Source organism: Prosthecobacter sp. (assembly GCF_044226605.1).
Taxonomy (GTDB): Bacteria; Verrucomicrobiota; Verrucomicrobiia; order Verrucomicrobiales; family Verrucomicrobiaceae; genus Prosthecobacter.
In genome coordinates this window covers 169,843-226,442 of record NZ_JBGAGS010000003.1, presented here as the reverse complement: position 1 = coordinate 226,442, position 56,600 = coordinate 169,843, and the positions used below count along the sequence as shown (strand labels likewise).

56 protein-coding genes (2 of these 56 only partly in view) are annotated in these 56,600 nt (G+C 61.6%); 46 read left to right on the top strand and 10 right to left on the bottom strand.

Translation table 11 applies throughout. The features are described 5' to 3' along the window. Positions 1-542, bottom strand: the start of a protein-coding gene (locus ACILSO_RS05420; RefSeq protein WP_395736355.1) for a hypothetical protein. It extends 886 nt beyond the left edge of the window; the window shows 542 of its 1,428 coding nt (coding positions 1-542); its start codon is at positions 540-542; the stop codon falls past the left edge of the window. 155 nt (positions 543-697) lie between these two features. Here ACILSO_RS05420 and ACILSO_RS05415 point away from each other — a divergent pair, with 155 nt between their 5' ends. Next, positions 698-2,323 carry a sialidase family protein gene (locus tag ACILSO_RS05415; protein ID WP_395736354.1) on the top strand — a complete coding sequence of 542 codons (1,626 nt, stop codon included), beginning with the start codon at positions 698-700 and terminating at the stop codon, positions 2,321-2,323. 375 nt (positions 2,324-2,698) lie between these two features. Here the strand turns inward: ACILSO_RS05415 and ACILSO_RS05410 are convergent, their stop codons facing one another. Next, complete coding sequence (locus ACILSO_RS05410) at positions 2,699-4,651, bottom strand: DUF1549 and DUF1553 domain-containing protein (protein ID WP_395736353.1); 1,953 nt, start codon at positions 4,649-4,651, stop codon at positions 2,699-2,701. 156 nt (positions 4,652-4,807) lie between these two features. Between ACILSO_RS05410 and ACILSO_RS05405 the strand changes: the two genes are divergently transcribed. From ACILSO_RS05405 to ACILSO_RS05375, 7 genes are all read left to right on the top strand, one after another. Beyond that, entirely contained in the window at positions 4,808-5,173 is a 366-nt protein-coding gene (locus ACILSO_RS05405) for a hypothetical protein (RefSeq protein WP_395736352.1), read from the top strand. A 128-nt stretch (positions 5,174-5,301) separates the two neighbouring features. Continuing rightward, positions 5,302-6,696 carry an NADH-quinone oxidoreductase subunit NuoF gene (gene nuoF / locus ACILSO_RS05400; RefSeq protein ID WP_395736351.1) on the top strand — a complete coding sequence of 465 codons (1,395 nt, stop codon included), beginning with the start codon at positions 5,302-5,304 and terminating at the stop codon, positions 6,694-6,696. Continuing rightward, entirely contained in the window at positions 6,693-7,202 is a 510-nt protein-coding gene (locus ACILSO_RS05395) for a hypothetical protein (protein ID WP_395736350.1), read from the top strand. Before nuoF ends, ACILSO_RS05395 begins: the two co-directional genes overlap by 4 nt. Before the next feature lie 463 nt (positions 7,203-7,665). Continuing rightward, entirely contained in the window at positions 7,666-8,220 is a 555-nt protein-coding gene (locus ACILSO_RS05390) for a hypothetical protein (protein WP_395736349.1), read from the top strand. Between the two features lie 11 nt (positions 8,221-8,231). After that, entirely contained in the window at positions 8,232-8,891 is a 660-nt protein-coding gene (locus ACILSO_RS05385; RefSeq protein WP_395736348.1) for an SMI1/KNR4 family protein, read from the top strand. A 277-nt stretch (positions 8,892-9,168) separates the two neighbouring features. Further along, positions 9,169-10,101, top strand: a complete 933-nt coding sequence (locus ACILSO_RS05380) for a DUF3239 domain-containing protein (RefSeq protein ID WP_395736347.1) — start codon at positions 9,169-9,171, stop codon at positions 10,099-10,101. Positions 10,102-10,107: 6 nt separating this feature from the next. Next, complete coding sequence (locus ACILSO_RS05375) at positions 10,108-10,551, top strand: hypothetical protein (RefSeq protein WP_395736346.1); 444 nt, start codon at positions 10,108-10,110, stop codon at positions 10,549-10,551. Positions 10,552-10,780: 229 nt separating this feature from the next. Here ACILSO_RS05375 and ACILSO_RS05370 read toward each other — a convergent pair whose 3' ends face one another. Then, positions 10,781-11,398 (bottom strand): hypothetical protein, encoded by a 618-nt coding sequence (locus ACILSO_RS05370; protein WP_395736345.1) that lies wholly within the window; start codon positions 11,396-11,398, stop codon positions 10,781-10,783. 18 nt (positions 11,399-11,416) lie between these two features. Beyond that, positions 11,417-11,590: a hypothetical protein gene (locus ACILSO_RS05365; RefSeq protein WP_395736344.1), complete on the bottom strand. Its 174-nt coding sequence runs from the start codon at positions 11,588-11,590 to the stop codon at positions 11,417-11,419. Positions 11,591-11,774: 184 nt separating this feature from the next. Here ACILSO_RS05365 and ACILSO_RS05360 point away from each other — a divergent pair, with 184 nt between their 5' ends. Beyond that, entirely contained in the window at positions 11,775-12,308 is a 534-nt protein-coding gene (locus tag ACILSO_RS05360; RefSeq protein WP_395736343.1) for a hypothetical protein, read from the top strand. A 30-nt stretch (positions 12,309-12,338) separates the two neighbouring features. On the opposite strand, the gene ACILSO_RS05355 is transcribed toward ACILSO_RS05360, so the two are convergent. The 3 genes from ACILSO_RS05355 to ACILSO_RS05345 all read right to left on the bottom strand — a co-directional run bounded on the left by ACILSO_RS05355 (position 12,339) and on the right by ACILSO_RS05345 (position 18,997). Further along, positions 12,339-15,461, bottom strand: a complete 3,123-nt coding sequence (locus ACILSO_RS05355; protein WP_395736342.1) for an efflux RND transporter permease subunit — start codon at positions 15,459-15,461, stop codon at positions 12,339-12,341. A gap of 6 nt (positions 15,462-15,467) precedes the next feature. Further along, positions 15,468-16,673: an efflux RND transporter periplasmic adaptor subunit gene (locus ACILSO_RS05350; protein WP_395736341.1), complete on the bottom strand. Its 1,206-nt coding sequence runs from the start codon at positions 16,671-16,673 to the stop codon at positions 15,468-15,470. 221 nt (positions 16,674-16,894) lie between these two features. Further along, on the bottom strand, positions 16,895-18,997 hold the full coding sequence (locus ACILSO_RS05345) for an acetate--CoA ligase family protein (RefSeq protein ID WP_395736340.1): 2,103 nt from the start codon (positions 18,995-18,997) through the stop codon (positions 16,895-16,897). A 129-nt stretch (positions 18,998-19,126) separates the two neighbouring features. Between ACILSO_RS05345 and ACILSO_RS05340 the strand changes: the two genes are divergently transcribed. From ACILSO_RS05340 to ACILSO_RS05320, 5 genes are all read left to right on the top strand, one after another. Further along, positions 19,127-20,359 (top strand): hypothetical protein, encoded by a 1,233-nt coding sequence (locus ACILSO_RS05340; RefSeq protein ID WP_395736339.1) that lies wholly within the window; start codon positions 19,127-19,129, stop codon positions 20,357-20,359. Positions 20,360-20,690: 331 nt separating this feature from the next. Next, positions 20,691-21,914 carry a DUF5722 domain-containing protein gene (locus ACILSO_RS05335; RefSeq protein WP_395736338.1) on the top strand — a complete coding sequence of 408 codons (1,224 nt, stop codon included), beginning with the start codon at positions 20,691-20,693 and terminating at the stop codon, positions 21,912-21,914. A 362-nt stretch (positions 21,915-22,276) separates the two neighbouring features. Next, the gene (locus tag ACILSO_RS05330) at positions 22,277-23,143 is read left to right on the top strand and encodes a helix-turn-helix domain-containing protein (RefSeq protein WP_395736337.1); all 867 of its coding nucleotides are present in this window, start codon (positions 22,277-22,279) and stop codon (positions 23,141-23,143) included. Between the two features lie 119 nt (positions 23,144-23,262). Then, entirely contained in the window at positions 23,263-24,174 is a 912-nt protein-coding gene (locus tag ACILSO_RS05325; protein WP_395736336.1) for an HAD-IIA family hydrolase, read from the top strand. Positions 24,175-24,373: 199 nt separating this feature from the next. Beyond that, a complete protein-coding gene (locus ACILSO_RS05320) occupies positions 24,374-33,004 on the top strand; it encodes a beta strand repeat-containing protein (protein ID WP_395736335.1) in 8,631 nt (2,876 codons plus the stop codon). Positions 33,005-33,029: 25 nt separating this feature from the next. Here ACILSO_RS05320 and ACILSO_RS05315 read toward each other — a convergent pair whose 3' ends face one another. Both ACILSO_RS05315 and ACILSO_RS05310 read right to left on the bottom strand, forming a co-directional pair. After that, positions 33,030-35,255 (bottom strand): hypothetical protein, encoded by a 2,226-nt coding sequence (locus ACILSO_RS05315; RefSeq protein WP_395736334.1) that lies wholly within the window; start codon positions 35,253-35,255, stop codon positions 33,030-33,032. Between the two features lie 265 nt (positions 35,256-35,520). After that, a complete protein-coding gene (locus tag ACILSO_RS05310; protein ID WP_395736333.1) occupies positions 35,521-36,543 on the bottom strand; it encodes a cytochrome-c peroxidase in 1,023 nt (340 codons plus the stop codon). 155 nt (positions 36,544-36,698) lie between these two features. Between ACILSO_RS05310 and ACILSO_RS05305 the strand changes: the two genes are divergently transcribed. The 8 genes from ACILSO_RS05305 (at position 36,699) to ACILSO_RS05270 (ending at position 43,562) form a co-directional block, all read left to right on the top strand. Further along, positions 36,699-38,060: a right-handed parallel beta-helix repeat-containing protein gene (locus ACILSO_RS05305; protein ID WP_395736332.1), complete on the top strand. Its 1,362-nt coding sequence runs from the start codon at positions 36,699-36,701 to the stop codon at positions 38,058-38,060. Positions 38,061-38,075: 15 nt separating this feature from the next. Further along, entirely contained in the window at positions 38,076-39,797 is a 1,722-nt protein-coding gene (locus ACILSO_RS05300) for a putative ABC transporter permease subunit (protein ID WP_395736331.1), read from the top strand. Positions 39,798-39,831: 34 nt separating this feature from the next. Next, positions 39,832-40,521: a hypothetical protein gene (locus ACILSO_RS05295; RefSeq protein WP_395736330.1), complete on the top strand. Its 690-nt coding sequence runs from the start codon at positions 39,832-39,834 to the stop codon at positions 40,519-40,521. A 65-nt stretch (positions 40,522-40,586) separates the two neighbouring features. Next, positions 40,587-40,967, top strand: a complete 381-nt coding sequence (locus ACILSO_RS05290) for a hypothetical protein (protein ID WP_395736329.1) — start codon at positions 40,587-40,589, stop codon at positions 40,965-40,967. Positions 40,968-41,085: 118 nt separating this feature from the next. Next, on the top strand, positions 41,086-42,225 hold the full coding sequence (locus ACILSO_RS05285; protein ID WP_395736328.1) for a tyrosine-type recombinase/integrase: 1,140 nt from the start codon (positions 41,086-41,088) through the stop codon (positions 42,223-42,225). An 85-nt stretch (positions 42,226-42,310) separates the two neighbouring features. Continuing rightward, entirely contained in the window at positions 42,311-42,508 is a 198-nt protein-coding gene (locus tag ACILSO_RS05280; protein ID WP_395736327.1) for a hypothetical protein, read from the top strand. 296 nt (positions 42,509-42,804) lie between these two features. Next, entirely contained in the window at positions 42,805-42,969 is a 165-nt protein-coding gene (locus ACILSO_RS05275) for a hypothetical protein (RefSeq protein WP_395736326.1), read from the top strand. 77 nt (positions 42,970-43,046) lie between these two features. Then, positions 43,047-43,562: a DUF4339 domain-containing protein gene (locus ACILSO_RS05270; RefSeq protein ID WP_395736325.1), complete on the top strand. Its 516-nt coding sequence runs from the start codon at positions 43,047-43,049 to the stop codon at positions 43,560-43,562. A 15-nt stretch (positions 43,563-43,577) separates the two neighbouring features. Here ACILSO_RS05270 and ACILSO_RS05265 read toward each other — a convergent pair whose 3' ends face one another. After that, positions 43,578-44,006 carry a helix-turn-helix domain-containing protein gene (locus ACILSO_RS05265; protein ID WP_395736324.1) on the bottom strand — a complete coding sequence of 143 codons (429 nt, stop codon included), beginning with the start codon at positions 44,004-44,006 and terminating at the stop codon, positions 43,578-43,580. An 80-nt stretch (positions 44,007-44,086) separates the two neighbouring features. Here ACILSO_RS05265 and ACILSO_RS05260 point away from each other — a divergent pair, with 80 nt between their 5' ends. The 24 genes from ACILSO_RS05260 to ACILSO_RS05145 form a co-directional block, all read left to right on the top strand. Further along, entirely contained in the window at positions 44,087-44,284 is a 198-nt protein-coding gene (locus tag ACILSO_RS05260) for a hypothetical protein (RefSeq protein ID WP_395736323.1), read from the top strand. 23 nt (positions 44,285-44,307) lie between these two features. After that, positions 44,308-44,520 (top strand): hypothetical protein, encoded by a 213-nt coding sequence (locus ACILSO_RS05255; protein ID WP_395736322.1) that lies wholly within the window; start codon positions 44,308-44,310, stop codon positions 44,518-44,520. A 40-nt stretch (positions 44,521-44,560) separates the two neighbouring features. Beyond that, on the top strand, positions 44,561-45,019 hold the full coding sequence (locus ACILSO_RS05250; RefSeq protein ID WP_395736321.1) for a hypothetical protein: 459 nt from the start codon (positions 44,561-44,563) through the stop codon (positions 45,017-45,019). Then, positions 45,016-45,465 carry a hypothetical protein gene (locus tag ACILSO_RS05245; RefSeq protein WP_395736320.1) on the top strand — a complete coding sequence of 150 codons (450 nt, stop codon included), beginning with the start codon at positions 45,016-45,018 and terminating at the stop codon, positions 45,463-45,465. The genes ACILSO_RS05250 and ACILSO_RS05245 overlap by 4 nt, the downstream gene beginning before the upstream one ends. Before the next feature lie 139 nt (positions 45,466-45,604). Further along, positions 45,605-45,988: a hypothetical protein gene (locus tag ACILSO_RS05240; protein WP_395736319.1), complete on the top strand. Its 384-nt coding sequence runs from the start codon at positions 45,605-45,607 to the stop codon at positions 45,986-45,988. Between the two features lie 23 nt (positions 45,989-46,011). Continuing rightward, the gene (locus tag ACILSO_RS05235; protein WP_395736318.1) at positions 46,012-46,323 is read left to right on the top strand and encodes a hypothetical protein; all 312 of its coding nucleotides are present in this window, start codon (positions 46,012-46,014) and stop codon (positions 46,321-46,323) included. 5 nt (positions 46,324-46,328) lie between these two features. Then, positions 46,329-46,754 carry a hypothetical protein gene (locus tag ACILSO_RS05230; protein WP_395736317.1) on the top strand — a complete coding sequence of 142 codons (426 nt, stop codon included), beginning with the start codon at positions 46,329-46,331 and terminating at the stop codon, positions 46,752-46,754. Positions 46,755-46,756: 2 nt separating this feature from the next. Continuing rightward, complete coding sequence (locus ACILSO_RS05225) at positions 46,757-47,131, top strand: hypothetical protein (RefSeq protein WP_395736316.1); 375 nt, start codon at positions 46,757-46,759, stop codon at positions 47,129-47,131. A 55-nt stretch (positions 47,132-47,186) separates the two neighbouring features. After that, on the top strand, positions 47,187-47,426 hold the full coding sequence (locus ACILSO_RS05220) for a hypothetical protein (RefSeq protein WP_395736315.1): 240 nt from the start codon (positions 47,187-47,189) through the stop codon (positions 47,424-47,426). Then, a complete protein-coding gene (locus ACILSO_RS05215) occupies positions 47,423-47,977 on the top strand; it encodes a hypothetical protein (protein ID WP_395736314.1) in 555 nt (184 codons plus the stop codon). The genes ACILSO_RS05220 and ACILSO_RS05215 overlap by 4 nt, the downstream gene beginning before the upstream one ends. Continuing rightward, positions 47,974-48,162, top strand: a complete 189-nt coding sequence (locus ACILSO_RS05210) for a hypothetical protein (protein WP_395736313.1) — start codon at positions 47,974-47,976, stop codon at positions 48,160-48,162. Before ACILSO_RS05215 ends, ACILSO_RS05210 begins: the two co-directional genes overlap by 4 nt. 34 nt (positions 48,163-48,196) lie before the next feature. Then, positions 48,197-48,892 carry a hypothetical protein gene (locus ACILSO_RS05205; RefSeq protein ID WP_395736312.1) on the top strand — a complete coding sequence of 232 codons (696 nt, stop codon included), beginning with the start codon at positions 48,197-48,199 and terminating at the stop codon, positions 48,890-48,892. 4 nt (positions 48,893-48,896) lie between these two features. Then, positions 48,897-50,570 (top strand): ATP-binding protein, encoded by a 1,674-nt coding sequence (locus ACILSO_RS05200; RefSeq protein WP_395736311.1) that lies wholly within the window; start codon positions 48,897-48,899, stop codon positions 50,568-50,570. Next, on the top strand, positions 50,567-50,938 hold the full coding sequence (locus ACILSO_RS05195; RefSeq protein ID WP_395736310.1) for a hypothetical protein: 372 nt from the start codon (positions 50,567-50,569) through the stop codon (positions 50,936-50,938). Before ACILSO_RS05200 ends, ACILSO_RS05195 begins: the two co-directional genes overlap by 4 nt. Positions 50,939-50,941: 3 nt before the next feature. Then, entirely contained in the window at positions 50,942-51,190 is a 249-nt protein-coding gene (locus tag ACILSO_RS05190) for a hypothetical protein (RefSeq protein ID WP_395736309.1), read from the top strand. A gap of 15 nt (positions 51,191-51,205) precedes the next feature. Beyond that, positions 51,206-51,604: a hypothetical protein gene (locus ACILSO_RS05185; protein ID WP_395736308.1), complete on the top strand. Its 399-nt coding sequence runs from the start codon at positions 51,206-51,208 to the stop codon at positions 51,602-51,604. Beyond that, the gene (locus ACILSO_RS05180) at positions 51,597-52,610 is read left to right on the top strand and encodes a DUF5131 family protein (RefSeq protein ID WP_395736307.1); all 1,014 of its coding nucleotides are present in this window, start codon (positions 51,597-51,599) and stop codon (positions 52,608-52,610) included. The genes ACILSO_RS05185 and ACILSO_RS05180 overlap by 8 nt, the downstream gene beginning before the upstream one ends. Then, complete coding sequence (locus tag ACILSO_RS05175) at positions 52,607-53,608, top strand: hypothetical protein (RefSeq protein WP_395736306.1); 1,002 nt, start codon at positions 52,607-52,609, stop codon at positions 53,606-53,608. The genes ACILSO_RS05180 and ACILSO_RS05175 overlap by 4 nt, the downstream gene beginning before the upstream one ends. Before the next feature lie 56 nt (positions 53,609-53,664). Then, on the top strand, positions 53,665-53,856 hold the full coding sequence (locus ACILSO_RS05170) for a hypothetical protein (protein WP_395736305.1): 192 nt from the start codon (positions 53,665-53,667) through the stop codon (positions 53,854-53,856). After that, positions 53,853-54,356, top strand: a complete 504-nt coding sequence (locus tag ACILSO_RS05165) for a hypothetical protein (RefSeq protein WP_395736304.1) — start codon at positions 53,853-53,855, stop codon at positions 54,354-54,356. The genes ACILSO_RS05170 and ACILSO_RS05165 overlap by 4 nt, the downstream gene beginning before the upstream one ends. A gap of 69 nt (positions 54,357-54,425) precedes the next feature. Then, positions 54,426-55,145: a hypothetical protein gene (locus ACILSO_RS05160; RefSeq protein WP_395736303.1), complete on the top strand. Its 720-nt coding sequence runs from the start codon at positions 54,426-54,428 to the stop codon at positions 55,143-55,145. 59 nt (positions 55,146-55,204) lie between these two features. After that, on the top strand, positions 55,205-55,795 hold the full coding sequence (locus tag ACILSO_RS05155) for a hypothetical protein (RefSeq protein WP_395736302.1): 591 nt from the start codon (positions 55,205-55,207) through the stop codon (positions 55,793-55,795). After that, positions 55,752-56,285, top strand: a complete 534-nt coding sequence (locus ACILSO_RS05150) for a hypothetical protein (protein WP_395736301.1) — start codon at positions 55,752-55,754, stop codon at positions 56,283-56,285. The genes ACILSO_RS05155 and ACILSO_RS05150 overlap by 44 nt, the downstream gene beginning before the upstream one ends. 140 nt (positions 56,286-56,425) lie before the next feature. Next, positions 56,426-56,600, top strand: the beginning of a protein-coding gene (locus ACILSO_RS05145; RefSeq protein ID WP_395736300.1) for a hypothetical protein. Its footprint extends 515 nt past the window's final position; only the first 175 of its 690 coding nucleotides appear in the window; the start codon lies at positions 56,426-56,428; its stop codon lies off the right edge, out of view.

Below are 56,600 nucleotides of genomic sequence, written 5' to 3'. Positions count from 1 at the left end.
TTGGCCTCAGCAGCGGCTAGCATGGCGGCCATGCGCTCGGCCTGCGCTTTTTCCTTGGCGGCGATCTTCTCGGCGGCTTCCTGCTCTTTGGCGAGTCGGGCGGCCTCTTTCTCGGCCAGAGCGCGGGCTTTGGCCTCTTCCTTTTCGGCGAGTTCCTTGGCCTTCACGGCGGCGGCGGCGGCGCGCATGGCCTCCAGCTCCAGCAGGGCCTGCGCTTTGGCAGCAGCGGCTGCTTCTTCCTTGGCGATGCGGGCGGCCTCCTTGGCCTCCAGCGCGGCGATGCGCGCGGCTTCTTTTTCGGCGAGCGCCTGAGCCTTGGCGGCCTCCTTGGCAGCGAGATCGGCGGACACCCTGGCCTCGATGGCGGCGGTGAGCTGCACGCTGTAGTCGAGCAGCTGCTGCCCCAGTTCCGTGGCGGTGGTGGTCAGCGCGGGCGCGGCCTCATCGAGCACGCGGGGCTGGATTTCAAGCGCCTGGAGTTTCTGCGCGGTATCAGCAAGAAGTGCGAGGAATTTGGGATCGAGCTTGGTGGTCGTGGTCATTGCGATAGGTCGGAAAAAGGGGCGGGCAGGATGGCCTCAGATGGGCGGGTGTAAAGGCGGGAATATTTGTGAAATTTAAAGATCTAAGGTTCGGCCCTGATCCTGCACATCGTGGCCCCACTTGACCACCCAATCACTCCTGCCGACATCTCCCCATGCACCGTTCCCTGTCCCTGCTCTTCATTGTGATGCTCGCAACCACCCTCAACAGTGCCACGCCCGACAAGGTCGCGGAACGAACCAAGACGGACTCTATTATGCTGCTAGCCTCCACGCTCAGCAGTTTCAAGACGGAAGACGCGCCGCTTTTTCTGAATGCCAGCCAGCTTTCCATCGCCACGGGCAAGCCCTCGCTGGTGCTGATGTCCAGCGGCTCCACGCACATCCCGGTGTGGTCGCTTTCCGGCGGCACGGACGGACAGTCCGTGTGCGGCGTGGTGACCGGCCTGCCGCGCGACTGCGGTGGCGTGCGCGTGGAGATCACCGTGACCAGCACGGAAGCGGAAACAGGCCCCGCTTTTGAAGATGTGTACCGCGTGCACCTTTCCCAGATGGAGGAGGGCGCGCCCTTCACCACCCGCCACCTGCAGGGCGATCCCGTGCGCACCGTGCTGCCTGCCGGGCCACTGCATTCGAGAAACATCGTGCTCAATGCCTACTACAAAGTGCTGCCCGATGCGCCCCTGTGCCTGCGCATTCAGCGCGAGCCCGCGGACCCTGCCGACACCTTCACGCGCCCGATGGGCCTGGCTGCGGTGAAAGTGACGCCCCTCAAAGCCCCCGCCGCACCGCTGCTGGTGCAGGAGGCCAAGGGCTACAACTCATGGCCCATGCTGCAGGCCCTGAGCGACAAGCTGGTGTGCGTGTACAGCCGCGGCTCCGGCCACACCATTCATGAAGACTCCCGCGCCACCTACGCGCGCACGTCCACCGACCGCGGCAAGACCTGGACCGACGAAACGCTGGTCTCCAACTCCCCCGGCTACGGCGATGTGCCCGTGGGCAAAGGCCTGGATTCCACCGGCGCGATGCTGCTCTGGGTGCGCCGCGTGGGCAAGGAGTGGCACCAGGATCTCTACCGCAGCACGGACGGCGTGAAGTTCACGCTGCTCACCACGCCCCAGCTCGACCCGCGCCCCGTGCAGATTACGGATGTCTTCCCCGTGCCCACAGTTGGCCTCATGGCGCTGTGGTTTGCCGGAAACTACGGCGATGAAGGCCCCGTACACTCCTGGGGAACGCTGACGAGCACGGACGATGGCAAGACCTGGACGCAAACGACCATCGAGAACGGCCTGACGAAAGCGCAGTGGCCCACCGAGCCCTCCGCCGTGTATCTCGGTGAGGGCAAACTCCTCGCCATCGGCCGCACCGAAGCGGGAGAGTCCACCACCCTGCGTTCTCAGTTTCAGATGACCTCCACCGATTACGGCAAGACCTGGAAGCGCGAGCAGACCAACATCAGCAACGTCGTCATCTCCACCCCCAGCCTTATCCTCGATGCCAAGACCGGCCTCATCAGCAACTACTACTACCAGCGCGGCAAAGCCGGCATCCTCTGGCGACGAGTGGTGAAGCCGGAGGCCGTCTTCACCCACCCGCTGCAATGGCCCGCACCCGAAGCCGTGGCCGCCGGCAGCGACAGCACGATTGATGCAGGCAATGTGAACGCCACGGTGATCGGGGACACGCATTACCTTTCCTTTTATTCCGGGAAGGCCCCGGATACAGCGGTGGTGGTGAGTGTGCTGGAGGCGCCGAAGGACGGGGAGAGGGAGTAGGAGCCAGCTTCCCCATGAAGGAGAGAGCCGGGCTCCGATGCAGCCGCTGCACCCGCTGCAAGCACTGAGCTCCGGCGCCGCCGGTCAGCACTCGCGCGTTCTACTCGCTCTCGCGGAGGGCTGAGGACAGCCCTCCCTACCTTCGCGCTGGGCGCTCGAAAACCCAGCGCAGGTAGGGCGGCTTGTCCTCAAGCCGCCGGGTTTGGCGGGTGGAAAATACCCAGATAGGGCATCGGTCTCCGCGTGCTGCAAACGTTGCACTGCTGGGCTCGCTGGTCTCAGCTGCCGCCGGTCATCACTTGCTCCTTTTTCTCGCCCTCGCGGAGGGCTGAGGACAGCCCTCCCTACCTTCGCGCTGGGCGGGTGAAGCCACCCTCAATCCACAAACAGCATCTCGTTCCCCGCCAGCAGGGCCTGGGCGTATTGCGCCCATACAGCGGGGTCTTTCTCTCTCCCGCTGACAAATGCCTGCGCCACTTCGCTTTCTCGCGCGCTCGGCGCACGGCCAAACAAACGCGCATAGACGTCCTCCACGCGATGCTCCATGGCCCACTTCCCGAGCACGGCGGACTGCTGCTGCATGAAGGGGGAATTGAGCGCAAACAAGCCCTGCAGCGGGGTGATGGTCTCGGTGCGCCAGGGATTGTGCGCGCCGGGATCGGGCACATCGTGGATGCGGAGCATCGGGTCCATGTCCTGGCGGTCGGCGGCACCGTAAAGGGAGCGGCGCACGTTGGCGGGAGCGCTGATGGAGGAGGCGGGGCCGCCGAGCTTGAGATCGATCTGCCCCGTGGCGCTGAGGATCGCATCGCGCCAGGATTCCCAGTCGAGCCGACGGCGAAGCATGCGGGCGTAGAACTTGTTTTCGGGATCGCGCTGCTCGGAGGCGGCGGCCACGCTGCTTTGCTGCCAGGTGGCGGAGTTCAGGATTTCGCGGTGCAGCCACTTGAGGGACCAGCCGTGCTCCATGAAGCGACCCGTGAGGTCATCGAGCAGTTCCGGGTGCGTGGGGGCTTCGCCGAGGTTGCCGAATTCGCTCGGCGTATCGACCAAGCCGCGGCCGAAATGGTGCTTCCACACGCGATTGACGATGACGCGCGCGGTCAATGGTGCGGCATCTTCGGTGATGGCCTGCGCCAGCTCCAGACGGCCGCTGCCGGTGGTGAATTTGCGCGGCAGGCCGGTCTTGCTGGGAAACATGGAGAGGAAGCGGCGCGGCACGGTCTCGCCGAGGTCGTTCGGATTGCCGCGCTTCATGAGTTCAAGGTCGCGCGCCATGCCCATCTTGTAGTCGAGCTTGGTGCCGTGCTCTTTTTCCTTGTTCACCACGTAGAGGGCGGCCTCCTCCACGGCGTTGGCCATGGGCATGTTGAAGTGCGGCGTGCTCTTCAGCGTGGCGATCTTGGCTTCGCAGTCCTGCATCTGCCTGGCCAGGTCGGCGGGCTTCTTTTTCTTGAGGTCAGCGATCTGCTTTTCCAGCGCGGCCACATCGGCGCGCGCCTTGGCCACGGGCTTCCAGAGCTCGTCCTTCATGGTGGGCACCTCGGAGATCTTCACGGAGGCGAAAACGCCCGCGAGCGCGTAATAGTCCTGCGCGGTGATGGGGTCGGACTTGTGATCGTGGCAGCGGGCGCAGGCGAGCGTGAGGCCGAGGAAGGTGCGGCCGATGGCATCCACGTGCTCCTCCCATTCGTCTGCGACGGTCGTCTTGATGATCTCGGGCGGGAGTTGCAGCTCTTTGAAATACGTGGGGCTCAGGCCGATGAAGCCCAGCGCCACGCGATCCTGCGGGCCGCACTCGGGCAGGAAATCGGTGGCAAGCTGGCGCAGCACAAAGCGGTTGTAGGGCATGTCCTCATTCAGCGCCTGCACCACCCAGTCGCGGTAGAGGTAGGAGTACTTGGTGGAGTCCAGCCAGTTCGGCGTCTCATCGGCATAACGGGCGAGATCGAGCCAGTGGCGCGCCCAGCGCTCGCCGTAGTGCGGGCTGCGCAGGGTTTCATCCATCGCGCGGCTCCAGTTTGCCGCAGTCCCCTGCTCTGCCGGGGGCAGGCCGGTAAGGTCAAAGGAGAGCCGACGCTGCAGCACGCGTGAGTCCGCACGCGGCGCGGGCTTCAGCCCCGCGGCCTCCATCTTGGCGAGAATGTAGTAGTCGATGCGCGTCTGCGGCCAGGCCTTGTCCTTCACCTGCGGCAGCGGGCCGCGCTTCAGCGGCGCGAAGGACCACGGCACCGGCTTGGGTCCCTCATCCTTTTTGCCCAAGGCAACGCCCGCCGCAGCGAGCAGCAGCAGGGCCAGGCAGAGGGAACTGGGGGCGGAAAGGCGCATGGGCAGAGTACAGCGCGTGAAGCACAGAGCTTTCCAGAAAAGAGTCCTTATGGAACCTATTCCGGCCTGTGCAGCGTGGCGATGGTAAGATATAGAGGAGCCTGAACGGTGGCAGCGCGGGTGCGGGCTGTACTGGGACTGCGCAAAGCACAGAGCATGAGGATTTTTATTGAGATCGCGATTGGGGCCTACGTCTGCCTGCTGGCATGGCTGCTGGTGCGAGGGCTGTGGATGCGGGCGCAGGCGCGGCGGGCGATTCGCGAGGACTTGAGGAGGCGGGGGATCGAGAACGGGCGGCTGCGGAAAGCGACGGTGTGGCAGAGCGGCGGCTCGGGTCCTGCGGGTTGCTGGTCTCTGAGTCTGCACTACGATGTGAGCTATCCGCAGGAGGGGCAGAAGGAGGGGAGCCTGTGGTATGTGGCGCACTTTGTGCCAGTGATCGGGAAGCTGTGCGGGCTGGAACTGCTGGTCGAAAACGGGCGGACGGTGACAGAGGAAGCTGGGACGGTGGGCGGCAGGTGATGCGCCGCGCAAAATGGGACCTTTCGGGACCTATCCCCCCAATCGGGCCCAGGCTGCTCCGCCTCCCCCTTGTGAAATTTTTCACAAATCCCAGTTGCCCACCTTATTCACACTCGGATACTGGCCCCATGGCCTCCCCCGTCCAGTATCTTCCCGGCAAAGAACCGCATGCGCGTGAAAAACGCCTGATCTTCAAGAACATCGATCGCGCCGGATACAATCCGTCCATCGAGTGCTACCTGGAAAACGGCGGCTACGAGCAGCTCAAGAAGGCCTTTAAAATGGAGCGCAGCGCCATCACCAATGAGGTGAAGGCCAGCGGCCTGCGCGGCCGTGGCGGTGCGGGCTTTCCCACCGGTGTGAAGTGGGGCTTCATCCCACCGACGAACACCAAGCCGGTCTATCTCATCTGCAACGCGGACGAATCCGAGCCCGGCACCTTCAAGGACCGCTACATCATGCACCAGGATCCGCATCAGCTGATCGAAGGCATGACCATCGCCTGCTTCGCCGTGGGCGCCAAATTGTCTTACATCTACGTGCGCGAAGAATTCCCCTACGCCGCCAAGATTCTCGAAAAGGCCATCGCTGAAGCGCACGAAAAGGGCTTCCTCGGCAAGAACATCCTCGGTTCCGGCTTTGACTGCGAGATCTACGTGCACCGCGGCGCGGGCGCCTACATCTGCGGCGAGGAAACCGGCCTCATCGAGTCCCTCGAAGGCAAGCGCCCCTACCCTCGCATCAAGCCCCCGTACTTCCCAGCGGCGCTGGGCCTCTACATGAGCCCCACCATCGTGAACAACGTGGAATCCCTCTGCCACGTGAAGCACATCATCGAGATGGGCGGCGCGGAGTACGCCAAGCTCGGCACACCAAACAACACTGGAACCCGCATCCTCTGCGTCAGCGGCGACGTGCAGAAGCCCGGCTACTACGAAGTCGAAGTCGGCAAGGTCACCATGGGCGAGGTCATCAACGATCTCTGCGGCGGCCTCAAGCCCGGCCGCAAACTGAAGGCCATCATCCCTGGAGGCAGCTCCTCCAAGGTGCTGCGTGCGGATGAAAAGTACAAGCTCAAGGACGGTCGCGAACTCGGCATTATGGACATCCCGATGGACTTCGACACCATGGCGCAGTGCGGCACCATGGCAGGCTCCGGCGGCGTCATCATCATGGACGACAGCCGCAGCATGACGTGGGTCATCAATAATCTGAACGCCTTCTACGCGCACGAGTCCTGCGGCCAGTGCACCCCCTGCCGCGAAGGCAGCCTGTGGATGAAGAAGATCAGCGACCGCATCGTGGGCGGCGACGCCAGCCCCGATGACGTGGACACCCTGGAGACCGTGGCCAATCAGATCGAAGGCAAGACCATCTGCGCCTTCGGCGAAGCCGCCTCCTGGCCCACCCAGAGCTTCATCAAAAAGTTCCGCGACGAACTCAAGTCCGACTGCAAACCCGACCTCACTGGCAAGATCGTCAATGAAGAGACGCTCGTGGCCGCCGCGGGGCTGGTGGTGTGAGCACGCGCACGGACAGGCAAAAGCTTTGGAGCTTCAGACGCGGGATGATCGTGGTGATCGTCGCTGTTCTGGTGTATTGGTTTGTCGCCTACGTCGGACAAAAGCGGTCCATCGAGTACGGCCCCTGGAAGGGCACCGACTTCATGATGGGGAGTATGCGCGAGTTTCTCACGCCTGAATACGTGGCTTCAAAGATCGGCGCGGCAAGCCCGCGCGATGAGGTGCTGATGCGCACGGACTGGCAGTTTGACGAAGCTCTGGTAAAAAAGATCGGCATGCCATGGAATCCCGCAACGCCCAACAAAGACGGCTGGGGCTCGCTCTGGTACATCGTGTGCGACTTCAACAACGACGGCAAAGTCCCCAACCCCGAACTCATGACAGTGCCGCCGAAGCCCGGCGCGACACAGAAGGAGCTGTCCGCACGCATCGTCATCTTCTCCGCCGGAAAGGATGGAGATCCCGCGACCTGGGAGGACAATCAGCCGCCGGGGTTTGCGCAGTAGTGCGGTGCAGGCAAGCCAAGGGTGTTTGTCAGACAGACGACAACCTCAGTCTTGCACGGAACGTTTGCCACCGGGCACTTCACACACACCACGGGACGCTCGGAGGCGGCAGCTTCGCGTACCGCATTGATCCTCGACACTCCACCCACTCGCAGCGGCCTACCGCTGTCTATCTCGGCTTCTCTTCGGTCCGAATGGCGGCATTCGCTCACACAGCAAATTTGGAGTGCGGTCGCGCAGGGAGGAACGACCGCAGCTACCGCTTTCCGCAGGCGGGGAAAGTCCGCGAAAACCACGAGACGTTCGACGGCCGCTGACGGAATGGTGGAGCAGTCGCGGTCGAGACAAGACAGCGTCATTGATTTGGAACTCGACAGAGAGCGGCTAGGCCAGGTACAAGCGTGGTATGAGTGACGAATCGCGCCCAAGAGGTCGACTGTCTTTGAACAGGATCGCTATCGCCATGGGGGTAATCGTCCTGATTCTCTATGGCCTCTTCAATCTGCAACGTGGCTGTGTCTTGCTTCGGGACCTATACCGGCAGACCAAAGCACAGATCAGCGAGATTCGAGCAGCCATTCAAATGCACGAAGTGGAATGGAACCGCCTTCCCATCCCCCAAGACGCCCGGCGCGATCAGGATCTTATCGTCCGCACGCGAGACCCATTTCTGACCATGCTCATCGGCAAAGAAGGAGCACCGTCAAACAGTCTCCACGGACTCAAACTTTTGGAGCCGCCTCCCGCCAAAAACCGCCAGTTTGGCCTCTGGCGCGATGGCACCGAAAGAGTGCTCAGCGACCCCTGGGGCGAGCCGTATTACATCGTGCTCGATGCGAACGTGGACAGCATGGTTGCCAACCCAGAATTCGGTGCGGATCAATCGAACTACGCATATGCGGCAAAGTGCAAAGCCAATCCGTCGCCTGCGACCCTTCCGTTCAACGCACTGATCTACTCCTCCGGCCCAGACCGCGATCCCAAGACCTGGCAGGACAACATCTGTTCATGGCGCTAATAACCATGCCTATGCAGCCCCTCAAACACCAAGACTCCAGTCCCACAGGCGACAGGCTCAGCGCGGTTCGCACCCTGGACCGCAAACAGGAGATCTTTGGCGCTGACTATCATCATTACGAACTCACCCAGGTAAGTGCCGATGAACTCGCCGAGTTTGAGGCGTGGTGCGGCGTTTCATTGCCTGCGACTTATCGCGACCACCTTTTAACTTTCGGTCATGGCGCGGGGCCGTATTACGGGTTGTGGAGTCCTGCTGCGATCCGGAAGGAGCTGGAGTCGTTGCATGAGTGTCTGGAACCCGAAAACCTCCCGCCGCCACGCATCTCCGATCCATTCCCGCTGACGCTGGCGGACGCGCAGAACTGCCGCAATCGCAGCATCGCGGGAGAAAGCGAGCCGTGGATCACCGCAGCATGGCCGCTGGCCGGGTGCCTGCCCATCTGCTCCCAAGGCTGCGAATACTACAGCGTGCTGCAAGTCACCGGAGACGCACCCGGTTCGGTTTGGGACATCAGTGAATCCGGGGTATGGATTCCCGGCCACCGTCCGACTGGCCTCATAGGCTCCAGACGCCCAAGGCCACCACTGCCCGAACTCGAGCCAACCCCCACATTCGAGGCATGGTATCAAAGCTGGATCGATCAGATCATCGCGGACTTTTCACCGTGAGCGGACCTCATGGCATCGCCATGGGCAGGCACGGTCAGAGGTCTTCAAACGGGTCCTTGCCGAAAAGAGACTTCCGCTCCTGCGCCGTCAGTTCCTTCAGGTCGGTGTGAAAAAGGGATTTCACCGTTGTGTCGTGAAACAACAACACGTTGTCGGGATCGCAACTCCGCGCGGACGCCTTTGGCACGGCAGCATCGCTGCATTGCGGAGTTTTAGATTGTCGTATAAAAGGCTCTTATTCTGCCCCTCATATCACCTGTTGCAGATTCCAAGCCCTATGAGCACACCGCGCGGTCCCGAACGATTCATCGATGGCATTCCCACTGCTTACCGCATGCTGGAGGCGGTGACGGAGGTGCCGGTGGAAGCTGGCGTTTCAGGCCGAGTCACCTACGCGCTGGCAGATGCGGAATTCCATCTGCAGAACTTCTGGAACCAGAACCCGCAGGTGGTCATTCACCCGGGCGAGGTGATCCCTGCGGACCTGCTTTCCGAAGTGCGGCACGGCATTGCCGTGTTTCAGGCCACGGCCGGACGCCCCACGTGGCTGAAAGTGCTGTACTACAATGGCACGGAAATCCTGCCGGCGGATGATGACACGCCGCTCGCGAAGGCAAGTCTGACCGTAGACAATAACACGGCGGCATCCACGCCTGGAAAGATTCGCCTCAACCGGCTCCAGTGGCTGATCTGCTACCCGAAGTGGCCGCTGCTCTGGGGAGCGCCATTGCTCGCGTTTCTATTTCTCGCGCTTTACCACGGCTGGGGCTGGTGGCTGCTGGCGGTGCCGCTGCTGATCATGAACTGGCTGTACTGGGTGCGTGTGCGCGAGCACTTCGCCTCCGGCGATGTCTGCCCGGCCATGGTCATCTCCGTCAAGCCGCTGGTCCTGGCGGTCGGCACCGATCTCAGAACGGGCTTTGAATCTCATCCGGCGATCAAGATCATCAAGGTGCCAGCGGCAAGCCTGGCGAAACACCAGAAGGTGGTAGGCTGCCGCCTGGCCACTGCAGCGCTTTATTCCAGAGGCCCGACAGCAGACGCCGCCCGCTGGGGCGACTTCGACCCGCGCCCCGTGGGAGCCGCCACAACGGATCGCGCTGTCATCGCTGGAGCCATGGACCGCATTCCTGACGACCTTTGGCAGGACTTTGAGCAGTGGTATCAGCAGGTGCCTGATCTAAAGCTCGGACTTCATAACCTCACTTGAATTTTCATGAACCGCACCCTCCCCTTTCTCTTCCTCCTGCTCCTCATCAGCAACCCGCTCATGGCAGGCAGCGCCGATGCGGTCATCCGCGGCAAGACCGAATCCGGCAGGACGGCATTTGAATTGCGTGTGGGTGATATCGAAGGCCCTATCAGCTTTGTGAAGCTGACGATAGATGGCGAGACCTACACGATTCCGAATGTCGAATCATCATCGCAGACGGTGGTCCGTGACCCGGAAAACCAGGTGTACTTTCTGGTGCTGAATGCCGGCGGAAAGGAGTTCAAGCTATGGATGATCCCCAACACCGAAAAGGTCACCAAAAAGGGGCCGGGGTCCTACCATAGCCGTTTCGCCGCTGTATTGGAAGCCACCGATCCGAGAAAGCAAAACGAGGGAAAAATGACGGAACGGATCACCCTCGGCTGCACGCTGGACTATGAGATCTGATCGCGAGTGAGGGGCATGCGCGTGCCCTGCGCGAGAGGCAGGGAGGGCTGTCCCCGGCTCTCAGCGCCAGGGGATGGAAAGGCACGAATGGAAACCGTGGAAGCGGAGCGCGGCGGCAGCGAGCTTGCGGCTTGCGGAAGCGGCGCATGTCCTACCGTGGTATTTCATCACACGCTGGGCCACGGCGGCTGGGGGACCAGCCGCCCTACCCGTGCTGGGCATGCGCGTGTCACTCCGCCTTTCGGATCACCCGCACCGCATAGATCTTCGCCGTCAGGTTGGAAAGCGTCACCGGCTCTTTGTCATCGCGCAGGGGATCGCGGGCGAGGTATTCCTGGCCTTCTTTGCCGACGATGACGCACCAGTGCTGGACGCCGCCGAGAAGGAAGTATTTGACGACGGGGTAGGAGCCCTGCTCCAGGGCCTTGTCCATGACCTTGTGGCTGGAGGCGGGGTGGAAATCGGCGGTGAGCCTGCTTTCGGTCACCTTGGGGATGGCGTTCCACACCACCCAGCCTTGGGGCAGGAAGCCGTCGGCTTTTTTCAGGCGCTCGTTCAGCTCTTTGGGCGTGAGTTCCACACCGAGGTCGGTGCAGGCCATCGCCACGCTGGAGACGAGGCAGCCATGGCTGCCCAGGGTGCCGGTGGAGCTGCCGAGCTGGTCAGCCGCCCAGCGTTTATCATTCTGCAGATGCGTTTTGCCGCTGTCCGGGAGCCGGATGTGCAGGTCTCTGCCGCCGGTGGAGGCGATGGCCGGGGCCATGCGCGCCCAGCAGGTGCGCAGAAACGCGCAGCCCGTGGCCAGGGTCGTCAAGGCCAGGAGGCCGATGACGGTGAAGCGGCGCATGCAGGGGCGGAGACGGGCTTAGTGGCCCTTCTTGTCACCATGGTCAGCAGGGCCGGCGTGCGCGTCGTGCTCCGGGCTATGACCCTTGTGCATGCCTTCATGCAGCACCTTGGTTTCTTCAAAGGAGTGCTTGTCGCAGGAAGCGGAGGCGAGAACGAGGGCGGCGCAGAAGAGGAACGAGGCGGTTTTCATGTGAAATGGAGGCGGTGCAGAGTAACGGGAGTGAGCGGTCGTGCAAATGGCAATTGCTGGGGGAAGTTTGCAATGGTTGGCGGTTGTTTGCGCTGGTTTGCAGTTGATGTCGGAAGGAGAGGCGCCTGGGAGTTGGGGAAGATTGGGGGTTGAGCGGAAACGCTCAGGGCTTATGGCTCAGCCTATGACCTCTTCGCCTGACGTTTCTTCGACCGCCAGCCGCTGGGTGCTGCTTGTTTTGGGAGTGCTGGCGGCTGCGCTGGCGCTCTTGGCCGCTTGGAAAGGCGAAGATGCCTGGGCCGCTGCGGGATGGATGGTGGCGGCGAGTGGGCTTGGGCTGGTCGTGCTGGTTTGCATCTGGCACGGAGGTCTCAAGGCAGGGAGGCCGCTCAGGGCCTTGCGCGACAGCATCGCACTTGGGGTGGCGATGGTGCTCGCGGCCGTGTCGGGGCAGCTGCGGCGCGACATTGACCTAAGCCCCACCAAGGCGCGGGTGGAGAGACTGGCGGCGGCCATCGCTGAGTATCAGCGTGGGCATGATGGTGCGCTGCCAGAGTCGCTGGAGGGCATCGAGTCTGCGCTGCCGACTACCACGTTCAAGACCTACCCGATTTCCTACAAGCGGCAGCCGGACGGCACATTCTCCCTGTATTTCCAGCCGGCGTGGTATCGCCATGAGTACTTCCCGGCGAAGCGCTCGTGGACGATGGTGGATTGAGCAAGCCCAGTTGCGACGCAACGCGGAACTTTACTTTGCCTCCGCCTTTGTCGGCTTCACGCGGAAGAGACGGAGGATCACCACAAAGTACAGCGGCACGAAGAACAGGCCCAGCAGCGTGGTGGTCACCGCGCCGCCGACGATGCCGGTGCCGATGGCGTTCTGGCTGCCGGAACCCGCGCCGGTATTGATGGCGAGCGGGAGCACGCCGAGGCCGAAGGCGATGGAGGTCATCAAAATGGGGCGCAGGCGCTGGCGGACGGCGTGCAGCGCGGCATCGATGAGAGTGGCCCCTTGATCGAAGTGCTCCTTGGCAAACTCCACCACAAGAATGGCATTCTTGGCGGAGAGGCCGATGATGGTGATGAGGCCGATCTGGAAATAGATGTCATTGGGCATGCCGCGCCATTGCGTGGCAGCCACTACGCCGAGGGCGCCCAGGGGCATGTCCATCATCACGGAGAACGGGATGGCCCAGCTCTCATACAAGGCGGCCAGGCAGAGGAAAACCATGAGCAGGGCGATGATGTAAACGGAGGTGGCCTTGGACCCGGAGAGCTGTTCTTCATACGAGAGTCCGGCCCAGGCGACGCCGATGCCGGTGGGCAGCGATTTCGACATCTTCAGGATCTCCTGGATGGCCTCGCCGGAGCTGTGGCCGGGGGCGGGCTCGCCCTGAATGGAGAGGGATGAGGAGCCATTGAAGCGCTCGAGCTTGGGCGATCCCATCTTCCAGGAGGCGGAGGAGAATGCGGAGAACGGCACCATGCCGCCCTGGGCGTTCCGCACATACCAGCGATTAATATCTTCCGGCAGCATGCGGAAGGGCGCGTCTCCCTGCATCATCACGCGCTTCACGCGGTTCTTGTCGATGAAATCATTGACATAGGTGGAGCCGAGGATGGTGCTGAGGGAGGAGTTGATGTCCGAGAGGGAGAGGCCCAGTGCGCTGGCCTTTTCCTGGTCGACATCGATCTGATACACCGACGTGTCCGCCAGACCATTCGGACGCACAGAGGTGAGGACGGGATTCTTGGCAGACATGCCGAGGAGCTGGCCCTGCGCGTCCATGAGCGCATCATGCCCGAGTCCTCCGAGATCGACGAGACGCAGGTCAAAACCTGTCGCGGTGCCGAGTTCCAAAACGGCAGGCGGTGCGAAGGCAAAGGCCAGCGCCTCCTTGATCTGCCCAAACTTGCCCAGGGCACGCATCTGGATGGCCTTCACCTTTTGCGAAGGCAGCTTGCGCTCCTCCCAGGGCTTGAGCTTTACAAACATGAGCACCTGGTTCTGCGCATTGCCGCTGAAGCTGAAACCCAGCACGCCAAAGCCGCCTTCCACCACATCCTTTTCCTCCTCGAAGAAATGGTTTTCCATTTTCTTCAGCACGGCATCGGACTGCTCGCGGGTGGAGCCGGGCGGAAGCTGCGCCATGGCAAACAGCACGCCGGTGTCTTCATCCGGCAGGAAGCCGGTGGGCGCACGCTCAAAGAGGTAAACCACGGCCGCGGCGATGGCCGCATAGGGGATGAGGGCGAGCACGTAATGCTTCAGGAACTTGCCCACGGCATGGGTGTAGTGGTCTGCGGTGCGTTCAAAGGCGCGATTGAACCAGCCAAACGGCCCGCGCTTGTTGATGCCATGATCCTTTGCCACCGGTTTGAGCAGGGTGGCGCACAGCGCGGGCGTGAGGATGAGCGCCACCAGCACGGAGAGCACCACGGAGCTGACGATGATGAGCGAGAACTGCCGGTAAATGACGCCGCTGGACCCCGTGAAGAAGGCCATGGGCACAAAGGCCGCGCTGAGCACCAGGCCGATGCCCACCAGCGCGCCGCTGATCTGGTCCATGGATTTGCGCGTGGCCTCCTTCGGCGAGAGGCCCTCCTCCTGCATCACACGCTCGACGTTTTCCACCACGACGATGGCATCGTCCACCAGCAGGCCGATGGCGAGCACGAGGCCAAACAACGTGAGCGTATTGATGGAATAACCCGCCGCCGCCATGACACCAAAGGTGCCCAGAAGCACCACCGGCACGGCGATGGTGGGGATGAGCGTGGCGCGCCAGCTTTGCAGGAAGATGAACATGACCACGAAGACGAGGATGATGGCCTCGATGAGCGTCTTCACCACCTCGTTCACCGAAATGCGGACAAACTGCGTGGTGTCGTAGGGATAGATGGCCTTCACGCCGGGCGGGAAGAACTGCGAAAGCTCCTCCACCTTTTTCTTCACGATGTCCACCGTCGCCAGCGCATTGGCGCCGAGCGCTGGGCGGATGGCCATGCCGCTGGCGGGCATGCCATTGTAGCGCGCCATGACGTTGTAGGATTCACTGCCCAGCTCCGTGCGCGCGACATCGCGCAGAAATACACGCGAGCCGTCCTGGCTGACGCGCAGGAGAATGCCGCCGAACTGTTCCGGTGTCTGCAGGCGGCTCTGCGCCATGACGGTGGCATTGAGAAGCTGCCCCTGCGTGGCCGGCAGCGCCCCCAGCGCACCGGCGGAGACCTGCGCATTCTGTGCACGCACGGCCAGGAGGACGTCATTGGTGGAAAGCTGGTATTTGTTCAGCTTGTCGGGATCCAGCCAGATGCGCATGGCATACTGCGTGCCGAAGGCCTGGATCTCTCCCACGCCCTGCAGACGGCTGATGGGATCGCGCATGACGCTGGCGTTGTAGTCCGCGAGGTCAGTGTTGCTCATGCTGCCGTCCGTGGAGATGAGGCCCACCACGATGAGGAAATTGCGCACGGATTTGTTCACCTGCACGCCCTGCTGCTGCACTTCCAGCGGCAGCGAAGGAATGGCCAGCGCCACCTTGTTCTGCACCTGCACCTGCGCGGTGTCGGCATTGGCCTCGCCATCAAAGGTCACGGTGATGGTGGCCGTGCCGTCCGAGGTGCTGGCGGACTCGATGTAGCGCAGGTGGTCGATGCCGTTGAGCTTCTGCTCAATGACCTGCGTGACGGTGTCTTCCAGCGTCTTGGCGGAAGCTCCGGGATAGGTCGCGATGATGGCGATGGTGGGCGGCGCGATGCTCGGGTACTGCGCGATGGGCAGGCTCTCGATGGAGAGCGCCCCCGCCAGCATGATGATGATGGCGATGACCCACGCAAAGACAGGCCGGTCGATGAAGAAGCGGGACATCGTGGATTACTTGGCGGCGCCAGAGCCAGGGGTTGCTGCGGCAGATGCGTTGGCGGTAGCAGGTGCAGCCGCCGGCGGAGCGGCAGCCACCTTGACCTCCGCACCAGGACGGATCTTCTGGAGATTGTTGATGATGAGCTGGTCTCCCGCCTTCAGCCCGGAGGTGACCAGCCATTGGTTGCCCACCGCGCGCGGAGTCTCCAGCACGCGCAGCTCCACCTTGCTCCCCGCACCGATGACCATGGCGGTGGGTTCACCCTTTGAATTACGGCTCACCGCAAGCTGCGGCACCAGGATTGCATCCGGCGTGGTGCCTTCTTCGAGACGCGCACGCACAAACATGCCGGGCAGCAGGTCATTGCGCGGATTGGGGAAAACGGCGCGTACGGTGACGGAATTGGTCAGCGTGTTCACCGTGACGTCGGCGACCTCCAGGGAGCCTTCCTCGGGATAGATGTCGCCGCTTTCATGCACCAGCTTCACCCGTGGCTGGCCGGAGGCATCCGCCTTCAGCTTGCCGCTCGCCAGCGCCTGCTTCAGCCGCAGCAGATCGCTGCTCGGCTGGTTCACATCCACATACACACGGTCAAGCTGCTGCACCGTGGTGAGCAGCGTGGCCTGGTCTGTGCGGACGAAGGCCCCCTCAGTCACCTGCGAGATGCCGATGCGGCCGGTGATCGGCGCGGTGACCTTGGTGTAGTCGAGATTGATCTTGGCCGTCTGCACCGCCGCCTTGGCCTGCATGACCTCGGCCTGATTGACCTTTTGTGCACCGGAGGCCTCATCAAAGTCCTGCTTGCTCACCGCGTTGGAGGCCACCAGGCCCTGAATGCGATTGAGCTTGAGCTGCGCGGAGTTCAGCCTGGCCTCGGCGCTGGCCAGGGTGCCCATGGCGCTGTCGTAGGACGCCTGATACTGCGCGGGGTCGATCTCGTAGAGCACCTGCCCTTCCTTCACATCGCTGCCTTCTTTAAAGAGGCGTTTCAGCACGATGCCGCTCACACGCGCGCGCACCTCCGCCACACGAATGGCGGAAATACGGCCCGGCAGATCCTGCGTCAGGGTGACGGGCGCGGTGGCGATGGTCAGCACTCCCACCTCGACGGGTCCCATGGGGCCCATGGCCGCCGGCGGCGGTCCCGCGGGCTTTTTCTCGCAGGCCGCGAGGCACAGTGCCAGCAGGGCCAGGGAGTGATATAGAGGTGTCTTCATGCGCAAAGAATTCGTTTTCCACGTCCATCCGGACGCCGCTGATCTCAATCAGCACGCGTCCATACAGGCAACCAGCGACTCTGCCAAGTGTCTGCAATCCCCGATTGCAGACGGGCGGCTGCCGCTACACGGGCGCAAGCGGAATCCTCTACGCCGGAGCGGAGTGCGCGGCGGCCGCTGGACCCTCAGGATGGCGGCATATTAGGTCATGCCATTTTCTCTCATGCCCGCACCACCACCCGCGCATCCAGCGCCAGCACTCCTTCGGGCGTGGCAAGCAGCGGATTGATGTCCAGCTCCACGATGCGCGGCTCATGCTGCACGAGGCGGGAGAATTTCACCAGCACGTCATCCAGCGCGGCAAAATCCACCGCCGCCTGCCCGCGGCCGCCATGCAGCACGCGGGAGATGCGCGTCTGCTCCACCCAGCGCCGTGCCGAAGCGTGATTGAGCGGCGGCAGCGCCAGGGCGCGGTCTTGCAGCACCTCCACCAAAGTACCACCCGCACCAAAGAGCAGCACGGGGCCAAACTGCGCGTCCGTGCTCGCGCCGAGAATCAGCTCGTGCCCCTTCTGCGTGATCATGCGCTGCACGGTGACCCCGTCAAAAGCACCGAGACCATGCAGGTGCGTGACGTTGTCCCGGATCAGCCGCCAGGCCTGCTGCACGGCACTGGCATTGAGGAGATTGAGCTGCACGCCACCGCTGTCACTCTTGTGCGTGATGGAGGAGGACAGCAGCTTGACCGCCACAGGATACCCCAGGGCCTCCGCCGCCGCGACGGCCGCGGCTTCATCATAGGCGGCGCGGGTCTCCACCACGGGAATGCCGGCCACCTGCAGCAGCTGCTTGGCCTCCTGCTCCGTCATGAGGGTACGCCCGCTGCGCAGCACGGCGCTGATCATTTCACTCACCAGCGGCAGCTCCTCGCCGTCATCATCCGCATGGGCGCTCTGGGTCTCGCTGAGCCAGAGCAGGCGCATGCGGTGCTCGCGCATGCGCACAAAGGCGTGCGCCGCCTCGTCCGGGTAGTCATAGGTGGGAACGTGGGCGGCATTGAGAATGCCGCGCCCCTCCATCACGCTCTGCGCACCCATCCAGCTGGCCAGCAGCGGCTTCTCGGCCTGCTGTGCGATCTGCGCGACTTCGCGCGCGATTTCCGTCGGGTGCGTCATGGCCTGCGGTGTCAGGATGGCCAGCACGCCGTCCACGCCTTTGTCCCGGACGACGATGCGCAGGGCCTCGGCAAAGCGCGCCGCATCGGCATCTCCCAAAACATCCACCGGATTGTGATGACTCCAGCTCGCCGGCAGCAGCGCACTGAGCTGCTCCATGGTCTGCGTGGAAAGCTCCGCCAGCGCGCCATGACCGAGAACAAGAGCGTCCGTGGCCAGAGCACCGGGACCGCCGGCATTGGTCACGATCGCAAGCCGGGGACCGGCAGGCAGGGGCTGCTTGGCCAGCACCTCCGCCATGTCAAACAGCTCCTCGATCCTGTCCACACGCAGCACGCCGCTCTGCCGCAGGGCCGCATCCAGCACGGCATCGCTGCCGGTCATGGCCCCCGTGTGGGAGGCGGCGGCACGCGAGGCCTCGGAGGTGCGGCCGACCTTGATCACGACGATCGGCTTTTCCGCCGCCACGGCACGAGCGGCCGCCAGGAAGGCCGAGGCTTCATTTCCGACGGACTCCATGTAAATGACAATACTGCCAGTGTGCGGATCCGCGCCGAAATGGCGGATGAGATCGCCCCAGCCCACGTCCGCCATCGCCCCCGTGGAAACGAAGGCGCTGAAGCCCACATGCTGGTCATGGCTCCAGTCGAGGATGGCCGTGCACAGCGCACCGCTCTGGCTGAGAAAGGCCACACGTCCAGGCCGTGCCACGCTGCTGGCAAAGCTGGCATTCAGCCCGGCATGGGGATTCATGAGGCCGAGGCAGTTCGGCCCGATGAGGCGCACGCCGTGCCGCCGTGCCGCGGCCAGTGCTTCGGCTTCGAGTTTCGCGCCTGCGGCACCTGTTTCCTTGAACCCTGCGGAGATCACCACCACGGCCTTCACGCCCGCAGCCCCCGCATCCTCGACGAGCTGGGGAACGGTGGCTGCGGGAGTGACGATGATCACCAGCTCCGGCACCTCGGGCAAAGCAGCGATGCTACGAAAGGCGCTGACGCCGCACACTTCCGGGTGCTTTGCATTCACCGGATACACCGGACCGGAAAAGCTGCGCAAATTGTCCCAGATGGCGCGCCCCACGCTGCCTTCACGCCCGGTGGCTCCGACGAGTGCGATGCTGAGTGGCTGGAAGAAGGAAGCGAGAGACATGCGCGAAACTACGGGAGCAACCGCCGCAGTCTCAGCGAGGTTTGTGTTTTTTTGGGATCATTCTGATTCCCGAGCACCCTTCGCGAATGCCTGCGTGCAACATCGCCGGGTAGAATCCGTTCACGCGGAATGTCCCCGCCTGCCCTTCCCCGTTTTGTTTCATTTCTCGCCCTCGTTTTTGCCTCTGCATGCGGCCTGCACGCCGCCGAACCTCTGGCCCAGGAACACGTGGTGGTGTGGCACAATCCTGATCCTGAATACTATGTGGAAGGGCCGGGGCTGGTGCGCATGGATGACGGGGCGCTCATCGCCGCAGTGCCCGTGGTGCCGCGTGAAAAGTGGAGCGAAGAGCGCCGCGCGGAGCACAGCGTGACCCACATCCTCCGCAGTGCCGATGGTGGCAAAACGTGGCAGCATCAGGCGGACCTGCCTTATTATTCAGCCGCGCCGTGGGTGGATCGCGGGCATCTCTACCTCCTCACCAACAAAGCGGGCCTGGGGAAGAAGCGCAATGCCGACCTGCTGCTGCTGCGCAGCGAAGACGGCGGCAAAACGTGGACGCCGCCGGTGACCCTCTTCACCGGCTACTACTGGAACTGCCACACCGGCATGGTGCAAAACAAAGATCACCTCTACTGGGCCACGGATGACCTGAGCTTTGGCAAGCGCCGCGGCCCGCGTCTCATCGCAGGAGATCTCACCCGCGACCCCATGGACCCGAAGGCCTGGCGCATCTCCGAAGCCGTCCCCTACCCTGGCACGCCCAAGGAAGTCTACGATGCGAAGTTCAAGGACCTGCCGGATCAGTATCTGGAAGCAAACGTGATCGAAGTGCAGGGCCGACTGCGCCTGCTGGCCGCGACCAAGATCAAACGCCCCACCGTCACGGGGCTGTGCAGCGTGTTTGACGCGACGGACGACGGCACCAGGCTCGATCTGAAGTTCACCCAGTTCGCCGCCCTGCCTGGCGGTCAGTTGAAATTCTGCGTGCTGCGCGACGAGCCCTCCCAGCTTTTCTGGTGCACTTCCAATCTGGCGGCGGACAGCCACGACCTCTTCGGCTGGCAGGCGGAGGCCGAGAACAAGGGCCTGCACAGAGCCAGCGCCAATGACCGCCGCTTCCTCATGCTGCAGTACAGCCTCGACGGCATGAACTGGTTTCCCGCAGGCTGCGTGGCCCAGGCCGCGAAGCTCTCGCAGTCCTTCATGTATGCCCGCCCCGTGGTGGACGGAGACGACCTTGCCATCATCGCGCGCTCCAGCATCCATGCGCCGAATCAGCACGATGCGGACACGGCCACGTTTCACCGCGTGAAGGATTTCAGGAAGCTGGCGCTGAAGCTGGTGCCGGAGAAGGAGTGAGAGAGTAGTCGCTAGCTTTAGCTCGCTCCGGGCGGCGTGAGGGCCTTGTCCAGAGTGAGATAAAGCTCACAAGTACTTGGTTTATTCCTCTCCCGCGCAGCAGGAGCCGCATGCGATGTAGCAGTCGTCGCAGATGAACTGGTCGGCGAATTTCGTGGCACCGGGTTTGCCACAACGTTCGCAGGCAGCTTGGGCGCATTCCAAAGTACTTGCGAGCTTTAGCTCGTTCCGGGTGCCGTGTGCGCCATTTCCAGGGCGAGCTAAAGCTCGCGAGTACTTTTCGCATTCACGTTGCGGTTGCTCAAGGGTGATGCTGGTTGTCTCGTCACACATGCGTCATCTTCTTCTCAGCCTCTTCTTTGCGCAAATCGCCTGTGCGCAAAATACAGACCTCTTCCCCTCGCCGCCGAATCCCAAAGGCCTGCAGGTGCAGATGGTGGACGATGCCCTGGCGCTGGGCATTCATCATGCGGGGATCAATGTGAACCTCACGGCGTTGTTTGACGCCAAGTCGAAGCCGGAGACCCAGGAGTTTGTTTTCAATCAAAATTACCTCGCTTCGCTGGACCGGCAGATCAAGCCGCTTTCGGACAAGGGAGTGGTCGTGTATCTCATCCTGATCGCCTACCCTTCCAAGAACGCGGCCATCGATGCCGTGGTGCTGCATCCGGGGCACCGCAAAGACTACAAGTTCAGCGTCGGCGCGATGAACACGACGAACGGCTACCTCGATGCCGTCATGAACCTGCTGGCGGAGCGCTGGAGCGGCGCGCACGCGGAACATGGGCGCGTGTGGGGCTGGATCATCGGCAATGAGGTGAACTCGCACTTCCTCTGGAACAACATGGGGCTGGTGCCGCTGGAAACCGCCGCCAGCGAATATGAAAAAGCCTTCCGCATCATGCACACGGCCATCCGCAGGCATTCGCAAAACGCGCGCACGTATCTCTCCTCAGACCATCACTGGAGCAGCAGCATGCACAACGTGAGCGCGCAGGAAGCCACGCCGGGCCGGGACTTCCTCGACACCTTTGCTCGTCTTGTGCGGGAGCGTGGGGACTTCGACTGGAACGTCGCCTGGCACCCCTACCCTGAAGACCTGGGCAATCCCCGCGCCTGGGCGGACAAAACGGTCACGCATGCGGACAGCACCAACAAGGTCACCTTCAAAAATCTGGAGGTGCTGCCACAACACCTGACCGCGCCTGAATTTCTATTCAAAGGCCAGCCACGCCGCATCATCCTCAGCGAGCAGGGATTTCATACTCTCCTGACTCCGGATGGCGAGCGACTGCAAGCTGCGGCGTATGCATTTGCGTGGGAAAAAATCCAGACGCTGCCCACGGTCGATGCGTTTATTTACCACAGGCATGTCGATCATGCGCAGGAAGGCGGGCTCCGGCTGGGCCTCTGGCGAAATGCGCCGAACTCCATCGCCACTCCCCATAGCAAAAAGCTGATCTACGAGCTGTTTCAGAAGGCGGGAACACCCGAATGGCGCCCGGCCGCGGATGCACTGCTGCCAGTCACGGGCATGAAGACGTGGAAGGAATGAAGCAGCGAGACAGGTTATTTTGATACCGCAGAAAAAGAGCCCCGGGATCAAAAAACGGATGATACGAATGTCGCAGATGAACACTCATCTGTGCAGATCGTCATCCCGGCAGTCAAAGGTGGCACGCATGCTGCATAGGCTCATGGCAGTCACGCGCACTCCGTGCTGCCGTGGCACTCCCACTCCTTGATTATTCCCTTCACACCCTTGCGCATAAAATCGACTCATCATTCCACGCTTCCCATCAGATATCGTCTTCTGTGCCTGGCTTTGATTCGTAATGGTTTTCATAAAGGATTTCGCGCCCCGGCCATCCGTGATGGCAGACAGACGTGCGTGCCAGTCCTCAGCACCCGGAGCGCATGAAACCCATCGTTGAAAAGCTGTCTCCCATGGCATCGGCGGAGCCGGTGGTGTGCGAGGTCGTGCGCGGGCAGGATTTTAACTGCGTGTGGCATTACCACAACGAATGCGAGATCACGCTCGTGGTCAGGGGCGGCACGGAGCGGCTGGTGGGCAACAACATCAGCCGCCTCGTGCCCGGAGATCTCGTTTTTATGGGGTCCAATGTGCCGCATGATTACCGCAACCAGCCCGCGCCGGGAGAAAAACCCGCGGAGGTGGAGGCCATCGTGGTGCAGTTCATGCCGCAGCTGCCGGGGCATGAGGACTGGCTGCAGCGCTCCACCATGAAGCCGATCCGCCGCCTGTTTCAGCGCGCGGAGCAGGGACTGGAAATCACCGGGATCACCAAGCTGACGGCCACGCGCATGATGCGGGAGATGCAGCACCTGCACGGCATGCAGCGCGTCATTCTCCTGCTGCAGCTGCTGGATCTGCTGTCGAACTCCGAGGAGCTGCAGGAGATTTCCTCGGCGGTGCTGCCGCAGCCGCGCCCGGGCGCCTCCGACCGCATCAGCACGGCCTGCGAATTCATCGCATCCCACCTGCCGGAGCCGATTTATGTGGTGGACCTCGCAGCCATCGTGGGCTTGGGGAAAAGCGCCTTCAGCCGTCTGTTCAAAAAGAGCACGGGCCGCACGGTGCCGCAGTATGTGAATGAACTGCGCATCGCACGCGCCTGCCTGCTCCTGGCGGAGACTGACCTGACAGTGAGCCAGATCGCCATGGACTGCGGCTTTGTCTCACCCGCCCATTTCCAGCGCCAGTTCAGAGAGCATCAGCACTGCGTGCCGCTGGCATACCGCAGCCGGGTGCAGAAGAATTAGCGGCGGCGTGCACAAAGAGCGTCTGCTTTGCAGGATTCGGGGACTGCATGGGCCGAGGGCTGGTCCCGCACATGCTTGAGAAGGAACTGACTCAATCAAACTCAAAACCCCTTAACGCCATGCTTCAAACCAAAGGACTTCTGATCGACATGGACGGTGTGATCTACCGTGAAAACCAGCTGCTGCCAAAGGCGGCGGAATTTGTGCATCATCTCATCGAGACCTCTACCCCTTTCCTCTTTGTCACCAACAACTCTGCACCCACGCCGGAGGACCTGGTGGTGAAGTTGAACCACCTTGGAATCAGCGGGATTTCCGCGCGGCATTTTTACACCGCCGCGATGAACACCGCCGAGTTTCTGGCGGAGAACCATCCCTGCTGCACCGCTTTTGTCATGGGCGATGCAGGACTGAACCTCGCGCTGCAAAAGGCGGGCATCCCAAATGACTCCATCCGTCCCACCTATGTCGTCGTGGGAGAAGGCATGCAGTCCACGGAGAAACTCTCCAAGGCGCATGAACTGATCGAGAAAGGTGCGCGGCTGGTGGCCACAAATCCGGACAACTGGTGTCCGGTGAAGAAGGACGTGACGCGTCCCGGCGCAGGCGCGCTGGCAGCCTACCTGGAGGCCAGCACGGGGCAGCGCGCGTACTTTTTGGGGAAGCCGAACCCGTACATGTTTCAGCGTGCGCGCCGCATGCTGCAGCGCCACACGGAGGAGGTGATGATGGTGGGGGACACAATGGAGACGGACATTCGTGGCGCCATCGAGCTCGGCATGCAGGCCTGCCTGGTGCTCACGGGTTCGACGCGGCTGGAAGATCTGGCCAGCTACGTGTACCAGCCCACCTGCGTGCTGGAAGGAGTGGCGGAGCTGCTGGAGGAGCTCAAAGGTGAAGGCACCAGCAGCGCGCGCATGCACTTCCCTGCCAACTTCACCGCCAGGGAGCAGAAAAAGCCGGGATCAAAACATCCGGAGCAGAGGGTTGAAATAGCATATCCCAGGCCAAGACCCGCCATGACGAAGTAGCGGCTTGATGCTTATGCTGCGATCCGAATAACCCCAGTGAAACACCTGTGTTAAGAAGAATTCTCTGAACTCAATCTGGCACGCGTGTGTGCCCTTTTTTGCGCTGCACAAATAGCGTCTTTTTTGCGCGTTTCGGGGTCTGCATAAGCGTCAGGATGGTCATGCATGTGCTTGGAAGAGAAGGACTGAATTCAGCCTTATGCACACCTTTTCCTCCGCCCTTGTTCCTCCTCCGTTCCGCTGGATGTTTGCAATGCTTCTGCTGCTGCCCCTCTCCACTTCAGCACAGCTCACGTGGGACGCTGACACTGCCACAGCCGGCGTGCAGGAAGGCAACGGCACCTGGAACACGACGCTGACCAACTGGTATGACGGCACCAGCAACGTGGCCTGGAACAACACCACGAATGCGAACACCATCGCGGTGTTTGGACTTAACACTGCCACGGCTGGCGGCACGATCACCGTGAGCGGCACGATCAATCTCGGCGGCATGAAGTTTGTGCCCTTTGCCAGCACTCCAAATCCTGCGCACACATTCTCAGGCAGCGGCACGCTGGCCTTCGCAGACAATGCCACCATCGAACTCTCCGACCTGGTCAGCAGCGGCAGCACGGGTGTGCAGTTTGTGAACCTGAACACCCTCATTACTGGAAACAACCTGACGCTGCAAAGGGCCGCGGGCTCGACCTCCACATTTCAGTACCTGAAGTTTGCGACTCCGAGTGTGAATTCGGGCCTGGTGGGCACGCTGACCATCAAGAGCAATTCGGCTTCCGTGGGTGTCTTTGCCCTGGTCGCTTCCGCTGCTTCGAACTCCGGCTTTTCCAAAATCGTCATCGAGTCCGGCAGCGTCTATGCCATCAGCGGCACGAACAACAACTACGCCGTTCCCATCACCATGGGTGGCCTCGGGCAGAACAATGGCGCCATTCGCGTGGATTCGAGCGGCATCGTCCTCAGCGGCGGCATCACCCTGACCTCCACGGCGCTCATTCACACCAACGCACTCGTCACTGGAGTGCTGGTCAGCAGTGGCATCGGTGAATCCACCGTCGGATCGGGCTATACACGCAGCGGTGTCTCAGCCATCAGCACGGTGACCTACACCGGCACCAGCAACTTCACGGGCGCGACGACGTTTGGCCGCAGCAGTGCAAACGGTGGCGTGAACATCTTTGATTTCAGCGCAGCGGGCGCACCTGTGACGAACCTCTTCTACAATGGTGTGACTGCGGGGGCGCTGAACATCATCGGTGGGAACAGCGGCCCGACCCTGCTCAATTTCGTCGGCAAGGCAGGCACGAACAACAGCCAGTCCTTCGGCAATGTCAGCGTGAGCGGCGCATCAGCCGCCATCGGCGCCCTGGGGGTGATCAATCTCACTTCGGACACCGGCGGGCGCATGGACCTTTCTCTGGGCACCATCACCCGGGTGGCCGGCAATCAGTCGTTTCTGACGATCAATGCCGCTGCGGCCGGAGATGTGAGCACGACGAGCACCACTGGATTTCTCGGTCCCTGGATCACCTACCGCCGCTTCAATGGCATGGCAGGCTGGGCGCAGGTGGTGGGCGGAAAAGTCACCGACGGCTTCGTGGGAGATCTGCTCCATGTTTCCGGCACGGCCATCTCAGCCCTCCCGGGTTATGCAGCGTCCGGCAACCTGAACATCTCCAGTGCCTCCACGGGGAATGTGACCGTCACGGGTGCGACGACGGACATCAACACCGTGACGATGAATGATCCGTACACCGACCGCCTTGTCGCGCTGCCTTCCAGCATTTTGCGCCTGGGCGCAACAGGAGGCATTCAGCTCGATGGAGACGCGCGCAATCTCACGATCGGCCAGCCGGGATCCGCAGGCACATTGACGGCAGGCGGTGCCGCCAGCACGGCGGGTCAGCTGATCGTGACGAACAACAGCACCGACAGTACCATCACGATCAATTCTGTCATCGCCAACAACGGCAGCGGAGCAGTGACGCTGCTGTTCAACGGCACGGCCGGCAGCAAAACCATTCTGACCGGTGCCAACACCTTCACCGGCGGCAGCACGGTGGTGTCCGGCGCGGTGGAGATGCAGAGCGCGGGCGCACTGGGCAGCAGCGGCACATTGACGGTGATGGAAGGCGCGGCGCTGCAGCTTAGCAGCGGCATCAGCGTGGCACGCAGCATGAGCATCGGCGGTACGGGCATCGCCGGTGACGGCGCGCTGCGCAGCCTCTCCGGCAGCAACTCCATCGGCGGGCTCATCACGCTGCTGGCGGCGTCCCGGATCAATGTGGATTCCGGCACACTGACTCTCTTCCTGACCAACGCCTCGACCAACATCATTACGGGCACTTTTCCGCTGACTTTGGGAGGTGCAGGCAATGTGGTGGTGAACAGCCGCATCGCCACCAGCACGGGATCGCTCACCAAGGACGGCACCGGCATGCTGACCCTGGCGGGAGACAACACTTACACTGGCGCCACCACCGTCAGCGGCGGCACTTTGAAGCTGGGCAGCACAACGGCGCTGGGTGTGACGAGCGGAGTCGTCATCGCCACGGGAGGCACGTTGGATCTCAACGGACAGACGACGGACCGCAGCTTTACCTCCATCAACAGCACCGGCGTGGGCAGCCTCGGGGCCTTGATCAACAGCAGCACCACACCTGCCACGGTCACGGGCACGACAGCCTTGAGCGGAGTCTCCACCATGGGTGGCACGGGCAATATCACGATCACCAATGCCACCGGTCTGACGGGAAACTTCCTGCTGACCAAGCTCGGCAGCGGCACGCTCACCGTGATTGATTCCACCACAACGAGTGGCCGCACAGGAACCACCGAGATCGATGCAGGCACGCTCCGAGTGCAGGCGGCCACGGCCATAGCGCCCATTGGCACAGGTGCGTATGCACTCAATGGCGGCACGCTCAGCCTGGGATTTGATGTGACCAACGTCATGACCAATGTGGTGAATGTGCTGAGCGACAGCACCATCATCGCAGACCGCGCCAGCGGCGGCCCAGGCGGCACGGTGCTGACACTCAGCACGCTGACCATCGGCGGAAATACGCTGACGCTGCAGGCGGGCAGCAATGTGAGCAGCGGCACGATCGGCCTCACTCTCGGATCTGTGAGCCTCGGCGGCGTGTCCATGCGTGCGGGCAATCCCACCTTTGATGTGCAAAGCACGGCTGCTGCCGCGCTGACGCTCACGCTCGGGGCGTTCAATGACCAGGCCATCGCGCCACGCACGATCACCTTCCAAAACAGCGGCGCGGCTGCCAGCGCCATCACTCTGGGCACAGCCGCCACCAGCCTCGTGGACGGCACCGTGGTCAATCTCAACAACGGCACCAGCGCAGGCGTGACGGTGAACCTCACCAACGTGACCGCGCTCGGCAGCCTCTCGCAGGTGACGGTGAACGGCAACAGCACGCTGACGGAAGGTGTGACGAATGTCGTGCTGGGATCACTGGCAGGAACCGGCACGGTGAATGCCAGCGGGGCTTTCACGCTCATCATCGGCAATGCGGCGAGCGCTTCGCCGGTCAGCAGCAATTTCAGCGGCGTGCTCAGCAATGGCACGGGAACCCTCACGCTGACCAAAGCAGGACTGGGTACACTGACCCTAAGCGGCACGACTTCGAACAGCTTCACCGGCGTCACCAGCGTCACGGGAGGCACATTGGTGCTGGGAAAAACAGGTGTCGCCACCGCCATCACGCCGGTGCTGACCATTGGCGCCCTGGCCGCCGCCACCGCGGGAAATGCCACCGTGCGGCTGGATGCGGACAACCAGATGTGGCTCTCGTTTCCCGCAGCCAGTCAGGCAGACAGCCTCACCATCAATGCGGGTGGCACACTGGACACCAACGGTCACATTCTCACGGTGAACACCCTCGCGGCCTTCTTTGGCGCCACTGTCTCGGGCTCCGGCACGCTAGCGCTCAATCGCACTGGCGGCACGATCGGCTTCACTGGACTCGACACCATCAGCAGCACGTTTCAGCTCACCACCAGCACCGGCAGCGGAGTCGCAACTCGAACGGTGGCGGTGGGTCCGTCCTCCGGCGTCACTGCCACGGACCAGCTCACCATCAGCGGTGCCGTCACGCAGGCCACGGGCGTTGCGGGCAGCATTACAAAGACACTGCCCGGAACCCTGGTCTTGAGCGGGGACAACAGCTACTCCGGCCTCACCACGATCAATGGCGGCATCATCAACATCCGCAGCGCCAACGCGCTTGGCACCACCGCCCAGGGCACGATCATCAGCGCGGGCACGACGCTGCAGATTCAGGGCGGCATCACCACCGCGGCGGAGGGCCTGAGCATCACCAGCACGGCAGGTGTCAACAACACAGGCTTCGCAGGCGGCAACGGCATCAACATCCAGACGGGTGCTCTGGTGAATGTGAGCGGCGTAAACAACTACACCGGGCTTTTGAGCCTCTCCATTGGCGGAGCCACGATCTCGTCGGACAGCGGCACGCTGAACCTGACCAACTCCGGCACCATCAGCGGCGCCACCTTTGGCATCACGCTCGCAGGCGCGGGGGATGGCAGCATCTCCAGCATCATCGGCACCACCACAGGCACGGTGACAAAAAACGGCACGGGCACCTGGACGCTCAAGGGGGTGAACACAAGCACTGGCGCGATCATCATCAATGCGGGAACCTTGAAGCTCGGCGACGGCACCACGGGCCGGTGGAGCACCACACCCGGACTGACTTACACAGGCAGCGGCCTGTTTGAATTTGGCGGCTCCACCCTGGCCAGCACGCAGGGGCTCGGTGCGCTCACGCTTACCGCCGGCGGCGGCACGCTCAAAGTGGACGCGCCGGCCTCGGGCACGAACGCCGTGAGCTTCACCTCGCTCACCACACCGGCTTTCGGCACCGGCCTGAACATCGTCTCGCCCGCGAACACAACGGTGACACTGAGCGGCAGTTCCAACGTCAACGGCATCATCGATCCTCGCATCACTTACAACGGAGTCGATTTCGCGTTCACCACCGGAGGGGTCATCAGCGCAGCTGCCACCACCACGGCCACGAGCAGCCTCAGTGGCGGAAATTCCACACCCTACCTGATCAGCGGCTCCTTCGCGCAAACGAGTTCGGTCACGGCGAATGCAGGCATAAAATTCGCAGGCAGCGACACCTTCACGATCAACAACGGCGTGCTGCTGACAATCAACAACGGCACCAATGCGGCTGGCGGCATTCTCATAACGGGTGGTGTGGCAGCGGTGATCGCCGATGATGGCGGAGCAACCGGCCTGACCACCGGAGGCAGCGGTGACCTGGTGCTCACCACGAATGCCGTGGGCGACAGTCTGAACATTCAAGCGCCGATCACCAGCACAACCACGGGTGGTGTGACGAAGAACGGAGCGGGCACGGTGACACTCTCCGGCACGAATGCCTACACCGGAACCACGAGCGTGAATGCAGGCACTCTGATCCTCGGCAATGCCGCAGCCCTGAGCACGTCCGCCGTCACCGTTCAGGTGGGTGGCGTGCTGGACCTGAATGGCAGGACGATCACCAATGCAGCCACCTTGAACGGCACCGGCATCAGCGGCGGCGGGGCCTTGATCAACAATTCGGGCACCACAGCGTCTATTGGCGCGCTGACCATCGGCCTGGGAAATGGCACCGGCGGCATCGGCGCGAGCATCGGCGGCACCGGAAACATCATCAGCACAGGCACGCTGACTGGAGACAACATTCTCGTCAAAACAGGCGCCGGCACCCTGACCGTGGGCAGCAATGGCGCGACAGCGCTGCCAAGCACACGAGTGGGAGCAGTGCGCATTGACGCCGGAACTCTTCGCGTCAGCAATTCCACCACCGCGCTCGGCACGGCCGCTGCGGCCATGATTCTCAACGGCGGCACCCTGAGCCTGGGCAGCAGCGCCTCGGTGGCGGCGTATCCGGTTTCGGTGACGGCGAGTTCGACCGTCGTCTCGGACCTCTTCACCGCCGGCTCAGGACTCACGCACACACTCGGTGTGCTGGTCATTGGCGGGCAGACTCTGACCATCCAAACCGGAATCAATGTCTCGGTTACCACCAATGCAGGCGTCACGTTTGGAGCCACCACCCTGATCGGCAACGCCACCTTTGACGTGCAAAACCTGAGCACCGCCACCACCGGAACCACCACGCTCACTCTCGGAGCCTTGAGCGATCTCGGCGTGGCCCGGACGATCACTTTTACCAACAGCGGGAGCGCCAGCACCAACAGCGTCGTGACTCTGGCCACCGCCATGGCCAGCCTTATCGACGGCACCGTGGTCAATGTCACCAGCGGCGCGAATGCCGGAGTCACGCTGAACCTGAACAATGCAACGGCCATCGGCACCCTGGCGCAGGTCACCGTCAGCGGGAAAAGCATGCTGAGCCTCGGCACCGCGCAGACCATCGGTTCCCTCAATGGCGACGGCAATGTCATCGGCGCTTTTGCGCTCACCGTGGGGAATGCCAACAGCGGCACGGCGCTGAACTCAAACTACAGCGGGGTGCTGGGCTTTGGCGGCGTGGCCACGGCATTGATCAAATCCGGGCTGGGCACGTTAACCCTGAGCGGGGCCAACGCCTACACGGGCGCCACCACGGTGAACATGGGAACCCTGAAGCTGAACAACGCCGCAGCTCTCGGTGCCACAAGCGGCGTGACCATCGCCGCAGGCGGCACGGTGGATCTCAATGGACAAAGCACCGGCAGGAACTTCACCTCCATCAGCGGCGCCGGTTACAGCAACAACGGCGCCCTCATCAACAGCAGCAGCACCACGGCCACCATCACCGGCAGCACCGCGCTGGCAGCCGCCGCCAGGATCGGCGGCAGTGGCAACATCACTGTCAGCAACACTGGCGGCCTGACGGGAAACTTTTTGCTGACGAAGTTTGGCACCGGCACGCTGACCTTCATCAGCACCGCCACCAGCGCGCGTTCCTTCACCAATGAGATCGATGAAGGCACTCTGCGGGTGCAGGCCGCGACGGCGATCGCCCCGCTAGGAACCGGCACGTTCACTCTCAATGGCGGCACGCTCAGCCTGGGCTTTGACGTGACCAATGCCGCCAATACCGGCGCTGTGAACCTGCTGGCCAGTTCCACCATCGTCGTGGACCGCGCCAGTTCAGGAGCTGGCGGCCAGACCTTCACGCTCGGCGCCATGATCACCGGCGGCAGCACGCTGACGGTGCAGGCAGGCAGCAATGTGGCCAGCGGCACAATCGGCCTGACACTCGGCACGGTCACCATCGGCGGACCTTCGCTGCCTGGAGGCAATCCAGTGTTTGATGTGCAAAGCAGCAGTACAGCAGCGACCACGCTCACTCTGGGAGCGGTCACAGATCAGGCCATCGCGCCGCGTACCATCACCTTTCAAAACAGCGGCACAACAGCCAGCACCGTCACCCTGGGCACCGCAGCCACCAGCCTGGTTGATGGCACGCAGGTGAACCTCTCCAGCACCGGTGGCGCCGTGACGGTGAATATGAATGCCGCGGGAGCGCTCGGCACTTTTGCGCAAATCACCGTCGGAAGTGGCAACACGCTGGCGCTTGGCGCAGCACAGACGATCGCCGCCCTCAATGGGACGGGCACGGTCACCGCTGCCACAGACCTCGTGCTGACAATCGGCAACACCGCCAGCTCCACGGTGAGCAATTCCGTGTTCAATGGCGCTCTCACGGGCAGTCTGTCCGTGCTGAAAAACGGCGCCGGAAGCCTGACCTTGGGCGGCCCGGCATCCAACACGTTCTCCGGTTCCTCCGCCACCGTCATCAACAGCGGCACACTCATTCTCGCCAAAACCGGCGGTGCCGTGGCCATCCCGGCCAGTCTCACGCTCGGCTCCGCCAATGGCATCTCGGGCACAGCTTCCGCGCAGCTCAATGCAAGCGAGCAGATCGCCAGCACGGCCACCCTCACAGTGAATGCCAATTCGTCTATGAATCTTAACGGCTTCAATCAAACGCTGGGCAATCTTAACGGCTCACCTGGTGCAACGATCACCAACAACGCTGTGGGCACCAGCAGCATGCTCACCCTTGGGTCAGGTGACGCGACGGGAGGGCAGTATCTCGGTTCCATCGCCGACGGCGCGGGCGCAGTCGCACTCACCAAGACAGGCGCGGGCAGCAGCCTGCTCGGTGCTGGAAACAGCTACAGCGGCGCAACCCTCGTCCAAGGCGGCACATTGCAGGTGGGAAGCAGCGGCATCGGCACCACAGGCACGGGTGCGGTCACGGTGCAGAGCGGCGCCACCCTTTCCGGCACCGGCATCGTGCAGGGCGTCAGTTTCACGGCTGCCAGCGGCTCCTTCATTCAGGCAGGCGATGGCACGGCGCAGGCCAGCTTCGGCACCTTGAACTTCAAACCGGCCTCGGGCTCTGGCACCATCGATTTTCAAGCGGGCAGCACGATCGTCCTCGGACTCAATCCAGGCGGAACCTCCGATCTGCTCAATATCGTGGGCACTGGAACGACCTCCCTCAATCTCAATGGAAACATCACCGTCACCGCGACTGGCTACACCCCCAGTGCGCCGGCGGTGTTCAATCTGCTCGACTGGTCCGGTCTGGCATCCAGCCCCATCTTCGACAGCCGCTTCAGCTACAGCATGCCGCTCCTCGGCAACGGAGATGAAGCCAGCGGCTTTGATCTTCCTGACATCTCCGGCTCAGGCTACACCTGGGACATCAGCAGCTTCACCACGAACGGCACCATCTCCGTCGTGGCCGTGCCTGAGCCTGCACGCGTGCTGCTGCTGGGCATGGCGATGGGCCTCATGCTGACCCGGCGCAGGCGCTGAATCGAATGCAAGGACTTCCAGTGCTTTAAAATGTCTCGTCCTTCTTTGGCTTGGTATCTACAGGCTTGATGGGAACGATGGGAATGATCTCCTCGGCTTTCACCATGGCTTTTTCAGGCGGCTTCTCCGCCGGGGGCGGCGGCTTGGCGGCAATGACCGGGGCGGGCTTTGGCTTGGGTTTGGGCTGAGGCAGCAGGAGGGCATCCAGGCCCTTGCGCTGATCCGCCAGCGTGGGGTCCGCGCAGAGCTTCTCCAAAATCGCGCCGGGGTTTTTGAGACGCGAAGCCAGGTAGTGCACCGCGATGGCCGTGGCGAAGGGGGAGGCGGGGCTGATGTTTTGGTAGTACGAGCTGTTGGAAGGTGTGACATGCCACAGGCTGATGTGCGCCTTGTGCAGATCGATCGGCACGTCCAGCCGCCATGCTTTCCAGATCTGCCCCTGGAGATTTTCGAGAGCCTTGTAGCGCTCGCGTGAACTGCTGGGAATGTGGGTGCGGCGCAGCTTCTCGCCCCATCCACCGTCGGCGTCCGCGGCAAGGATCAGATAGCGAGTGAACTTCCCGGCCAGTTCTTCCGCACTCGCAGAGTCTGGCACCTCCCCCTGCAAGGGGCGGACGGTGGAGAGAAAGAATTCGAGAAAATCCGTGTGCAGTCCTTTTGGCTTTTGATTGGGCTTCACCCACAGGGTTTGCAGCAGATCCTGCTGCGCGGCGGTGCGGCCCACAGCACCGGCCGTGTACTTGCTCTGAAACTTCGCCATCTTGTCCATGCCCACCGCACGGCCGATGCTGTCGAGCGCGGCAATGCCCATGGAGGCGCTTTTGGCGGTGACCGGAGAGGCGAGCGCGGGAAAGCTGCCCGGATCCGCCGGCACGGCCAGGAATTTGCTGAAGGCATCAAAGTCCGTGACGGGCTGGTGGAAGTTGCACTCGGTCCAGCCGGTCTTCTCCGGCAGCAGTGCCGCGAGCGCATTGGCTGCGCGGGCCAGCACGGCCATGGCGGCCTCGGGCGGCACCGTTGTTTCATTGAGCTGGGAGTTTGTCACCGGCCCCTGTTTGGTAGTCACCGTGGCGCCGATTTTGGGGACCGAATTGAAGGCCGCAGGGATGAGCGGGCGGATGGAGGCCTTCGGCAGGCGTTTCATCTCAGCACAGATGGACAGCGCATGCAGCGCGGCCCAGGTGCTCTCCATGTCTGCCGAGCGCTGATTGTAGAAAAAGTCGGTGGCGCCGGGGAACTGAACTTTCTCCGTCATCATGTCCTCCCAGGTCATCGGGAACTCGGCGGTGGCAAACTTCAGCGCCAGGTGCGTCCAGCTGTCCGCATATTTTTTCAGGCGGCTGCGTGCGCCCTCCGCCTGGTCTGCCAGCACTTGATTGGCCTTGGTGGGTTTTTCCTTCAGCTTCGCTTTGGCGCGCGTGACTTCGGCGTCGCTGGCCAGGTAGTCGCTGATCAGCACGGAAATCAGGCGGGGATGAAAGCACATGGGCCCCCATAAACCGCGGGCAGTTCCATCGGTGATCTGGCCGTCGAGCAGACGTGAGGCGAGCTTTTCCGTCCAGTCGGCCGCCATGCTGTCATCCGTCTGGGCCATGGCCACCGTCAGCCAGGCGAGATTCCAGGTCTGATCGGGAGGCCCATAGGTGTCCAGATAAAGCAGCAGGTTCTCCACCATGTGATACACCACCGGATCATTTTCCGGCAGCCCTGCCGCACGCAGCGCGGTGAGCGCCATGGCAGAGTCCCCAATGAGGCTGTAACTCCAGGAGGTGTCTCCCACATGCTCGTAAATCGGTTGTTTGTAGATGCGCTCGAGCGGCCCGTTGGGGTCGTAGCGGATGTGCGTTTCTTTGCGCGTGCCGATCTGCTTGGTCGGCTGCTGCACGATGCGCTTCACTGGCGGATCGCCCGGCGATGGCCCGGGAGTCAGCACCACGAGGTCCGTGTATTCATAAATGGGAATGTCACGTTCGATGAGGCGGTACTTCAGCGGCACATCCTTGTAGCCCGTCAGCGTGACCTTCTGAATGGGTGGGATGATCCAGCCCTGCGGATCGGCCTGGGCAAACTGCTTCAGCTTCATCACGCCCTGCGCCAGAGCCACCTGTGTGGCGTAATCCACGTCCGCCGATGTCACCTGCGGCACTTCGCCTTCAGCGGCTGGCGCGGCTGCACCGGGCGCGGGAGCCGTGGCGCCAGGTGCTGCAGCAGCGGCGGGCGCCTGTGCATGTGAGGCTGGCTGCCATGCCATGAAATGAAGTGCTACATACGCTGCGCCTATTCGTGTGACCAGATGCCGAGGGGTGATCTTTGCATGCATAGGCGTTCCTCCGTGTTGGGTTGGCGGGTGGCTGCGGGGTTGGAAACCACGGGTCTGGAACGGTGCCAGACACGCGTCTCTCCCATTTTTTATTCTGGAACCGGCATGGGAGTCAAGCCGCCGCCGCACGGAAGCTGAAAACAAATCAGCCGGACCTCGCGGCCCGGCTGATGGAAGATGAAGCTAAGTATAACCTTTATGCCTTCGGCGTATCGGCAGTGCTCTCAGGAAGCTTCGGGGCCTTGATGTAATCGGCGGGAAGGTCGCCTTTCAGGGTCTTGAGGAAGGTGACGATGGAGGTCACCTCGTCGTCGCTGAGGGTCTTGCCGAGCTGGTATTCGGCCATCTTGCGGACCATCTCGTCCAGGGTTTTCACCGAACCGTTGTGAAGGTAAGGGCCGGTTTCGGTGATGTTGCGCAGGCTGGGAACCTTGAAGAAAAACTTCTCGCTGTCGCTCTGGGTGATATCCGAACGGCCATTGTCCGTCAGCTCCGGCCAGGCCTTCAGCAGACCCAGCTTCTGGTACATCATGCCACCCACGGTCACGCCATTGTGGCAGGTCACGCAGCCGGTCTTGGCAAAAGTGGAGAAGCCCTTCTTTTCTTCCGCAGTGAGTGCGTCCTTGTTGCCTTTGAGATAGAGGTCCCACTTCGAAGGGGTCAGCAGCTTGCGTTCAAAAGCCCCCACGGCCTTGCCGAAGTTGTTGTAGTTCACCGGGTCCGCCTCGCCGGGGAATGCGGCTTTGAAAGCGTCCACGTAGCCGGGCATGCTCTTGAGTACCTTCACCACAAAGTCAGCATCGGGCGCACCCATTTCCACCGGATTGAGCACCGGGCCCTTGGCCTGCTCCTCCACGCTCGGCGCACGTCCGTCCCAGAACTGGGCCACGTGCAGTGCGGCATTGTAAACCGAGGGCGAGCTGCGGCCGCCGAGCTTGCCTTCATGCCCTGGGGAGAAGGGCAGGTTGTCATTGCCGTACTTGTCGAGAATGTGGCAGGAGTTGCATGACATCTTTCCGCCCTTGGAAATGCGGGTCTCAAAATAGAGCTGGCGTCCGAGATTGATCTTGGCCTCCGTGAGTTCATTTCCAGGAGATGGCGCTTCGGCAGGAAGCGGCATGAACATCGGCAGGAAGGCATCTGAGAAATCCGCCTGCGCAAACGCGGAGGAGACGCTCAATCCAAGGACAAGAACAAGGAGACGTGCGGTTGGTTTCATGTGTGTGGAAGAATCTGATATGATCCGTTGTCGCATACGTCGCTTGGATGGAGCGGGTTTCAAGTGATTGCAGCGGTGGCGCTCTGAGACGTTTTCTCATCATCAGCGACAGCTTCAAATTGACGAAATCCCCGCCGCGCAGATAGGCTGGACAAATGATCCTAAAATCCTTTCTTCTGCTGCTGGCCGCCGCAGGCGTGGCCATGGCGCAGCAACCGGTGGGCGATGGTAAGACCGACGACACCGCCGCTCTCCAGCATCTTTTTGACACCGTGGGCAGTGTGAAGCTGCCGAAGGGCACCTATCTGCTCACCCAGACCGTGAAGATTGATCTGAGCAAGACCGGATTTGCCGCGCTGAGCGGTGATGGCACGGTGCGGCTGATCATGGCAGGCGAAGGCCCCGCGCTGCATTTCGTGGGCACGCATGAAGGCTCGGCGGCACCGAGCTCCTTCAAACCGGAGGTGTGGGAAAGCCAGCGCACGCCCATGGTGGACGGCATCGAAATCGTGGGCGCGGATGATGAAGCGGACGGGATCGAAGCCACCGGCACGATGCAGATCACGCTGAGCCGCGTGGTCATCCGCGAGTGCCGGCATGCGGTGCATCTTTCGGTGCGCAACCGCAACGTGCTGATCTCCGCCTGCCATTTTTATCACAACACCGGAATCGGCGTGTTTTATGACAATGTGAACCTGCACCAGTCCAACATCGTGGGCAGCCACATCAGCTACAACGGCGGCGGCGGCGTGGTCTCCGTGGGTGGAAATGTGCGCAACCTGCACATCGGCACCTGCGACATCGAGGGCAATCACGCCCAGGACGGACCGCCGAGCGCGAATGTGATGCTCGATTCACGCGGCGGCTCCATCGGCGAGGTCGCCATCACCGGCTGCACCCTGCAGCACACCAACAAGTCACCGGACTCCGCCAACATCCGCATCATCGGCTCCGGCACGGATCCCTCCCTGCTGCGCCGCAGCGGGCGTGAGACCACGCGCGAAGGCAATGTGACCATCGCCGCCAATGTGTTCAGCGATGTGCAGGTGAATGTGGAGGTGCAGCACTCGCGCGGCGTCACCATCACCGGCAACACTTTCTGGGAGGGCTTTCAGCATGACCTCGTGGTGACGGACAGCGACCACGTGGTGGTGACGGGAAACAACTTTGACCGCAACCCGCGCTACCTGGTGAACGGCAACGACAATGCTGAGAAAAACGGCATTCTCATTCAGCGCTGCACGGACAGCACGCTGAGCAACAACGTGATCAGCGGCGTGTGGAAGCAGCGCGCGGCCGTGGATGTGGAGGCCTGCAACCGCATGCAGATCTCCCACAACAGCGTGCTGGACTCCGACGGCGCGGCACTGCGGCTGGACGAGGTGACGAACAGCATCATCACCGGCAACATCCTGCGGGATGACCGCGAAGAGGCGGCGCGCAGCAAGGAACCCTCCCTCGTGATCGTCGGCGGCAAGGACAACGTCATTGAGCAGAACATGCTGGGCACCAAATAGGATGGGCAGCGAGGCATGACGACTGCATCCGCCACCTGGCTTCTGGCCAGATCCCACGGCCGCATGCTGCGGCACAAGCTGCGCCTGGGCATGCGTGAAAACAAGCTGCTGAGCCTGACGGTGGGCACATTTCTCGGGCTGTACAGCCTCGCCGCCTACCTGCTCGTGGGGCGCGGTCTGGAGTTCATGGTGAAGCTGCCGCTGATCGGCCCGCTGCTCACGGAGCGGCTGGTGTTTCTGCTGTTCTTCTTCTTCCTGGTCATGCTCATCATCTCCAATGCCACCATCACTGGCATGAGCCTCTTCCGGCGGAAGGACATGGAATGGCAGATCGCGCTGCCGCTGCCACCCCGCAGCCTGGTGCTGTGGAAGACTCTGGAAGGCATGCTGCTGGCCAGCTGGGGGCTTCTCATGCTCAGCACGCCCATCCTGCTGGCGCTGGCGCAGACCTACAAGGCGGATGTGAAATTCATGCTCGCGGTGCTCCCGGCTCTGCTGGCCTTGGTCACCATCGCCGCCAACATCTCCACCTGGCTGCTCATCGCAATGGTGCGCTGGGCCCGGCGCTGGATGTGGAAGCCTCTGGCAGCAGGAGCTGTGCTGCTGCTGATCCAGACGCTGCCCGTCTGGCATGCGGGCGTGGAAACGCTGAACTCGGGAGACATGGGCGCAAGTCTGAACCAGATCCTGCGCCATACGGAAATATGCATGCACCCTCTGCTGCCCAGCTCCTGGGTGGCGGAGACCATTCAGGCCGCTGGACGGGGCATCTTTGAGCGTGCGGTCTTTCTCAATCTGGTGCTGCTGGCCAATGCGGCCATGAGCATCCTGATCACGTCGAAGATTGCCAGTGCCTTCTATTATCCGGCATGGAACCGCATCATGAGTGCGGCGCCGGGAGGAGGCCGCAAGGCCAAGACCATGGGACAGCAGGCCGCACCGGAGCTCCGCGGGCGGTGGCTGCGGCGCATTCTGGCGCTCGACCGCGCTTCGTATGCGCTGCTGGTGAAGGAGGTTCGCACCTTTTTGCGCGAGCCGGTGCAGTGGGGGCAGACCACGATCATCTTTGGCCTGCTGCTTCTCTATTCGATGAATCTGCGCAAGCTGGGCTACGACCTGCAGAGCCCGTTTTGGATTACCGTCGTCAGTCACCTGAACCTGCTCGTCTGCTGCCTGGCGCTCTCCACGCTGACCACGCGCTTCATCTACCCACAGTTCAGTCTGGAGGGCCAGCGCCTTTGGATCCTCGGCCTGTCTCCCCTGCCCCTGCACCGCGTGCTGGCCCTGAAGCTCCGGCTCAGCGCCAGCGTGCTGGCCCTCGTGATGGTGACGCTGGTGGTGGTGTCCGGCGTCTCTCTCGGGCTGCCATGGCAGCGCATCCTGTTTTTCAGTGCCTCCATCCTGATGCTCAGCTACGGCCTCACTTCGCTGGCGCTTTCCTTGGGAGCACTGGTGCCGAATTTTAAAGAAGCCAATCCGGCGCGCATCGTCTCCGGTTTTGGCGGCACGGTCTGCCTCATCGCCAGCTTCGTTTACATTGTGGGCGGGATGGTCCTGCTGCTGATCCCGTCCTGGCAAAACCTCAATCAAAATGCGGTGGCCATGGTGGGCTACAATGGCAGGATGGAACTGGTGGCGCTCGGTGGACTGGCTGTGTTAACCGTGGTATTTGGAGGCATTCCCTACTTTTTTGCCAAGCGACAGACGAAAAATCTGGAATACTTAAGACATCTGTAGTATTGGGATTGTGGAAATAATTTCCAGCACTCCCATGATCACTCGAAAAGCTCCCGCTCTCGCCACGGCATCCGGCCCCCAGGACGACAATCTCCTTGTCTTTGAAGACGCGCCCGAATTCATGGACGGGCACGCCGTGGTCAATTCGCTGGAGAATGTCGACTCGAAGGTGAAGGCCGCGCAGGAGCAGCTGCTGGAACTCCGTCGCCAGCAGGAGGAAATCGAACGTCAGAAGCAGCACCTTGAAGCTCTGCGTGTGAAGCAGGAGCGCTTCGTCGCCGGCAAGCGTGATCTCGTCGAAAAAATCAGCCGCTCCGCCAGCCTGGTGGAACGCGAACTGTACGATGCACAGAAGCGCGTCGAAGAATTTGCCCTCACGCACGATGAGTTCCGCCGTCATCTGGAAATCTTGAAGTCGCTGCAGCCCGAGAAGTGGCACCGCTCCCAGGTCAGCGAAGAGCTCGACAGCGCTCTTGCCGCCATCGAGGACGCCGAAAGCGACTACGCCAAGGGCATCCGCCGCCTGCATGCCATGGGTCCGCAGGAAGGCTCCGCCGCCGTCAGCAGCAGCACCAGCGCTGAAGACATCGACTCTCCGGCAGCACCCGCATTTCTCTCTCCGACCGATGACTTGAAGACCTGGCTGCGCCGCGGCTTTGCCTTCACGCTTCCGCTGATGGGAACGGTGCTGGTGGCCATCGTGCTGATCCGCCTGATGTTCTGAGTCCGGCGGTCCTCCGCCTGATTTGATCCTTCTGAGTTCGCGAATCCCTTTTACCTCTCATCCCCATGGCTCTGTTTTCTGGCAATCGCAAAGTTCGCTCCCGTCGCTCCAAATCCACCCAGGATTTGAAGAAGGAACCCACGCTGCAGCGGAACTCACGCCATCTGGCGAAGCGCTCGGATGAACTCAGCAGCAAGATTCACCGCCTGGAATGCTTCATCACGGCAGCGCCCGAGATCGAGCGCCGGCAGCGCCTGGCAAACGTGAATATTGTGCCGCCGATGGAGTCCTCCACCCCGTCCCCGCGCAAACGCCGGGTGCCGATCGCGAAACAACGCGCACGCCGCAGCGAGCGCCTGCGCATGGCCACGGAAGGCCTGCTCGTTCTCGGCTCCATCGGTGCCGTGGTGGGCTGGCTCAACCAGTGGTTCCATTTTTGGAGCTGAAAAAGCTGGTTCTCCTAGTGTTTCGCATACGGGCGACACGGGCAAACATCCGCGCTGTTGGCAAATGTGTTGGCAAATTTTCAAACTCTGCGGCAGGGTGCCCGCAGATGTTTTAACGATGGCTTCGATACGACCACGTGGAAAAGGCGGTGCCTACTACGCTCTCTTCAGGGATGCGGCGGGCAAATTGCGTGAACGGCCCACCAAGACGACCGATAAAAAGCTGGCGCAAAAACTGGCTGATGAATGGGAGCGGGCCGCACGGCCGACGGAAGGCGAGCGCACCGCTGAGCGCATGCAACGCGTGATGAGCGAGATCCATCACGATATCACCGGATCCGAGCTGACTCGCATGACCGCGAAGGAGTTCGCCAAGCGCTGGCTTGGGACGCGAGAGAAGGAAATCTCACCTCACAGCTTTTTTGTTTACAAGGCGGCCATCGAATCCTTTCTCGAGAGTCTGGGGGATCGGGCTGAAAAGGACATTCATGTGTTGGGCCGGGAGGATGTGCTGAAGTGGCGGGATGAGGTCGGAACCAAACGCTCGGCACGCACGGCGAATCATCGGCTGAAGATTCTGCGCATGTGGCTGGGGGCTGCGGACGATGACGGATGGATCCAGCGCAACATCGCCAAGGGCATCAAGCCGCTGAAGACGGGCGACAAAAACGTGAAGCGTCCGTTCACAGTGGCGGAGCTGCGGCTGATTCTCTCGAAGGCCACGCCGGAGTGGAAGGCCATGATCATCCGCGGCTACTACACGGGCCAGCGTCTCGGAGACATCGCCAGCCTGAGAGTCGGCGATGAAGATCCGCACGCGCGCCAGGTCTCCCTGGTCACGATCAAGACGGGCGCGCGCGTCATCATCGACATGCACCCATCCTACGTTGATTTCGTCCTGGGCGAAAACACCAGCGATGATCCCAAGGCGCCGCTGCATCCTCTGGCGTTTGCCTCGATCACGAAGAACAAGGGGCGCGTGGTGACGTTGAGCGAACAGTTTGCCGAGCTGCTCGTGGAGTGCGGCCTGCGGGTGACCAAACCGGGCAAGGCTGACGCGAAGACGTTTTACCCACTGAGCTTTCACAGCTTGCGACACAGCTTCGTCTCCCACCTGCAGGACGCCGGCGTTTCGCGCTCGATCGTCCAGGACATCGTCGGCCACGAGTCGGCAGCCGTGAACGCGACGTACACCCATCTGGACCGCACCACGAAGAGCAATGCCGTGGCCAAGCTGCCGGACATCACCAAGATATAACGTTCCACCGTTATACTTGAGATATAACGGTGGAGTGTTAGATTGAAACATGGGAGCAATCAAATTTTCTCGGGTGGAGTGCCTCATGGAATACGTGCGCCGGCACTGCGATCAGCAGCGTGGTCGGAAGGCGGCGCTCGCAAAGTACTTGGGGGTACAACCCCACATGGTAAGCGCCTGGCTCGACAAAAAGGAGCCAGTGAAGCCGAATGCTGAAAATGCCCTGGGCATGGTGGAATGGTTGCAAAAGCAATCACGACCGCCTGCAGTTCCGGCGATCTGAGTCGGCAAAAAGTGCCCTGGTGCAACGGCTGTGCAAAAGTTGCAGCGTGCAACGGGGCCTTGGCACAGCTTTGGTGTTGCACGCGTGCAACGGGGAAACGTGGGGCTGTGACGCGTTCGGTGTCAGCGTTTTAGCGTGCCTTGGGGAGAGGCGTTGCGGGAGGGGTGTTGCACGATGCAACAGCGCAACACCCCCACGTACGTACGAACCAACGGTACCACCTAACGTTTAAACGTTGGCTGTTGGCCAGGTGGGTCCTGAGTTGCATTGAGGCGGAGATCTGGGAGAAGTGCGGCATGCGCCGCCCCCACCGCCGCCCTCTTCCCCGCAGAGATCCGACGCTCCGCGGGCCTTCGCTTCTCCGCGGAGAGGTCATGCCGGCGTGGTCCGCCTGGATCATCGTGATCCTGCTGGTGATCAATGTGACGCGGTCTCTGCTCGGCTGGCCTCCGTTGTGGTGAGCGACATGGTCGCAATCTGGGACTGGCATTCCTCCGAGCTTGCGCGAGATCGCAGACTAGGTAGGCTACCGCCCAAGATGGAAACGACCCGCACTCTCTGGCTTAGCCGTGATGGCGAAAGCGAACCGACTGGACCTTTTACGGAGGGGCAGATCCTGACGATGTGGAATGCCGGCCAGATCACGGCCAATGGAATGGTAGCTGCAGAGGGAGACGAGGAGTGGGTGCCCGTCGTGCAATTGACGGAGCGCCGCAGTGTTCCGCCGCCCGTCCCTCAGGCTCCGAAAAGGAGCAGTTTCTCGATCACGCGTGTATTGACGGGGGTGGTGTTTTTCTTTGGGCTACTGCTTGTTCTGACGATTTTCAGTGTCAGTGGCAGAAAAGATCCCCGCCTGGAGCGTGTCGAGCAGGAGCAGAAGAGGGAAGCTCTTTCCAAGGCATGGTCGGCGGGTCTTTTGGGAGAGAAGATACGGCAGTTTGAAGCAAGTCCACGGGTGCAGGAGCTGAAGCGTGAAATGGAGGCCGAGCAGGCACGAGAGCTGGCGAAGCATAAGCAGATGCCCAAGGCACCGCCGCCGGCGCTGGGGCAGTGATCAAACGATGACGCTTTAATCGATCACATCGACCTGGCCGTCGAGCGTGCGGTTCAGATTCCGCAGAGCGCGAGCGAGAGCGGGATTTCCGCGGGCTTTTTCGCGGAGAGCGGCAAACGTTCTGTCGAGCTCCGAGCCCGTCGGATCTTGTAGGGTTTCCATCATAAGCACTTCTTCTGGTGCCCGGCGTCTGCGGATCATCAGCAGTTCCTTTGCCCTCTTCGGCCAGTTATCGAGTGTCCAGTCCTCGGCGAGTGCTGCAGCGTCATCGTCTGAAATCTCGATGCCCATGAGCTTCTCGAGCAACTTCTGACTCATGTCGTCTTTGCCGTTTTGAATGCGGGAAAGTGCAGAGCGGTGGATCTCGGCTTTGTCAGCCAAGGCGGAGATCGTGCAACCGAGATGGTCGCAAATGTTTCGTAATGAGGCGGCAACGTAGGACATGTGAGAAAATCTCACCAAGAAATAATTTCGCAACATTTATCTTGATCGTGCGTTTTTCTGCATTATTGATTTCTACGCACATGAAAACTATCGCAATCGCCAAACCCAAATCGAAGATTGGTCTCGGCATCTTGGCAACGATGCTCGAGACGGCCCGGGCTTTCCGGGACAGCCGCCAGACGCAAGACCCCGAGGTCGCGGCGGAGGCACTCGAGTTCGAGCGGGAACTCTACGCCCGCTACAACGAGGCCAAGGCGAGCCTGAAGCTCGCCGCCTGAACCCCACCCCTGCCCTTCCTCCCATGAAACCGGCAGCTTCCCAAACTCTCACGATCTTCGACGCCCTGGTGGAGATCCTGGACCTGAGCGTTGGCGATGCCGCCGCGCGAAAGGCCAAGCGCCATGCGCTGCGTGCCAACCCGGCGCGGGTGCGGCTGCTCGCCGGCACCGCCTGCATGCGTCCGTCCTTCAAGGCGCTCCTGAGCGCCAGCATGCGCCTGGCTTCGGGCTCCTGACCTCTCTTTCTGCCTTCTCCACCTTTTACCGCTGACTCCCATGAAGCTGAACTCTCCCGTCGTCAACGCAGCGCAACGCATCCGCGCAGAGGCTTACAAACAATGCCTGAAGCTGTCTGATCTGGAAAAGATCGTGAAGGCTGACCCCGTGGCCAAGTGGCCTGAGTACAACCTCACTTTCCACGTGCGCCAGGTGATTGACTGGTCCGATGGGGACAAACCGACCACCAGCTTCATCGCCACTCTCCGTGGACAGTCGACCAGCTTTGATCTTGCGAGGAGCATCCTTGTTCTTGAGAGGGCTGAAAAGCAGGACTGGAACAAGATCCCCACACTCAAGGCACGCTACGAATTCAGCCTCATCATCGAGATCGAGAACGATATCAACGGCCTCAAGGCGTGGCTGAACTGCGAGACCGGCGAGCTCGAAGTCGGTGAGAAATGGCCGAAGAGCGTCCCCGCCACCACAACCGCCAACGAAGAAAGGAAAGCAGCATGAGCTTCCGACCCCTCAAATCCGTCAGCACCGTATCCCATGGGGCACGCTTTGGCTTTGCCATCCGCTCCAAGGGCAGTGGCAGAACGCCCTGCGTCGCGTTCTCCATCTGCGCCGATCTGGTGAAGCAGCTGAAATGGCAAGCCGGCATTCGCTTGCGACTGGACATCGATGACGAAACCCGCCGCGGTCAGATGGTGGTGGTGGGTGGAGACGACCCCGACGGCCGCAAGCTGGAGGTGCTGCAGCCGTCCGGGCGCGGCCAGTGGTGCTTTCCCTTCTCCGGAGAGGCGCTGCAGTATTTTGAGGCCTATGAGGGCATGTATCCGCTCGATGGCGTGCAGGTGAATACCACTTCCGAGAAGAAGGTGACTGGCACCCTAAGCTTTGATCTGCCGCCGGCTCCGGAGCCTGCGAAGGAGGACGAGGAAGAAGAGTCCACCTCCTGATTTTGCCCTGAGTTCCCTCCCCTTTCCCGCCGCATGCCTTGGGAATCATGCGGCGCGGATGGGGCAGGTGCGGCGCTTCACAGGGCCGCCGTGCCTGCCCCGACTTCCCCTCCCTTCACCCCTCACCCCGCGACACCAGATGGAACCGCACCCCAACTCGAAATCGAAACCGCCTCCCCGCATCCCCCGCAATCCGCGGGAGGCACGGCAACGCGCCGAAGCCTCATGCGCCGCATGGAATCACGCCTACCCCGTCGGCACGCGAGTGCGTGTCTATACCCGCATGCTGGGCGATGAGCAAAGCGCGATCGACACCACCACCACGAGCCAGGCCTGGGTGGCTGGAGGTCACAGTGCGATGGTTTGCGTCCGAGGCCTCAGCGGCGGATACGCTCTGACGCACGTCCGGCCTCTCGCCGGGCAGACGGGCTCTGTCAGTGGAGAGCGCGCCGGCGTGTTCTCACTGGAGCAAAACGTCGCCGCGGAAATCGCGGAGCAGCTGGGGAGGGGCGTGCTAGTATGAATGATCCTGCTGAAGCCGCAAAAATGCTGCGAAAACTGAACGATCCCGTTCGAAAGAGGATGCTTCACCAGCCTCTGGCTGCGCAGCTGAAAGAGACTATCCAAGAGCATGTCGAACGCTCGCGTGCCAGTCACGCCGGCGGTGAATTGTGCCCGCCCGAAGTCATCGAGATCCTGACGACTGCGATCGCCGCCTTCGTGGTCTCACACACAGAACGTGGCGTCCCCCACGAAGACATGACGCTCACGGTAACGAAGCTGCTGGCTTCAAAAATGATGAAGGCCTATTCTCTCATGGAGAAGCTGCATGGTCTTTTTGGAAAGGAGGAGTCATGAAATACGTGAACGCATCCTCAGTGCGGCAGAAGACACGCAAGCAGACTGCTCCAACAGCCAACGCCACCTGCCGGCTCTGCGGCTGCACAGAGACTGATTGTCGAGGCTGCATCGCCCGCACGGGCAAGGCCTGCCATTGGGTGGAGCCAGATCTCTGCAGCGCGTGCCAGGGCGCCGTGCTGATCCTCGTGGACGTGCGCAATCACGGCGATGCCTACCGGGCCGTCGGAAGGCGGACGGCGAAAGGAACCATCGAGGCACGCTGCTCCTGCACCGGCGGCTCTCTCCACGCTGCCTACAACTGCGCGCAGAAGCTCCTGGGCTGGCAGGTGCCGAAGATCGAGCTCAAGCCATGCCCTGAGTACTCCCGCGAAGGCTACGACGCCTACATCGCGAAACCGATGATCGTCGAAGGAAAGGAGCCGTCATGAGCATGAGCCCAGCAGAAGAAGAGGTGCGCAAGCATTTCAGCGGTGCCGAGCTGGAGCAAAAGCTTGTTGAGCTCAAAGAATTTGGCGATGGCAGAAAGCGCTTGCCAATTCAGCACGCTCTGAAAGACGACCTCCTGGAGGTAATCCAGAAGCACAAGGACAAAGGTGCCGACGGTGATCCCAGCGAGCGTTTGATTCCGCCCGATCTGACGACCGTGCTCGTCGATCTGTTATGCTGGAACGTCGCCAGACATCGCGACAGGCGTCTCTCCTTTCACGTGATCATCCAGCAGATGGTGATCGTGCTCGTCTCCCGCCTGCAGCAATGGCTGCGCACCGTGGCCGCAGACGAAGCCAAAAACCAACCCGGAGGCTGAACCTATGACAAATTACCTTCCCTCTTCTTCACAATGTCCTTGCTGCCACGCTGTCTTGGAAGCTGCCACAAACATTGGAGCTGCGAGTGTGTCTCCGGAGCCTGGGGACATCACGATCTGCCTCTACTGCGGCGCGAAGCTGAAGTTCGACACGCAGCTGAAGCAGGTGCCTCTGAGCGTCGATGAATTCGAAAAGCTCGATCCTGAAACGCGGGAGCAATTCAGAAAGATCAGCAGGCTGATTCGCACTCCGGTCTTTCGCGACAGACTCAAACTTCCGCCCCTGACTGTATGAAGCAACTCATCATCCAAATCGACGGCGCCACGTGCAAGGCCATGCTTTTCAGTGAGAGCGGGGTCATGCTGGCCGAGGACGAATTCACCATGCAGCACGGCACGCACTCGTGGAGCTATCTGCAGCGCGAGGTGCATGACCGCCTGCAGCTGCACGCCTTTGCGCCGCCAGGGATGCCCACGGAGAGCGGGCGCACGTGCGGAGATCCCTTCCGGATCTGGCAGGTGGTGTGCTGTGGCATCCCCGGTGCACCAGGATGGGGCTGGGGCTTCATGCTGCCGCTCGAGCATGTGGAGACATGCTGCGGCTTTGCAGACGAGGATTCTGCTGCCAAAGCGGCCAAGGCGCTGCAGCTCGCACGCGGCCGCATCTCCGGAGATCTGCCCGGCGGAGTGTATGAGGTTTTCCAGCTCGATGACGCCTTCGCCTTCTTCGACGCCCAGGGCGAACTGCACGCGACCTTTCAGACCGCTGCCGAGGCCCGCGGCTGCGCGGCTAAGATGGACGCCAATCACACCCAAAACGAACAGCCCAGCAGCCTGCACATATGATCACTATCAGCTACCTCCAAGCCATCCTCTACGGCGCGCTCCTGTTCAGCCTGGGATGCTACGCGCTGCACAAGCGCCTGATCAATCTGGAGCTGAACCGCCAGCTCAAGCACGCCCTCGGGTGGATCCGCAAGCACATGCCGGCGCAGGAAGCCCCGGAGCCTTCCCCCAAACACGAGTCATGAACGAAGTGACTCCACCAGCCCAACTTTTCCCATTATGAGCGACACACCTCCTACACCGGCACCGCCACCCGCCACACTCCATGACATGGTCAATGCCTCGCTCGCAGCCCTCGCGGCAGAGGGCAAGGTCGAAGCCATTGTCCGAACGCACATCGAAAAAGCCATCGGCACCGCTGTTGCGGAAACGATCAGCGGTTACAACTCTCCCTTCACCAAAGCGCTGAAGAGCTACGTCGAAACCGCGCTGCCGATGGACTTCACTGGAATAGGTCTCGCCGGGTACAATGATCTGATCATCCGAACGATCAAAAACAAGCTGGACGCGAGCCTCGCGGCATGGGTGAACAAAGGCATTGCCGAAGAGCTTGGCGAACTCCTGCAGGAACCGCCTGAAAGCATCAAGCTGTCCGAGCTTGTGCAGCAGTTCCGCAAGGAGAACCGGCACGAAAACGGTGATGAGATCACCGTGCACCTCAAGGAGGATGACGGATCTCTCCTTAACTATTGGACGCTGAGCCTTGATCCAAAGCCGGGGAAACGAAAGCACGATTGTGAGTTGTACATGGCCGTTGATTCCAAAGGCCAGATCTATTCATTGAAGGTCGCTTATCGCGGAGACATGACCAAGGGCATGTTTGTCGGCCACCTCTACGGCTTCGAGCGCACGCTCTTCCGCCTCTGGGTGGGTAAAACGAAGATCATCAAAGACCACGTGAACGAGTGGGACTGATATCATGAAGCTGATCTCCAACCTCAAACTCCCGGCGGACGTCGTCACGCGCACGCTGGCCATTCTGGCGCAGAAGGGCGCGGGCAAGACGTACACGGCGATGAAGCTGACGGAGCTGATGCTCGAGCAGCGGAGCCAGGTCGTGGCTCTGGACCCGACAGGAGTCTGGTGGGGACTGCGCTCGGACGCTGCCGGCCAGGCTGGGAACGGCCTGGACATCATCATCATGGGCGGAGAGCATGGAGACGTACCTCTGGAGCCGGGCGCGGGAGAGATCATCGCCGACTTCGTCTGCAGCAGCGGCCGCAGCGTGGTGCTGGACCTCTCGCACTTCGAATCCAATGCCGCGCAAGATCGTTTCGTCACGTCTTTTGCGGAGAGGCTGTACCGGCTGAAAGCACACAACCGAGCGCCGCTGCATCTCATGCTCGATGAGGCCGACAGCTTTGCCCCGCAGCGCCCGCAGCCAGGTCAGCTACGCATGCTTGGGGCCTTTGAGGCCATCGTTCGCCGGGGACGCTCGCGAGGCCTGGGAATGACGATGATCTCGCAGCGGCCGGCTGTGCTGAACAAGAACATCCTCACGCAGGTGGACGCTCTCATTTGCCACCGTGTCACGGGCAAGCAGGATCTCGATGCGCTGAGCGATTGGGTGAAGCATTGGGAGCAGGAGAAAGGACAGGCCGCAAGCTTCCTGCAGACACTGCCATCCCTCGATGTCGGCGAGTGCTGGTTCTGGTCGCCAGGATGGGCTGGTCTTTTCGAAAGCGGCTACGTGCTGAGACGCCACACCTTTGACAGCAGCAAAACACCGGAACCAGGCTCCCACCACGCCGCGGCTGCCGCGATCCTGAAGCCCGTGGATCTCCCCGCGCTGAGTGCTCAGATCCAGGCCACGCTGGAGCGTGCCAAGGCAAACGATCCGGCGGAGCTGAAACGCACGATCGCGCGACTGGAACAGGAAGTGCGCCTCGCCCGGGCGGAACGGAAACCCGAGTTCCTCCCCGTGTTGAACGATAAGGACCGCCAGCTCCTTTTTGAGCTGCATGGGTTCTTCACAAAAGGAGAGGTGCAGGCCTTGCTGGCCAAGGTCATCGGCCACCTGGAAGGAAAGCCTGGGGAGTATTCTGTGGTCGATATGGTGGCCACCATCAACGGCGGCTGCGTCGTCCGAACTCCGCTGTCCTATCCCCCAGTATCGCATGTTTTTAAAACGTCGATCGATGGTCCGAAGCTCTCGAAATGCGAGCGCGCCATCCTCACCGTGCTTGCCCAGCACTCTCAGCCGTGCAGCAAGCGCAAGGTGGCCTGCATCGCCGGTTACGCGGTCGACGGCGGCGGCTTCAACAATGCCCTCAGCTCGCTGCGCACGCGTGGATTGCTCAATGGCACAGATCCGCTTGCGATCACCGATGACGGCCGCGCCGGCCTCGGTTCCTTCACTCCCCTGCCCACCGGTCTGCAGGCCATCGACCACTGGATCTCCCGGCTTTCCAAGTGCGAGGCCGCCATCCTTTCCAGCCTGCTGCAGGTAGAGGGCTTTGCCTGCTCGAAGCAGGAGCTTGCCGAGCGCGCCGGCTACGAGGCCACCGGTGGTGGATTTAACAACGCCCTCAGCGCACTGCGCACCCGCGAGCTCATCGAAGGCCGGGAAATCATCACCCTTCTCATTCCATGAAAACCCTCGCCTCATCCAAAGACAAGCCAGGCGTGACCGTCGTGGAGCTGCCGAGTGCGGCGCTGCAACGGATGTGCGATCGCTTCCCCGAGGGCGTCAATGTGCTTGTCGTGCCGCCGTCGGTGGTGCAGCCGGAGTTTATCCGCCCGCCGAAGCCTGGGGAGGTGTGTCCCATCACCGGATTACCACGCACGACCTTCCTGGAACTCCTGCAGCAGGCCGGATCCAAGAATATTCCGGTGCGCTACCTGCGGAAGCCTGGCGCCAGCACCGGCATTGCCTTGGTTCCGCGCCAGCCACTGGTGGACTACATCAACAAGCTGCCGGCACCGGACTGGCAGCAGGAAACGGAGGAGGAGAAGAAATAGCCCATGAGCTCCGAACACAACATCCCGCAGGTGGTGCTCGATCAGCCGAAAGAGTTCCTGAAAGCAGCCACGGATTCCGTGAGGGAATACTTTGCTGCCATCAACACGATGACGCCGGAGCAACTGCAACGATTCCTCCAGGAGTGTGAATCTCTAACCTCATCTAACTGCGGCTATGTACTCTACCGTCTTTCGAAGCTGCTGAGATTGGAAGCGGAAGAGGCCAGAGTAGCCGCCTCGAAGAGCTATTAATATTTTTGTGATCTTATGCCACAACTCAATTTTTCCCCTCAATTTGCGCCGAAGGTAGAGTCACGTGAGAAACGTCAGACTATCCGTGCTACGCGCAAGGCGCCGATCAAGAACGGCGACACGCTGCACATCTTCACCGGCCTGCGCACGAAGAAAGCCCGCCGGCTGCTGCCTCCCCAGGAATGCACTCAGGCGCTCGATATCGTCATCCGACGGAAAGCATTGAAAAACTCGAAGTACATCGGCCTCGATGTTCGCCTGCAGTTCGCCGGCAAGCTCACCCGCGAGCGCATCGAGAAGCTCGCTAGGGAAGACGGCTTCGACAGCGTCGAAGCTTTCACCGCCTGGTTCCTTCCCGAAGGCCGGGACGAATTCAAAGGCCAGCTCATCAAATGGAATCCCGACCATGGCTGAGAACTCTAAAATCCAGTGGACGACCCACAGCTTTAATCCGTGGCTGGGCTGCACGAAGGTTTCGCCCGGGTGCAAAAACTGCTACGCGGAGACGACGACTCGCGCCCGGGTGCTCCGCAGCCGCGGCCAGGAGACCTGGGGCAAGGGGAAGAAGCGGGAACGCACCAGCGAGGCGTATTGGAAAGAGCCGCTGAAGTGGAATAAGCGCCCCTTTGTTTGCTCCAACTGCCAACATCTGACGTGTGACGAGCGGGCCTTGTCCGAGAAATGCATCTGCGCTATGTGCGGCAGCATCGGCACCTTTAGCCTAGCCAAGGTCTTTTGCGCGAGCACGGCGGACTGGCTGGATGAAGAGGTCCCGATCGAATGGCTGCACGATCTGCTGCGGCTCATCTACCAAACGCCGAACCTGATCTGGCAGCTGCTCACGAAGCGGCCGGAGAACTGGCGCGAGAGGGTGGAGAAATGCGTGATTGTGGAAGAGGGCGGCGATCCGTCAGATCGCGCTGGTTATTTTGCTGACTGGGATGGAGAGCCGCCGAAGTCAGACTTTGCGGCATGGCTTTACAATTGGCTCGGGAATGAGCCGCCAGAGAACGTCTGGATCGGCGCGTCGGCGGAGAATCAGGAATACTTCGACCGTCGGTACATGCCGCTGTCTGAGATCCCGGCCCGCGTGCGGTTTTGGTCCATGGAGCCGCTGCTCGATGCCATCGACTTCACGGCCGTGCATTACATCTCGTCATTCAAGCGGGCTTTCCATTGGGTGATCGTCGGCGGGGAAAGTGGCAGCAGGGCACGGGAGTGCCAGAGCTTTCACATCAGCGATATCGTGAGTCAGTGCGAACTTGCTGATGTGCCATGCTTCGTGAAGCAGCTCGGAAGCAATCCACGCACGACCTTTCCGACAGCCCACATGAAAGACAAAAAAGGCGGCGACATCATGGAGTGGCCCAAGGCGCTGCGCGTGCGTCAATTTCCGGCAGTCCTTGCCGCGGCATCATGACAGACGAGACCTACTCCGCACTCGCTTCATGCGCCCGCCGGCGCATCGAGCAGGAATGGTCATGCACAGCCGCCGAGCGGGCGGTACTGCAGCTCGTCACGGATCTGAGCCTGGATCTCGGCCAGACGTGGGCGTTTGTGCCCTGTCTGAGCGATTTCGCGGCCGTCCTGGGTATCCACAAGAGCACGGTCAGCCGTGCGCTGCGCAGTGCGCTGAAAAAGGGCTTTCTGCTCGTGCTGAAGAGACGGGAGGAAACGCTTTACTGCATCTGCACGGAGACGCGGGGAGACGCTGCGGCGCCGGACGAGAGCAAAGGCAGGGAGGCACGCGCCCGCCTGGTGGAGCTGAACCAGACGCGCCTGCAGGGCCGCGCAGATCCGGACGGGCAGCAGAGAATCCCGGGCATTCTCCCGAGTGAGGAGACGGCCGCGCCGGCTCGGGCCTTTGCGGCGATGATTGAGGAACCTGAACCGTCATCATCAAAGGTTCCGCTGCATGAGACGATCGCCGTTCCACGTGAAACGATTTTGCCGCCCAAGACGGGTGCAGAGGAGCCATGGGAGGAAACGGAGCAGCGCATCCAGGCAATGGTGGCTGCTGCGGAGCGAAGTCGTGCCGAGGTACCGGCACCTCCGCCACCAGCGCCGATGTCTGCCCCGATACAGCGTGCCACAGGTCAAAGTTCCGCGCCGAGCGGGGACGCAGCAAATCTGGACCGGGCGATGCTGAAGCTGTGCCGAGGACTCGATGACCAGGCGCGGCATGTGATGGAGCGACTGAGAGAGGAGTTCCGGAGCGGTGGCAAGCTGCAGGAGGCTCAGTTTTTCAAGTGGGGCCGTGCCTGGAAAAAGCGTGCTGTGGATTATCCGAGGGAATGCCTCGAGGTCGCCGGCGAGCACAAGAATTTACGCCTCACCACCGGTCCAGCCGATGAGCCTGGAGGATGGATGTTCCGGGCGCTGCAGGATCTGACGAGCACATCGAAAACGTCTTCATGAATCGACCAAAACTCAAAAGGCCCGAGAAAGGGCAGTTACTTCGGCGATTCTGCTCCGTGGAATTCTTCGACGTTCTAGGCACTCAGCGTTGGCAAGTCTCTGGTGAAAAGAAGGCACGGCGTGGTGGCCAGATTGGAATTGCGATCGCATCGATCGGCTTAAAACACAGCCAGGGCTACGTCGTCGTCCTGCAATTCGATGACGGGAAAATCGATTCATTCAATCCTCACATGCTATCTCCTGCATGACGCTTCCCTACACTAAAGCCGAATCCGATACCGCTCACCGGGAGTGGAAAGCCATGTGTGGTCACCACAGCATCGCGGCGGCGAGCGGCCGGCCGTTGGAGGCGGTGAGAAGGAGCGGGATAAAGCTCTGCGGCTGGATGAATCCGACGATGGTCTCGCAGTGTCTTTCGGGCCTGGGCGTTTCGGCGATCTTGCACAAGCTGCCGACGGTGAAGATGAACTCGGACGAGCTGCTGCTGGAGCCGTATTATCACCCGCGGCGCGTGATGAGGGTGCAGTTCCACGGGCCATGGATGAAAGGTCCGCCGACGGTGCAGTATCGGTACACGCACTACATTGCCTGCCTCGAAGAGGCCATCATGGATCCGCTTTTAGATACGAATGTGCTTTTGCGCATGGAGGATTGGATTCTGTGGGCGTGCTCTGCCTACCGTGCGGAAATCGACGAATGCGAGGGCTTTTCGTTTACGCATGCCTGGAACGTTCAAAGCCTTCAATAGTGCCCTTTGATTATGATACCTGGACCTGAAAGAACCCACTCACTACGGCGCATTTTGCTGGCGCGGCTGATGCAAGCCGCAAACAGTAATGGAGATGCGGACTGGTATCGCCTGAAGACGATTTTACTGCACCGCTATGGAAGGCGGGAGGTGAACAGTGGCTATGATTTGCAGAGAATAGAGGCGGAATGCTGGACGTGCGGGGGTTCTGGTGATTATCACTCGGCTACTTGCCGCTCATGCGCGGGCTTTGGAATCCATCATGTGACCAGGACAGTGCTCGGCAGGTGGTGGGTGGAGGACACGCTCTTCCATCAGATCCAGGAGCGAAGCATCTCACAAAGCCGCCTGCAGGAGCTAAAGCCTGGCGCACGAAACTTTTTTACCGAGCGGATGCCGCGCAGGGAAATTGATCCGCGAACGAGTCGTGAGGCGCATTTGTGGCTGCTGGTGCTGACGGTGCCTCAGCTGGGCTCTGAGCTGCTCTGGGAAGCCTTGTGGCGGGGAGGTTGCTATTGCACTCCTGGGCTGCGTCCCATGTGCCAGCTGCAGCGGTTTGTTTTCTGGCTTCGCATGTTTCCGAAGGCATTGGAGAAGAGGTTGGAGGCATGCAAAGCAAGGATCTATGTGAAAATCGTACGCAGGCTCACGCGGCTTTGTTTTGGTGACAACGATCTCTGGCGTTGTCCTCAGATAGCGGCCAATGCGGCTTACTTTGGTCGTCAAGGGTGGAAGGTGATCACCGGAGAAGCAAAAGCAAATTGGTATGAAAATGATGTTCCGTTCTGAAACAAACGGGCAAAGATAGTACTTTTGTGTCTTTCTGATATGTGCCATGATCTTGGCGCATGTCTCGCGACGCCGCCGAATTCCGAGAGTCAAGCTACTGGCACGATGTCGCTCAAGGCTGTGACACGCTCGCCGAGCATGTCGCCGAACTGGTGGCCGAGGAATGGCCCACGAAGGCTGATCCCAGGGCGAAAGGGGCTGTCATCAAGCTGGTTCACCGCGTGGTGGAGAGGCTGCTCGATGAAGGCCGCCTCGCGCCCCTGGTGGACGTCAAGAAGCTCTCCGGACGCGAGCTGCTCGCCAAACTGCTCGACGAGATCCTGGAGGCACCGGATTCGAGGCTGATGACGCGGTGCGTGGATCTGGTGATGGAGACCGGGGTGAAGCTGGGGGCATCGATGACGAGCATCGCTGAAGAGTTTGGAATCACCAAATCGACGGTCTCGCACCATTGCTGTCATTTGAAGAATACCTATCTCAAAGGCCGTCCCGCTGCCGGCATGAAGAGCACGGCAGCCGTGGAGAGTTACCGCAAGATCAGGACGGGCAGGAGCAGCCGCGGACCACGCATCGACTGGCAGTTTGCAGACACCTTTGCCAAGCACTATGGAAACAGCACTTCACGCACTACCCACAGCGGACCAAATTGAAGAGATCACCAAGCTGATCGAATCCGCGAACAATGTCGGCGACCAGGCTGTGGCCTTCAGCGCTGCTCGCCTGAAGGTGTGTGTGGATATCGGCGAACATCTGAACAAATGGAAGAAGCAGCTCGGACACGGGAAGTGGGAAGCCTTTGCCGAGGAGCATTGGCCTGCTCTGACCAAGCACACACGCACACGCTGGCAGCAGCTCGCCATCGCCAAGGCGAGCGGCCGCCTGAACCTGGACGATGCACGCACGCTACGCCATGCGTACGTGCTGGCAGGAATCCTCCCTGATACCTCGCCCGCTGACAACACCAAGAGCAGCGCCAAGCACCAAAGCTACGTCGTACACATCGCCCGCCTAGTGGCAGCCCTGCAGCACATCGATATCAAGTCACTGAAGCCAGTCGAACGCTCTACGCTTGCCATGCGGCTGCAACCAGTTCTCGACCTACACGCACAGCTCACCACAGACGCCGTCCCAGGTGTCTAGCCCAGCCCACAGCCACAGCACAGACGCCATCCATACTGTCCAGCCACCACCAACGCCAGCCAGGCTGGCCAGCCCTCCCCCCATAAGGAGTCTCCTAGACACCCCCACCCCAAGGGGTTTTTCCATCTACCACCGTTTTCATGCACACCGCCCAAAATACAAGTTCCCATGAAATTTCGACGCCCGACGGGATCCGCGTGCACTGCCTGCATGCCGAAATCGTGCCGGCAGATCAGCTGAAGCTCTTCCCCGGAAACTACCGCAAGCACAAGGCGAAGCAGCTCGACCGCATGCTGAAAGTCGTGAACGGCAATG

Excerpts from the sequence above, each read along its gene's own strand:
- ACILSO_RS05415 (WP_395736354.1), top strand. The coding sequence starts at position 698 with ATGCACCGTTCCCTGTCCCTGCTCTTCATTGTGATGCTCGCAACCACC.
- ACILSO_RS05410 (WP_395736353.1), bottom strand. The coding sequence starts at position 4,651 with ATGCGCCTTTCCGCCCCCAGTTCCCTCTGCCTGGCCCTGCTGCTGCTC.
- ACILSO_RS05405 (WP_395736352.1), top strand. The coding sequence starts at position 4,808 with ATGAGGATTTTTATTGAGATCGCGATTGGGGCCTACGTCTGCCTGCTG.
- nuoF (WP_395736351.1), top strand. The coding sequence starts at position 5,302 with ATGGCCTCCCCCGTCCAGTATCTTCCCGGCAAAGAACCGCATGCGCGT.
- ACILSO_RS05390 (WP_395736349.1), top strand. The coding sequence starts at position 7,666 with ATGGGGGTAATCGTCCTGATTCTCTATGGCCTCTTCAATCTGCAACGT.
- ACILSO_RS05385 (WP_395736348.1), top strand. The coding sequence starts at position 8,232 with ATGCAGCCCCTCAAACACCAAGACTCCAGTCCCACAGGCGACAGGCTC.
- ACILSO_RS05380 (WP_395736347.1), top strand. The coding sequence starts at position 9,169 with ATGAGCACACCGCGCGGTCCCGAACGATTCATCGATGGCATTCCCACT.
- ACILSO_RS05375 (WP_395736346.1), top strand. The coding sequence starts at position 10,108 with ATGAACCGCACCCTCCCCTTTCTCTTCCTCCTGCTCCTCATCAGCAAC.
- ACILSO_RS05370 (WP_395736345.1), bottom strand. The coding sequence starts at position 11,398 with ATGCGCCGCTTCACCGTCATCGGCCTCCTGGCCTTGACGACCCTGGCC.
- ACILSO_RS05365 (WP_395736344.1), bottom strand. The coding sequence starts at position 11,590 with ATGAAAACCGCCTCGTTCCTCTTCTGCGCCGCCCTCGTTCTCGCCTCC.
- ACILSO_RS05360 (WP_395736343.1), top strand. The coding sequence starts at position 11,775 with ATGACCTCTTCGCCTGACGTTTCTTCGACCGCCAGCCGCTGGGTGCTG.
- ACILSO_RS05355 (WP_395736342.1), bottom strand. The coding sequence starts at position 15,461 with ATGTCCCGCTTCTTCATCGACCGGCCTGTCTTTGCGTGGGTCATCGCC.
- ACILSO_RS05350 (WP_395736341.1), bottom strand. The coding sequence starts at position 16,673 with ATGAAGACACCTCTATATCACTCCCTGGCCCTGCTGGCACTGTGCCTC.
- ACILSO_RS05345 (WP_395736340.1), bottom strand. The coding sequence starts at position 18,997 with ATGTCTCTCGCTTCCTTCTTCCAGCCACTCAGCATCGCACTCGTCGGA.
- ACILSO_RS05340 (WP_395736339.1), top strand. The coding sequence starts at position 19,127 with ATGTCCCCGCCTGCCCTTCCCCGTTTTGTTTCATTTCTCGCCCTCGTT.
- ACILSO_RS05335 (WP_395736338.1), top strand. The coding sequence starts at position 20,691 with ATGCGTCATCTTCTTCTCAGCCTCTTCTTTGCGCAAATCGCCTGTGCG.
- ACILSO_RS05330 (WP_395736337.1), top strand. The coding sequence starts at position 22,277 with ATGAAACCCATCGTTGAAAAGCTGTCTCCCATGGCATCGGCGGAGCCG.
- ACILSO_RS05325 (WP_395736336.1), top strand. The coding sequence starts at position 23,263 with ATGCTTCAAACCAAAGGACTTCTGATCGACATGGACGGTGTGATCTAC.
- ACILSO_RS05320 (WP_395736335.1), top strand. The coding sequence starts at position 24,374 with ATGCACACCTTTTCCTCCGCCCTTGTTCCTCCTCCGTTCCGCTGGATG.
- ACILSO_RS05315 (WP_395736334.1), bottom strand. The coding sequence starts at position 35,255 with ATGGCATGGCAGCCAGCCTCACATGCACAGGCGCCCGCCGCTGCTGCA.
- ACILSO_RS05310 (WP_395736333.1), bottom strand. The coding sequence starts at position 36,543 with ATGAAACCAACCGCACGTCTCCTTGTTCTTGTCCTTGGATTGAGCGTC.
- ACILSO_RS05305 (WP_395736332.1), top strand. The coding sequence starts at position 36,699 with ATGATCCTAAAATCCTTTCTTCTGCTGCTGGCCGCCGCAGGCGTGGCC.
- ACILSO_RS05300 (WP_395736331.1), top strand. The coding sequence starts at position 38,076 with ATGACGACTGCATCCGCCACCTGGCTTCTGGCCAGATCCCACGGCCGC.
- ACILSO_RS05295 (WP_395736330.1), top strand. The coding sequence starts at position 39,832 with ATGATCACTCGAAAAGCTCCCGCTCTCGCCACGGCATCCGGCCCCCAG.
- ACILSO_RS05290 (WP_395736329.1), top strand. The coding sequence starts at position 40,587 with ATGGCTCTGTTTTCTGGCAATCGCAAAGTTCGCTCCCGTCGCTCCAAA.
- ACILSO_RS05285 (WP_395736328.1), top strand. The coding sequence starts at position 41,086 with ATGGCTTCGATACGACCACGTGGAAAAGGCGGTGCCTACTACGCTCTC.
- ACILSO_RS05280 (WP_395736327.1), top strand. The coding sequence starts at position 42,311 with ATGGAATACGTGCGCCGGCACTGCGATCAGCAGCGTGGTCGGAAGGCG.
- ACILSO_RS05275 (WP_395736326.1), top strand. The coding sequence starts at position 42,805 with ATGCGCCGCCCCCACCGCCGCCCTCTTCCCCGCAGAGATCCGACGCTC.
- ACILSO_RS05270 (WP_395736325.1), top strand. The coding sequence starts at position 43,047 with ATGGAAACGACCCGCACTCTCTGGCTTAGCCGTGATGGCGAAAGCGAA.
- ACILSO_RS05265 (WP_395736324.1), bottom strand. The coding sequence starts at position 44,006 with ATGTCCTACGTTGCCGCCTCATTACGAAACATTTGCGACCATCTCGGT.
- ACILSO_RS05260 (WP_395736323.1), top strand. The coding sequence starts at position 44,087 with ATGAAAACTATCGCAATCGCCAAACCCAAATCGAAGATTGGTCTCGGC.
- ACILSO_RS05255 (WP_395736322.1), top strand. The coding sequence starts at position 44,308 with ATGAAACCGGCAGCTTCCCAAACTCTCACGATCTTCGACGCCCTGGTG.
- ACILSO_RS05250 (WP_395736321.1), top strand. The coding sequence starts at position 44,561 with ATGAAGCTGAACTCTCCCGTCGTCAACGCAGCGCAACGCATCCGCGCA.
- ACILSO_RS05245 (WP_395736320.1), top strand. The coding sequence starts at position 45,016 with ATGAGCTTCCGACCCCTCAAATCCGTCAGCACCGTATCCCATGGGGCA.
- ACILSO_RS05240 (WP_395736319.1), top strand. The coding sequence starts at position 45,605 with ATGGAACCGCACCCCAACTCGAAATCGAAACCGCCTCCCCGCATCCCC.
- ACILSO_RS05235 (WP_395736318.1), top strand. The coding sequence starts at position 46,012 with ATGCTGCGAAAACTGAACGATCCCGTTCGAAAGAGGATGCTTCACCAG.
- ACILSO_RS05225 (WP_395736316.1), top strand. The coding sequence starts at position 46,757 with ATGAGCCCAGCAGAAGAAGAGGTGCGCAAGCATTTCAGCGGTGCCGAG.
- ACILSO_RS05215 (WP_395736314.1), top strand. The coding sequence starts at position 47,423 with ATGAAGCAACTCATCATCCAAATCGACGGCGCCACGTGCAAGGCCATG.
- ACILSO_RS05210 (WP_395736313.1), top strand. The coding sequence starts at position 47,974 with ATGATCACTATCAGCTACCTCCAAGCCATCCTCTACGGCGCGCTCCTG.
- ACILSO_RS05205 (WP_395736312.1), top strand. The coding sequence starts at position 48,197 with ATGAGCGACACACCTCCTACACCGGCACCGCCACCCGCCACACTCCAT.
- ACILSO_RS05200 (WP_395736311.1), top strand. The coding sequence starts at position 48,897 with ATGAAGCTGATCTCCAACCTCAAACTCCCGGCGGACGTCGTCACGCGC.
- ACILSO_RS05195 (WP_395736310.1), top strand. The coding sequence starts at position 50,567 with ATGAAAACCCTCGCCTCATCCAAAGACAAGCCAGGCGTGACCGTCGTG.
- ACILSO_RS05190 (WP_395736309.1), top strand. The coding sequence starts at position 50,942 with ATGAGCTCCGAACACAACATCCCGCAGGTGGTGCTCGATCAGCCGAAA.
- ACILSO_RS05185 (WP_395736308.1), top strand. The coding sequence starts at position 51,206 with ATGCCACAACTCAATTTTTCCCCTCAATTTGCGCCGAAGGTAGAGTCA.
- ACILSO_RS05180 (WP_395736307.1), top strand. The coding sequence starts at position 51,597 with ATGGCTGAGAACTCTAAAATCCAGTGGACGACCCACAGCTTTAATCCG.
- ACILSO_RS05175 (WP_395736306.1), top strand. The coding sequence starts at position 52,607 with ATGACAGACGAGACCTACTCCGCACTCGCTTCATGCGCCCGCCGGCGC.
- ACILSO_RS05165 (WP_395736304.1), top strand. The coding sequence starts at position 53,853 with ATGACGCTTCCCTACACTAAAGCCGAATCCGATACCGCTCACCGGGAG.
- ACILSO_RS05160 (WP_395736303.1), top strand. The coding sequence starts at position 54,426 with ATGCAAGCCGCAAACAGTAATGGAGATGCGGACTGGTATCGCCTGAAG.
- ACILSO_RS05155 (WP_395736302.1), top strand. The coding sequence starts at position 55,205 with ATGTCTCGCGACGCCGCCGAATTCCGAGAGTCAAGCTACTGGCACGAT.
- ACILSO_RS05150 (WP_395736301.1), top strand. The coding sequence starts at position 55,752 with ATGGAAACAGCACTTCACGCACTACCCACAGCGGACCAAATTGAAGAG.